The 55,350-nt window shown below is 67.2% G+C and carries 56 protein-coding genes (1 of these 56 only partly in view); 29 read left to right on the forward strand and 27 right to left on the reverse strand.

Translation table 11 applies throughout. The features are described from left to right. The first annotated feature begins 210 nt into the window (after positions 1–210). The 16 genes from U1F38_RS11730 (at position 211) to U1F38_RS11805 (ending at position 18,450) form a co-directional block, all read left to right on the forward strand. Positions 211–2,037: a DEAD/DEAH box helicase family protein gene (locus U1F38_RS11730; protein ID WP_409987471.1), complete on the forward strand. Its 1,827-nt coding sequence runs from the start codon at positions 211–213 to the stop codon at positions 2,035–2,037. A 26-nt stretch (positions 2,038–2,063) separates the two neighbouring features. Beyond that, positions 2,064–3,707 (forward strand): N-6 DNA methylase, encoded by a 1,644-nt coding sequence (locus U1F38_RS11735; protein ID WP_409987253.1) that lies wholly within the window; start codon positions 2,064–2,066, stop codon positions 3,705–3,707. Next, positions 3,704–5,008 (forward strand): restriction endonuclease subunit S, encoded by a 1,305-nt coding sequence (locus U1F38_RS11740; protein ID WP_409987254.1) that lies wholly within the window; start codon positions 3,704–3,706, stop codon positions 5,006–5,008. The genes U1F38_RS11735 and U1F38_RS11740 overlap by 4 nt, the downstream gene beginning before the upstream one ends. After that, entirely contained in the window at positions 5,005–7,062 is a 2,058-nt protein-coding gene (locus tag U1F38_RS11745; RefSeq protein WP_409987255.1) for an AAA family ATPase, read from the forward strand. Before U1F38_RS11740 ends, U1F38_RS11745 begins: the two co-directional genes overlap by 4 nt. A 42-nt stretch (positions 7,063–7,104) precedes the next feature. After that, entirely contained in the window at positions 7,105–7,476 is a 372-nt protein-coding gene (locus U1F38_RS11750; RefSeq protein WP_409987256.1) for a type II toxin-antitoxin system RelE/ParE family toxin, read from the forward strand. Continuing rightward, positions 7,473–7,790 (forward strand): helix-turn-helix domain-containing protein, encoded by a 318-nt coding sequence (locus U1F38_RS11755; protein ID WP_409987257.1) that lies wholly within the window; start codon positions 7,473–7,475, stop codon positions 7,788–7,790. Before U1F38_RS11750 ends, U1F38_RS11755 begins: the two co-directional genes overlap by 4 nt. A 167-nt stretch (positions 7,791–7,957) precedes the next feature. Further along, positions 7,958–8,233 (forward strand): YlcI/YnfO family protein, encoded by a 276-nt coding sequence (locus tag U1F38_RS11760; protein ID WP_409987258.1) that lies wholly within the window; start codon positions 7,958–7,960, stop codon positions 8,231–8,233. Continuing rightward, positions 8,230–8,538, forward strand: a complete 309-nt coding sequence (locus U1F38_RS11765; protein WP_409987259.1) for a type II toxin-antitoxin system RelE/ParE family toxin — start codon at positions 8,230–8,232, stop codon at positions 8,536–8,538. The genes U1F38_RS11760 and U1F38_RS11765 overlap by 4 nt, the downstream gene beginning before the upstream one ends. Before the next feature lie 184 nt (positions 8,539–8,722). Further along, on the forward strand, positions 8,723–9,436 hold the full coding sequence (locus U1F38_RS11770) for a DUF4194 domain-containing protein (RefSeq protein WP_409987260.1): 714 nt from the start codon (positions 8,723–8,725) through the stop codon (positions 9,434–9,436). Then, a complete protein-coding gene (locus tag U1F38_RS11775; RefSeq protein WP_409987261.1) occupies positions 9,433–12,735 on the forward strand; it encodes an ATP-binding protein in 3,303 nt (1,100 codons plus the stop codon). Before U1F38_RS11770 ends, U1F38_RS11775 begins: the two co-directional genes overlap by 4 nt. Before the next feature lie 6 nt (positions 12,736–12,741). Beyond that, positions 12,742–13,929 (forward strand): Wadjet anti-phage system protein JetD domain-containing protein, encoded by a 1,188-nt coding sequence (locus U1F38_RS11780; protein WP_409987262.1) that lies wholly within the window; start codon positions 12,742–12,744, stop codon positions 13,927–13,929. A 131-nt stretch (positions 13,930–14,060) separates the two neighbouring features. Beyond that, complete coding sequence (locus tag U1F38_RS11785; protein WP_409987263.1) at positions 14,061–14,573, forward strand: TRAP transporter small permease; 513 nt, start codon at positions 14,061–14,063, stop codon at positions 14,571–14,573. After that, positions 14,566–15,861: a TRAP transporter large permease gene (locus U1F38_RS11790; protein WP_409987264.1), complete on the forward strand. Its 1,296-nt coding sequence runs from the start codon at positions 14,566–14,568 to the stop codon at positions 15,859–15,861. Before U1F38_RS11785 ends, U1F38_RS11790 begins: the two co-directional genes overlap by 8 nt. 66 nt (positions 15,862–15,927) lie before the next feature. Continuing rightward, positions 15,928–16,923, forward strand: a complete 996-nt coding sequence (locus U1F38_RS11795) for a recombination-associated protein RdgC (RefSeq protein ID WP_409987265.1) — start codon at positions 15,928–15,930, stop codon at positions 16,921–16,923. A gap of 206 nt (positions 16,924–17,129) precedes the next feature. Continuing rightward, positions 17,130–17,516: a fluoride efflux transporter CrcB gene (gene crcB, locus U1F38_RS11800; RefSeq protein WP_409987266.1), complete on the forward strand. Its 387-nt coding sequence runs from the start codon at positions 17,130–17,132 to the stop codon at positions 17,514–17,516. 91 nt (positions 17,517–17,607) lie between these two features. After that, on the forward strand, positions 17,608–18,450 hold the full coding sequence (locus U1F38_RS11805; protein ID WP_409987267.1) for a phytanoyl-CoA dioxygenase family protein: 843 nt from the start codon (positions 17,608–17,610) through the stop codon (positions 18,448–18,450). On the opposite strand, the gene U1F38_RS11810 is transcribed toward U1F38_RS11805, so the two are convergent. From U1F38_RS11810 to U1F38_RS11845, 8 genes are all read right to left on the reverse strand, one after another. After that, positions 18,451–19,182: an ABC transporter ATP-binding protein gene (locus U1F38_RS11810; RefSeq protein ID WP_409987268.1), complete on the reverse strand. Its 732-nt coding sequence runs from the start codon at positions 19,180–19,182 to the stop codon at positions 18,451–18,453. It lies immediately after the preceding gene. Next, positions 19,179–19,916, reverse strand: a complete 738-nt coding sequence (locus tag U1F38_RS11815; RefSeq protein WP_409987269.1) for an ABC transporter ATP-binding protein — start codon at positions 19,914–19,916, stop codon at positions 19,179–19,181. The genes U1F38_RS11810 and U1F38_RS11815 overlap by 4 nt, the downstream gene beginning before the upstream one ends. Then, positions 19,913–20,866 carry a branched-chain amino acid ABC transporter permease gene (locus U1F38_RS11820; RefSeq protein ID WP_409987270.1) on the reverse strand — a complete coding sequence of 318 codons (954 nt, stop codon included), beginning with the start codon at positions 20,864–20,866 and terminating at the stop codon, positions 19,913–19,915. Before U1F38_RS11820 ends, U1F38_RS11815 begins: the two co-directional genes overlap by 4 nt. Then, on the reverse strand, positions 20,863–21,726 hold the full coding sequence (locus U1F38_RS11825; RefSeq protein ID WP_409987271.1) for a branched-chain amino acid ABC transporter permease: 864 nt from the start codon (positions 21,724–21,726) through the stop codon (positions 20,863–20,865). The genes U1F38_RS11820 and U1F38_RS11825 overlap by 4 nt, the downstream gene beginning before the upstream one ends. 43 nt (positions 21,727–21,769) lie before the next feature. After that, entirely contained in the window at positions 21,770–22,981 is a 1,212-nt protein-coding gene (locus U1F38_RS11830) for an amino acid ABC transporter substrate-binding protein (protein ID WP_409987272.1), read from the reverse strand. Positions 22,982–23,279: 298 nt separating this feature from the next. Beyond that, positions 23,280–23,708, reverse strand: a complete 429-nt coding sequence (locus U1F38_RS11835) for a molybdopterin-binding protein (RefSeq protein WP_409987273.1) — start codon at positions 23,706–23,708, stop codon at positions 23,280–23,282. 29 nt (positions 23,709–23,737) lie between these two features. Continuing rightward, positions 23,738–24,493 (reverse strand): TOBE domain-containing protein, encoded by a 756-nt coding sequence (locus U1F38_RS11840; RefSeq protein ID WP_409987274.1) that lies wholly within the window; start codon positions 24,491–24,493, stop codon positions 23,738–23,740. A 47-nt stretch (positions 24,494–24,540) separates the two neighbouring features. After that, positions 24,541–25,512, reverse strand: coding sequence for a hypothetical protein (locus U1F38_RS11845; protein ID WP_409987275.1), 972 nt, complete (start codon positions 25,510–25,512; stop codon positions 24,541–24,543). A gap of 104 nt (positions 25,513–25,616) precedes the next feature. Between U1F38_RS11845 and U1F38_RS11850 the strand changes: the two genes are divergently transcribed. From U1F38_RS11850 to modC, 4 genes are all read left to right on the forward strand, one after another. Then, on the forward strand, positions 25,617–26,807 hold the full coding sequence (locus U1F38_RS11850) for an MbnH family di-heme enzyme (RefSeq protein ID WP_409987276.1): 1,191 nt from the start codon (positions 25,617–25,619) through the stop codon (positions 26,805–26,807). Between the two features lie 67 nt (positions 26,808–26,874). Continuing rightward, a complete protein-coding gene (gene modA / locus U1F38_RS11855) occupies positions 26,875–27,633 on the forward strand; it encodes a molybdate ABC transporter substrate-binding protein (protein ID WP_409987277.1) in 759 nt (252 codons plus the stop codon). A 121-nt stretch (positions 27,634–27,754) separates the two neighbouring features. Beyond that, on the forward strand, positions 27,755–28,429 hold the full coding sequence (modB, locus tag U1F38_RS11860) for a molybdate ABC transporter permease subunit (RefSeq protein ID WP_409987278.1): 675 nt from the start codon (positions 27,755–27,757) through the stop codon (positions 28,427–28,429). Next, on the forward strand, positions 28,426–29,598 hold the full coding sequence (gene modC / locus U1F38_RS11865) for a molybdenum ABC transporter ATP-binding protein (protein ID WP_409987279.1): 1,173 nt from the start codon (positions 28,426–28,428) through the stop codon (positions 29,596–29,598). The genes modB and modC overlap by 4 nt, the downstream gene beginning before the upstream one ends. A 4-nt stretch (positions 29,599–29,602) precedes the next feature. Here modC and U1F38_RS11870 read toward each other — a convergent pair whose 3' ends face one another. Then, on the reverse strand, positions 29,603–30,823 hold the full coding sequence (locus tag U1F38_RS11870) for a PhnD/SsuA/transferrin family substrate-binding protein (RefSeq protein WP_409987280.1): 1,221 nt from the start codon (positions 30,821–30,823) through the stop codon (positions 29,603–29,605). 271 nt (positions 30,824–31,094) lie between these two features. Between U1F38_RS11870 and U1F38_RS11875 the strand changes: the two genes are divergently transcribed. Both U1F38_RS11875 and U1F38_RS11880 read left to right on the forward strand, forming a co-directional pair. After that, a complete protein-coding gene (locus U1F38_RS11875; protein WP_409987281.1) occupies positions 31,095–31,703 on the forward strand; it encodes a TRAP transporter small permease subunit in 609 nt (202 codons plus the stop codon). Positions 31,704–31,724: 21 nt separating this feature from the next. Beyond that, on the forward strand, positions 31,725–33,551 hold the full coding sequence (locus U1F38_RS11880) for a TRAP transporter large permease subunit (protein ID WP_409987282.1): 1,827 nt from the start codon (positions 31,725–31,727) through the stop codon (positions 33,549–33,551). 111 nt (positions 33,552–33,662) lie between these two features. Here U1F38_RS11880 and U1F38_RS11885 read toward each other — a convergent pair whose 3' ends face one another. The 4 genes from U1F38_RS11885 to xseB form a co-directional block, all read right to left on the reverse strand. Then, entirely contained in the window at positions 33,663–34,745 is a 1,083-nt protein-coding gene (locus U1F38_RS11885; protein ID WP_409987283.1) for a TRAP transporter substrate-binding protein, read from the reverse strand. Between the two features lie 263 nt (positions 34,746–35,008). Continuing rightward, on the reverse strand, positions 35,009–36,925 hold the full coding sequence (gene dxs / locus U1F38_RS11890) for a 1-deoxy-D-xylulose-5-phosphate synthase (protein ID WP_409987284.1): 1,917 nt from the start codon (positions 36,923–36,925) through the stop codon (positions 35,009–35,011). Between the two features lie 170 nt (positions 36,926–37,095). Next, on the reverse strand, positions 37,096–37,989 hold the full coding sequence (locus U1F38_RS11895; RefSeq protein ID WP_409987285.1) for a polyprenyl synthetase family protein: 894 nt from the start codon (positions 37,987–37,989) through the stop codon (positions 37,096–37,098). Next, the gene (xseB, locus tag U1F38_RS11900; protein WP_409987286.1) at positions 37,986–38,216 is read right to left on the reverse strand and encodes an exodeoxyribonuclease VII small subunit; all 231 of its coding nucleotides are present in this window, start codon (positions 38,214–38,216) and stop codon (positions 37,986–37,988) included. The genes U1F38_RS11895 and xseB overlap by 4 nt, the downstream gene beginning before the upstream one ends. Positions 38,217–38,358: 142 nt before the next feature. Between xseB and rpoH the strand changes: the two genes are divergently transcribed. Together rpoH and U1F38_RS11910 are read left to right on the forward strand one after the other, a co-directional pair. Beyond that, positions 38,359–39,303 (forward strand): RNA polymerase sigma factor RpoH, encoded by a 945-nt coding sequence (gene rpoH / locus U1F38_RS11905; RefSeq protein ID WP_409987287.1) that lies wholly within the window; start codon positions 38,359–38,361, stop codon positions 39,301–39,303. Positions 39,304–39,436: 133 nt separating this feature from the next. Then, positions 39,437–40,423 carry a Bug family tripartite tricarboxylate transporter substrate binding protein gene (locus U1F38_RS11910; RefSeq protein WP_409987288.1) on the forward strand — a complete coding sequence of 329 codons (987 nt, stop codon included), beginning with the start codon at positions 39,437–39,439 and terminating at the stop codon, positions 40,421–40,423. Between the two features lie 87 nt (positions 40,424–40,510). Here the strand turns inward: U1F38_RS11910 and U1F38_RS11915 are convergent, their stop codons facing one another. The 5 genes from U1F38_RS11915 to U1F38_RS11935 are packed head-to-tail and all read right to left on the reverse strand — an operon-like array spanning position 40,511 to position 44,673. Then, a complete protein-coding gene (locus U1F38_RS11915; RefSeq protein WP_409987289.1) occupies positions 40,511–41,122 on the reverse strand; it encodes an SCO family protein in 612 nt (203 codons plus the stop codon). A 15-nt stretch (positions 41,123–41,137) separates the two neighbouring features. Continuing rightward, positions 41,138–42,064 carry a heme o synthase gene (gene cyoE, locus U1F38_RS11920; RefSeq protein WP_409987290.1) on the reverse strand — a complete coding sequence of 309 codons (927 nt, stop codon included), beginning with the start codon at positions 42,062–42,064 and terminating at the stop codon, positions 41,138–41,140. Then, positions 42,061–43,230: a COX15/CtaA family protein gene (locus U1F38_RS11925; RefSeq protein WP_409987291.1), complete on the reverse strand. Its 1,170-nt coding sequence runs from the start codon at positions 43,228–43,230 to the stop codon at positions 42,061–42,063. The genes cyoE and U1F38_RS11925 overlap by 4 nt, the downstream gene beginning before the upstream one ends. A 5-nt stretch (positions 43,231–43,235) precedes the next feature. After that, complete coding sequence (locus U1F38_RS11930) at positions 43,236–43,889, reverse strand: SCO family protein (protein ID WP_409987472.1); 654 nt, start codon at positions 43,887–43,889, stop codon at positions 43,236–43,238. A 46-nt stretch (positions 43,890–43,935) separates the two neighbouring features. Continuing rightward, positions 43,936–44,673 (reverse strand): SURF1 family protein, encoded by a 738-nt coding sequence (locus tag U1F38_RS11935; protein WP_409987292.1) that lies wholly within the window; start codon positions 44,671–44,673, stop codon positions 43,936–43,938. 158 nt (positions 44,674–44,831) lie between these two features. Between U1F38_RS11935 and U1F38_RS11940 the strand changes: the two genes are divergently transcribed. Further along, positions 44,832–45,077: a twin transmembrane helix small protein gene (locus U1F38_RS11940; RefSeq protein WP_409987293.1), complete on the forward strand. Its 246-nt coding sequence runs from the start codon at positions 44,832–44,834 to the stop codon at positions 45,075–45,077. A 74-nt stretch (positions 45,078–45,151) separates the two neighbouring features. On the opposite strand, the gene U1F38_RS11945 is transcribed toward U1F38_RS11940, so the two are convergent. The 7 genes from U1F38_RS11945 to U1F38_RS11975 form a co-directional block, all read right to left on the reverse strand. Further along, entirely contained in the window at positions 45,152–46,033 is an 882-nt protein-coding gene (locus U1F38_RS11945) for a cytochrome c oxidase subunit 3 (RefSeq protein ID WP_409987294.1), read from the reverse strand. A 62-nt stretch (positions 46,034–46,095) separates the two neighbouring features. Then, a complete protein-coding gene (locus tag U1F38_RS11950; RefSeq protein ID WP_409987295.1) occupies positions 46,096–46,332 on the reverse strand; it encodes a DUF2970 domain-containing protein in 237 nt (78 codons plus the stop codon). Beyond that, positions 46,329–46,934: a cytochrome c oxidase assembly protein gene (locus U1F38_RS11955; RefSeq protein WP_409987296.1), complete on the reverse strand. Its 606-nt coding sequence runs from the start codon at positions 46,932–46,934 to the stop codon at positions 46,329–46,331. The genes U1F38_RS11950 and U1F38_RS11955 overlap by 4 nt, the downstream gene beginning before the upstream one ends. Positions 46,935–46,948: 14 nt before the next feature. Beyond that, on the reverse strand, positions 46,949–47,101 hold the full coding sequence (locus U1F38_RS11960) for a cytochrome oxidase small assembly protein (RefSeq protein WP_409987297.1): 153 nt from the start codon (positions 47,099–47,101) through the stop codon (positions 46,949–46,951). A 20-nt stretch (positions 47,102–47,121) separates the two neighbouring features. Continuing rightward, positions 47,122–48,753, reverse strand: coding sequence for a cytochrome c oxidase subunit I (ctaD, locus tag U1F38_RS11965; RefSeq protein ID WP_409987298.1), 1,632 nt, complete (start codon positions 48,751–48,753; stop codon positions 47,122–47,124). A 66-nt stretch (positions 48,754–48,819) separates the two neighbouring features. Then, the gene (coxB, locus tag U1F38_RS11970) at positions 48,820–50,016 is read right to left on the reverse strand and encodes a cytochrome c oxidase subunit II (RefSeq protein WP_409987299.1); all 1,197 of its coding nucleotides are present in this window, start codon (positions 50,014–50,016) and stop codon (positions 48,820–48,822) included. A gap of 203 nt (positions 50,017–50,219) precedes the next feature. Further along, complete coding sequence (locus tag U1F38_RS11975; protein WP_409987300.1) at positions 50,220–51,134, reverse strand: biotin synthase; 915 nt, start codon at positions 51,132–51,134, stop codon at positions 50,220–50,222. Positions 51,135–51,180: 46 nt separating this feature from the next. On the opposite strand from U1F38_RS11975, the gene U1F38_RS11980 reads away from it, so the two are divergent. Next, on the forward strand, positions 51,181–51,888 hold the full coding sequence (locus U1F38_RS11980) for a phosphoribosyltransferase family protein (protein ID WP_409987301.1): 708 nt from the start codon (positions 51,181–51,183) through the stop codon (positions 51,886–51,888). Positions 51,889–51,909: 21 nt separating this feature from the next. Further along, positions 51,910–52,386: a tRNA (cytidine(34)-2'-O)-methyltransferase gene (locus U1F38_RS11985; RefSeq protein ID WP_409987302.1), complete on the forward strand. Its 477-nt coding sequence runs from the start codon at positions 51,910–51,912 to the stop codon at positions 52,384–52,386. Here the strand turns inward: U1F38_RS11985 and U1F38_RS11990 are convergent. Further along, entirely contained in the window at positions 52,377–52,829 is a 453-nt protein-coding gene (locus U1F38_RS11990; RefSeq protein WP_409987303.1) for a MaoC family dehydratase, read from the reverse strand. The genes U1F38_RS11985 and U1F38_RS11990 overlap by 10 nt on opposite strands. 35 nt (positions 52,830–52,864) lie before the next feature. Further along, on the reverse strand, positions 52,865–53,491 hold the full coding sequence (locus U1F38_RS11995; protein WP_409987304.1) for an AAA family ATPase: 627 nt from the start codon (positions 53,489–53,491) through the stop codon (positions 52,865–52,867). A gap of 100 nt (positions 53,492–53,591) precedes the next feature. Between U1F38_RS11995 and U1F38_RS12000 the strand changes: the two genes are divergently transcribed. Together U1F38_RS12000 and kefC are read left to right on the forward strand one after the other, a co-directional pair. Beyond that, the gene (locus U1F38_RS12000; protein WP_409987305.1) at positions 53,592–54,242 is read left to right on the forward strand and encodes a trimeric intracellular cation channel family protein; all 651 of its coding nucleotides are present in this window, start codon (positions 53,592–53,594) and stop codon (positions 54,240–54,242) included. A 336-nt stretch (positions 54,243–54,578) separates the two neighbouring features. Beyond that, a protein-coding gene (gene kefC / locus U1F38_RS12005) for a glutathione-regulated potassium-efflux system protein KefC (RefSeq protein ID WP_409987306.1) crosses the window boundary here: on the forward strand, positions 54,579–55,350 show its 5' portion. Its footprint extends 1,097 nt past the window's final position; 772 of the gene's 1,869 nt are visible here — the first part of the coding sequence; it begins with the start codon at positions 54,579–54,581; its stop codon lies beyond the right edge, outside the window.

A 55,350-nucleotide genomic window follows, 5' to 3' on the forward strand; every position in this document is an offset into this window, starting at 1 on the left:
CGGCCAAGACGACAGCGTACCGGTTGCTGGCCAGCGTCAAGGGTTCGCTGCGCCGGGCGTCGCCTGCCCTTGACCCCGGCCAGCAACCAAAACACCCTCGATTCCGCCCACTCAAAATTCAAGAGAGGCTATTTTTGGGACTACCAGAACGACGATGCCCGCATCGTCAATTCTTTCTTCTCCAGGCGCGACCTGGAGCGCTTGGTGCACATGCGGGCCGAGCGCAAACCACTGGCCACGGTGCCCATCCCGGACACCTACCTGCGCCAGGGCGAGACGCGTGTGCTGCGCCCCTACCAGCAAGAGGCCATGCAGGCGCTCGACCGTACCGTCGAGCTGGGCAAGCGCCGCTTCCTGATCGAATTGCCCACCGGCTGCGGCAAGACTGACCTCATCGCGCTCTACCTCAAGCGCCTGGTGCAAGCCGGGCAGGCCGAGCGCGTGCTGTTCCTGGTGGACCGCGATCAGCTTGCCAAGCAGGCCATCGAGGCAATTCAAGACGTGTTGCCAGGCTACTCCAGCTATTGGCTCAAGGCAGGCATGGTGCGGCAGGAAAAGCAGATCACTGTCTCCCTGCTGCAGACCATGATCGGACGCTACAAAGAGTTCACCAGCGGCTATTTTGATGTGGTCGTGATGGACGAATGCCATCGCTCCATCTACGGCGCGTGGCAGGCGGCGCTTTCGCACTTTGATGCCTTGCACATCGGCCTGACCGCCACCCCAGCCATCTACATCGAGCGCAACACTTTCCAGTTCTATCACTGCAAGGACGACACGCCCGACTACTCCTACCCGATCCAGGAGGCGTTCAAGCAAGGCTTCCTTGTGCCCTACAAATTCGCCACCGGCATCACCACCCTGGTTTCCGAAGGCGCCAACGTCGATGAAGAGCACTACGACCCCGGCGAGTTCGAGCGCAAGTGGACCAACGAAGCCAGCAACCGGCTGATGATGGAGGAGTTCGATCGGCTGGCCTGGCAGAGCTACAAAGAACTCGCGCCGGGGCAAAAGAGCGGCCCGGGCAAATCTGTCGTGTTTGCCATTACCAAGCACCACGCGGCGCGACTGGCGCAATACCTCAACGACCTGCACCCCGAGCACCAAGGCCGCTACGCCGAGGTCATCACCTCAGACGTCGTCAACGCAGACGACCTGATCCGCCGCTTCAAGCAAGAAGAACTGCCCATGGTCGCGGTCAGCGTGGGCATGCTCGACACCGGCTTTGACTGCCGTGAGGTATTGCACCTCGTGATGTGTCGCCGTGTGCGCAGCCCCATCCTGTATCAGCAGATGCGTGGGCGCGGCACGCGCACGGCTCCACACATCGGCAAAGACAAGTTCGTCATTTACGACTTCTTCCGCAACCACGAGTATTTCAACGACTCGGACACCGATGTCTTCTCAGGCAACGGTGGCGGTGGTGGGCGCGGCACCGGGCCGCGTCCCCGGCCAGAAGGACGTGAGCTGGTCGAACTTGGCCTGGAAGACGAATGGCTGGACGCCGTCCACTACATCGAAGTGGGGCCAGATGGCGAGCGCGTGGACAAGCGCGACTACGTGACGGATTGGGAAACCACCGTTCAGCAGGAGGCCGAGGCCGACCCCATCATTGCCAAAATCAAGACGGGCGGTGCGCTGACCGATGAAGAAGAAACCCAGCTTGCCCAGCGCCTGAACCAGCCGCAACGCTACTTCAACGAAGACAACCTGCGCCGCGCCTACCGCAATCCGGGCGGCAACCTGGTGGACTTCATTCGCGCCGCGCTGGGCATGCTTAAGATCAAGAGCCGGGAGGAGCGTGTGGAAGACAACTTCCGCGCCTGGCTCGTGGCCAAGCACCTGACCCCCGAGCAGGCGCAATACCTGTCCTTGCTCAAAAACCGTGGCCTGGTCAAAGGCAAGGTCTCGCTGGACGACCTGTTCGCCCCGCCGCTATCCATTCTCAACGCCGCCAACATTGGCATCGAACTGTTTGGCGAGCAGGGCCTGCGCAGCGTGATGGACGAGATCAACCAGTCCGTTCTCGTCGCGTAACCGCCAACTGAATTCAGGAAGACACCATGAACCCGCAACTGCGTCGCAAGCTCGACCACATCACCGACATCCTCTGGGCGGGCGGCGTGACCAATCCAGTCACCTACATCGAGCAAATCTCCTACCTCATCTTCCTGAAGCTGCTGGATGAAGAAGAGTCTGACCGTGAACTGCGCGTGCGCCTTGGCGCTACCGGCGGCAATGCCCGCCTGCTTTTCCCGGCGCAGTCGGAGCGTTACCGCTGGAGCCACTGGCGCTTCAAGAGCGGCACCGAACTACGCGACTTCATCCGCGACGAGGTCTTTCCCTATATGGCATCGCTCGCCAAGGACGAGCCCGAGGTGGCCGAATATTTTCGTGATGCCGTGCTGGAAATCGTTGACCCGAACGTGCTCAAGCAGGTGGTCGATGAGCTCGATGGCTTTGAATTCCGCAAGCTCGGGCCCGATGTGAAGGGCGACATCTTCGAATACCTGCTGGTACATCTGGGCTCCAGTTCCCTGAACGGCCAGTTCCGCACGCCCAAGCAGATTCGCGCCTTCATGGTCGAGATGCTCGACCCCGACCTGGGCGACACCATCTTTGACCCCGCCATGGGCACCGCCGGGTTTCTGATCGATGCCGTGGCCTATCTGCTCGCCAAGTATTCCGACCACGTCAGCGAATACCCAATCTATGGCGAGGACTGGCTGGATAAAAAAGGCAAGTCCCTGCAAGAGCTCAAGGCCGAAATCCCGCGCCTGCAGACCTACAAAAAGGGGGCGGGCGAAAAAATACCGAACTGGGATGTGCTCGAGGCCTCGGTCTATGGCACCGACGTCTCGCGCCAGATGGTGCGCATCGCGATGATGAACCTGGTGCTGCACGGCATTCGCCACGCCAGGCTCAAACGCGCCAACGCCCTCTCGGACATGGGTGGCCTGACGGAAGACGACCTGCGCCGCCGCTACAAGCTCATCCTGGCCAACCCGCCCTTCGCTGGCCAATTGCCCAAGGACTCCATCCGCGCCGACTTGCCCACCAACAGCAAAAAGAGCGAACTGTTGTTCCTGTCCTTGATGATGCAGCACCTTGCCCCCGGCGGCCGCTGCGCCGTGGTCGTGCCCGAGGGCCTGCTGTTTGGCTCCACCGGTGCACACGTGGAGCTGCGCAAGAAGTTGGTGCACGACTTCGACCTGTTGGCCGTGGTCAGCCTGCCTGCAGGCGTCTTCAAACCCTATGCGGGTGTCAAGACCGCCGTGCTGCTGTTCCGCAAGCCCGCCTCTGAAAGCGCCAAGCGCCTGGACAAGGTCTGGTTCTACGAGGTTCGCAACGACGGTTTTGACCCGGACAAGATTTCCGGCGGCGGCCGCGTGGAAACCCCGGAAAAGAACGACATCCCCGACCTGCTCGCACAGTGGAAGGCCTATAAGGCCGGCAGCTTCGACACGCCACCGGGGCTGGAGGCAAACACCCTTCTTCCCCATGGCAGCGAGGAACCCACTTGCTGGTGGACCACCCGCGAAAAGTTGACCGATCGCGACTACAACCTAGGTGCTGGTCAATGGAAGCCGCGTGTGGCAGAAGCCGTGAGCGATGAAGACCCGCGCGAGCTGGTGGCGGAGGTGTTGGATGACTATCGCAAGGTGGTGGTGGGTTTGGAAAAGTTACTGCTGGAGCTGCCTCGATGATGTGGCCTACTGCTCAGCTCTCTCAAGGGATTGCAGATGTCGTTCGCGGCGTGACTTTTTCGCAAGGAGATACCATTCACGAGAGTCGGGAGGGCTTTTTGCCAGTGCTGCGTGCGGGGAATATCGCGGAGCGGCTCGAAACAGAACGGGATTTGGTGTGGGTTCCAGATCGGTTCGTTTCAGACAGGCAACGTCTGCGAAAGAACGACATTGTGATGTGCACCTCGTCGGGTAGCGCGCTAGTTGTTGGAAAGACGGCCATTGCCGAAGCCGATTTCGATGGTTCGTGGGGCGCATTTAACGCGGTACTCCGTTCTACCTCCGCCGTTGTTCCCAGGTTCCTGTACTACTGGCTCCAATCAAATGGGTTCAAGGCTTGGCGTGACCGTCAAGCCAAAGGTGCCAACATCCAAAACATTCGTCACTCGGAGCTAGCGAATCTCGCCATGCCGTTTCCGGCCAAGAGCGAGCAGTCCCGTATCGTCGAACTGCTGGACGAAGCCGACCGCCTGCGCCACCTGCGTCGTGAAGCCGACACCAAGGCCGCGCGCATCCTGCCCGCGCTGTTTCTAAAAATGTTCGGCGATCCGGCGACGAATCCCAAAGGTCTGCCGTTCAAATTACTGGGAGACCCAGCCGTCTGCGACATTAACCCGAGGACCAGAGTCGAGTTGCCCGATTCCGATCTTGTGTCATTCGTACCCATGGCCGATGTAGATGAACATCTCGGTCGAATCACTGGCTGCCAATCTCGACCATACGGCGAGGTGAAGAAAGGATTCACACCTTTTCAGAACCGTGATGTGCTCTTCGCAAAGATTACACCGTGCATGCAAAACGGCAAGGCAGCCATTGCTGCGGGGCTAATCGGTGGAATTGGATTCGGATCAACTGAGTTCCATGTGCTGCGTGCAGGATCAGATGTCACGCCGGAGTACTTGTTTGCGCTGGTCAGGCTGCAATCATTCAGGAACCATGCAATGAGTGCGTTTACCGGGTCGGCAGGTCAGCAGCGTGTACCGACAGAGTTTTTGCGGCGGTTCAGGCTCCCCATACCGACGAGTAATGATGTGCAAAAATTCTCGGGCGTGATAAGTCACCTACTCGCGTGCCAAATTGAAGCAGAACATGCGGCTGACAAATTGGAAACGCAGTTTCAATTGCTTCTTCAGCGCGCTTTCTCCGGCCAACTTACCTCAAAATGGCGCGAAGCCCACATGCAGGAACTGCTGACAGAGATGGCGCAGCAGGCTCGCGCCCTGAATCTTGCATTGCCCAATGAGCTGGAGGCTCTGTCGTGAACCGCCTCCTGCAAGCCCTGCGCGTGGGCAACTTCAAGGCGTTTGCCGACACCCAGCGCATTCCGCTCAAGCCCATCACTCTGATTTTTGGCCCCAACAGCGCCGGCAAATCCAGCTTCATTCACAGCCTGGCGCTGGCGCACGAGGCGCAGTTTGGCCGCGAAAAGCGCAGCCTGTCTCGCCTGGACGTGCACCACACCGATGTGGGCGGCAGCGCCATTGATCTGGGTGGATTCCGCCAGTACGTGCATCGTGGGCAACTGAACCGGCGCGTGGAATGGGGTGCCGAGCTCAAGGTGTCTGCGCTTTCCCAAGGCAAGGATCAGCGACTGGCACAACTGCTGGCTCCCGTCAGCAGCGTGGCCGTGAACATGGCGCTTGGCATGGAGCTGGACGACCAGGATCGCCCCCAGCCGGGCGTGGAGCCTCGGGTGGACGCCATCGAGATCATTGCCGACGGCGTGGAGTTGTTGCGCATGAGCCATCGCCCCGCCACCGCCCAGGCACAGGCCCACGCGGGCCACCTGCGTCTGGATCGCCTGGCCAGTGACCACGCCGTATTTCGGCAGGTGCTGAAAGCCATCGTTGAGGCGCAGACCACGTCCGAGGAGATGCGCCCCGAAGACTTCGAAGCGGCCAACGACGCCATCGCCGGCCTGCTGCCGGAGCTGGTGGTACGCATCGGCCAGTTTTTCCCCTCAGGCGTGGAGTTGCCCAAGGGCGATGGCGCTGATATTGCGCCAGTCAGCAGGTTATTCCCGGTCAGCAAAGGCAACCGCAGCGAAGACATTGCGCAGGCCCTGCGCTTTGTGCTGCCGCGCACCTTGAACGACCTGATCAGGGGGCTGGCTGATGTGCTGGCGGGCGAGCTCAAGCAGTTGCAGTACCTCAGCCCACTGCGATCGTTCCCGCCCCGGCATCTGGCCTTTGCCGAATACGAAGATGCCAACTGGTATGCCGGCGGTGGCAGTGCCTGGGACGAGGTACGGCGTGACGATGCGGTGCGCGATGCAGTCAATGTCTGGCTGAGCTCGCCCAAGCTGAAAACGCCTTACAAACTGGTGGTGCGCTCCCTCGTGGCTTTGGATCAGTTGCAAGCCCCCCTTGAAGAAGGGCTCGAGCGTTTGCAAGACAACGGTCTCATGATGGAGCACGAAGAGGAGTCGCGTCACACCACGGGCGGCGCTTGGCCCGTCATCAAGGACGTTGAGGCCGCTGCCTCTGACCTGCTCGGTGCCATGCAAGCATCAGACGCAGACCGCATCCGCGAGCTGGTGCTTGTCGATCAACGCACCAACACGGTCGTCACCCATCGTGATGTGGGTACGGGTACACGCGATCAACTGGTCAATCAGATCAAGAGCCAAGCCGATCAGTTTTTTGCTGCGGCACATTTGTACATTCCGTACCTCGCCTACCAGAAAGGTGATGTCCAGCGGAACATCAACGATTTGACCCGTTCCGTCGAGGAAGCCGGGCAGCTGGTGGAGGGCACCAAGAAAGATATTGAGCAACGGCGTAGGGAAATTGGCGACATCATCATCGCCGCTCGTGAGGCGGCAGCCAGTGTCGGCGTCGCGCATTTCACGGTGGACTTCAATGCCGAAGCGGATGCGCAAGATCTGAGCGCCGAGAAATGGCTCAAGACGACAGCAGGATTGGCAGCGGTAACAATTCTGGCTGCACTGCTGCTGGCCTTCATCCCGGTCGCGCCGGAGGCCACCACGCCACAAGTCATCCAGCTCTTCACTTCCAAGGTGGTAATTTTGGGCCTGCTTTTCACCGCGACGATTTGGTGCGGACGCCTCTACAAGGCTGCCCGACATCAAGGGGCGATCAACAAGCATCGCGCAAACGCGCTGAAGACCTTCCAAGCCTTTACCAAGGCAGCCAGCGACGATGCCGCTCGCAACGCAGTGCTGATGGAAACCACCAAATCGATTTTCGCTATCACGCCGTCTGGCTACCTGGAGAACGAATCGGCCCCTGATGGTGGGTTGAAGATCGTCGAGGTGGTGAAGCACGCCACCCAAGCCATCTCGTCGGTCAAATAGAAAGATGGAAGATCTATGCCACTCAGTGGCACAATTGGCCTGATGACGCGAGTATTCAAGACCCGCCACTTCCAGCGATGGATGCGTAAGACGGAACTCACAGATGCCGTCCTGTGCAAGGCCGTTCAGGAGATGGCAGCCGGCCTGATCGACGCTGACCTCGGCGGCAGCGTGGTGAAGAAACGCATTGGTTTGGCGGGACGCGGCAAGCGTGGCGGGGTGCGCACGCTGGTCGCCACCAACAAGGGAAATCGCTGGTTTTTCGTGTTCGGCTTCGAGAAGAACGAGCGGGCGAACATCAGCGACGAGGAGCTCGAAGGTTTGCAGGCCATCGCCGCAGACCTGCTGGCTCGAACAGGCCCGCAACTGGATGAAGCTGTTGCCGACGGCGCTTTGCAGGAGATTTGCCAATGACCACCAAGACCAAAAGCCGCATCCTCGAAGCCGTTCACGAAACGGCCAGCGATCTGCATCGCCTGGGATTCATCGACAAGCGCAAGATGCAGAAGTACGACGCGTTGTGCCTGGAGCCGGTGCAGGACTACGACGCTGAGAAGGTCAAAGCGTTGCGCGAGCGACTGCACCTGAGTCAAGCCGTGCTGGCCAGCGTGCTGAACACCAGCACGTCCACTGTCCGCAAGTGGGAGATGGGCGACAAGCGCCCCAGCGGGCCGTCGCAGAAGCTGCTGGACATCCTCGAGCGCAAGGGGCTGGAGGCGGTGCTTTGAGGTAGGCCGGGTCGCTGTACGTGCGCATCGCAAACAGGGTGTGTTCGTTCTTCAGAAGCGCCCTCGTTTGACTTTCAGGCACCGTGGCTCGCAGCCAGAATGCGCCCTTGCGCAGCCGCTGCAACACGGGCACACTGCATCGCAATTGCAACGCACGGAGCCTTTTCATGAAAACCTCCACCATCCCATCTTTGCGGGTTGACCCGCAGCTGCGTCTGGCCGCGGAAAGTGTTTTGCGCGATGGAGAAAGTCTGTCGGGCTTCGTAGAACAGGCGATTCGGCAAACCATCGCCTACCGTCTGGCGGATCAAGAGTTCATCACCCGTGGCTTGAAGGCGCGCGACCAGGCACTGCAGAGCGGGCAGTATGTAGAGGCTGGCGCCGTGCTGGACAGGCTCCAGCAGATGCTCGATCGCGCCAAGTCCGGCCCAGCCACCGCATGACCTACCGGGTTCGCTTTACACAGGAAGCCGAGGCCGATCTGGTCAGGCTGTATGAATTCATCCTTGACAGGGATGCCGCAGACTGGGCCTTGGCCGAGCGTGCGCTGGAGGCAATTCGCGCGGGCATTGCCACGCTGGAGCGCCTGCCCTTTACCTGCCGCAAGGCCACGGCTGACTCACCTTTTTTGCGGGAGTTGGTCATCCCGTTTGGAGCGGCCGGCTATGTCGCACTGTTTGAAATCGACGACGCCCAGACCGTGACGGTGCTGGCGCTGCGCCATCAGCGAGAGAGCGACTACCACTGATCGCTCTATGGCATTGGGGGCACGGTGTACCTGCTCTCCATCCGCCACCAGCGGCAGCTCTCGTTGGATTTTCAGGCGCTGTGGCCAAGTCACTGACGCGGCACAACATGCTTGCCTAACCAAGGACGAAAACCACTTGTACCGCGCAACTACTCTGCGCAAACAGCTCTTTATTCAATAGCACATGCCCACCGCCCCCGACCTCTTCGACCAATGGGCCGCCGCGCCGCAGGCCAGCCCCGCCGTGGATGCGCAGCCAGCCCCCGAGCCGCTGCCCGAGCCCGCGCCAGAAGCCGCCCCCGTCACCCCCCAGCCCCTGCGCCGCGCGCTGCAAGAGCTCTTGAAAATGGGTCTGCTGGAGCAAGCCAGCAAGCCGCTGCTGTTTCGCCACATCGCCATCGACACGGCGCGTGTCAACGCGCTGCTGGAGCCGCTGGATCTGCAGGTGCGCGTGGACGACCTGCGCGGCCTGGCCTATGTGGCGGTGGCGCCCGGCTGGCAGGCGGACGATGCCGAGGGCGACGATGAATGGACGCACCCGCTGGTGCGCCGCCAGCGCCTGACGCTGGAGCAGTCGCTGCTGCTGGCGGTGCTGCGGCGCGAGTTTTTGCAGCGCGAGCAAGAGGGCGGCCTGGGTGTGGCGGTCCAACTGGGGCTCGATGGCCTGTTGGCGCAGCTGGAGATTTACCTGGGCGCCACCGGCAGCGACATGCAAGACCGCAAGCGCCTGCTGGAGCTGCTGGACAAGCTGCGCGCGCACGGCGTGGTGTCGGAGGTGGACGCGCAAGACCAACTCACCATCCGCCCCATGATCGTGCACCTGGCGAACCCGGAAAACCTGCAGGCGCTGCTGGCGCATTTGCGGGGGCTGGGGCAGGCGGGAGAACCCACCGCATGACCACCCCAAGCTACCGCCTGCACGCCCTGCACCTGTACCACTGGGGCGCGTTCTCGGGCCGTCACCGGGCAGAGTTTGACGTGGGCAACACCGCCATCTTGGGCGCCACGGGCAGCGGCAAAACGACGCTGATCGACGCACTGATGACGCTCTTGTGCCAGCACCCGCGCTACAACCTGGCCTCCACAGGCGGACACGAGAGCGACCGCGACCTGGTCAGCTATGTGCGCGGCGCCAGCGGCCCGGGCTTGGGCGATGGCGGCGCGCAGGTGGCGCGCAGCGGGCGCTGCGTGAGCGGGCTGGCGGCGCAGTTTGCGCGCGAAGGCGATGAAGGCAGCCCGTGCGAGGAGCTGACCTTGGGCGCGCTGCTGTGGTTTGACGGCAGCGCCAGCAGCGCCGCCGACATGGGCAAGCGCTGGTTCTTCGCGCGCGGCGCCGGCCACAACCTGGACGCCTGGCTGGAGGAGCACCACAGCGGCGGCGTGCGCGCGCTCTCGCGGCTGGAGAAGGCCAGCGACGGCTTGCAAATCTTCAGCAGCAAAACCGCGTATCTGGCGCGCGTGCAGCGCTTCTTTGAGGTGGGCGCCAACGCCTTCACGCTGCTCAACCGTGCGGCGGGGCTCAAGCAGCTCAACAGCATCGACGAGATTTTTCGCGAGCTGGTGCTCGACGACCACAGTGCGTTTGACGACGCTCTGCAGGTGGCCGCCAGCTTTGACGAGCTGGCCGCCATCCATGCCGAGCTGGACCTGGCCAACCGCCAATACGTGGCGCTGCTGCCGCTGCGCGATCTGGCCGCCAAAGAGGGCGCGCAGGCAGCGGCCCTCAGCGCACAACAGCAGTTGCAGGCACTGCTCGCGCCCTGGTTTGCCAAGCTGGGCGTGCAGCTGTGGGGCGCGCGCAGCGATGCTTTGCAAGCCGCCTTACAAGCCCTGCACACGCAGATAGCCGCGGCCCAGCAGCAAATCGAGGCCGCGCGACAGCAAGAGCAGGAGCTGCTCGCGCTCTACCTGCGCGCCGGCGGCGCCAGCATCGAAGACCTGCGCCGCGAACTGGCCGCGCAGCAGGCACTCATCGCCGAGCGCCAGGGCCATGTGCAGCAGTACCAAGCGTTGGCGCGCCAGTTGCAGCTGGCCTGGCCGCAAACGCTTTCTGCCGCCACGCTGGCCGAGCACCAAACCCAGGCCGCGCCCGCCCTGGCCGAGTTGGACGCGCGCCAGAGCACCCTGCAAGCCGCCGCCGAGGACGCCATCGCGCAAGAGCACCAGCAGCGCGCCGCCTTGCAAGCGCTGCAAGACGAAGAGCAGGCCGTGCGCCAGCGCCCGGGCTCCAACGTGCCACCGGAATTTCAGCAGTTCCGCGCCCAGCTCGCCGCCGAGCTTGATCTGCCTGAGGACGCCCTGCCCTTCGTCGCCGAGCTGGTCGAAGTGCCCGCCACCCACCGCGCCTGGCGCGGCGCCATCGAGCGGGCGCTGGGCAGCCAGCGCCTGCGCATCCTGGTGCCGCCGCAAGCGATCGACGATGCGCTGGCCTGGGTCAACCAGCGCCACAACCGCCTGCATGTGCGCCTGCTGGAGGTGCGCCAGCCTGCGCAGCTGCCGGTATTCTGGGCCGATGGCTTTGCCGCCAAGTTGCAGCTCAAGCCCCACGCGCACCAGGCGGCCCTGCGTCAGCTGCTGATGGAGCTCGACCGCCACTGCGTGGACAGCCCCGAGGTACTGCGCGATACCCCCCACGCCATGACGGCGCAGGGCCTGATGTCGGGCCGTGCGCTGCAATTCGACAAGCAGGACCAAAAGCGGCTCGACCAGGACTGGATGACCGGCTTTGACAACCGCGACCGGCTGGCGCAGCTGCAAGCACAAATCAAGGCGCAAGCGCAGTCGTGGCAAGCGCAGGCAGCTATCAAAACAAAAGCATTGCAGCAACAAGTCCAAGCCGAGCAGCAACGCCAGTTATGGCAGAGCCTGCAAGCGCTGCGCTTTGACGCGGTGGACGTGGCCGGGGCGCAGCAGCAGGCGGGCGTCACCCAGGCGCGACTGGATGCGCTGCTCGACCCCGAATCCGACACCGCCCAGGCCCAGGCGCGCTACCAGCAGGCAGCAGCGGCACGCGCGGCGCTGGAAGACGCGCGCCGCCAGCTCGACCAGCGCCAGGCCGCGCAGCAGGAGCAGCAGCGCCACGCCCAGCAGCAGCACGAGCGCTACGCCGCCCGCGTGCAGGGCGCGGAACCCACGCCGGAACAAGACGCCGCGCTGCGCCGCTGGCTGCGCATCGACGCCAAATACGAACCCGATCCCGCGCAGCTCGAAGAACAAGAGCGCGATGCCCAGCAGCGCGCCGCCGAGCAGCTGGCGCAGCAGCAGCGCCGCCTGGCCGAGCTGCACAAGGAGATCATTCGCCAAATGGGCGCGGCGCAAAAAGTCGATCGCGGCGCGCTGGCCGACCAGGCGCAAGAGGTCGAAGCCCTGGCGCAGTTTCTGGCGCGCCTGCAGCAGCTTGAAGAAGAAGCGCTGCCCGAGAAGCGCCAGCGCTTTCAGGAGTATTTGAACCAAGCCTCCGACCAGGGCGTGAGCACGCTCTTGCGCGGCATCGAGGCGCAGGTGGCCGAGATCACCGAGCGCATCACGCAGCTGAACCAGGCCTTGGCGCGCGTGGACTTTCATGCCGGGCGCTACTTGCAGCTCGACCCCCAGCCCATCGTCCACGCCAGCCTGCAGCAGCTGGAGCTGGCCCGCAAGCAGCTGCGCACCGAGCGCCAGCGCGACGACGGCGGCCAGGCGCATTACCGCGCGCTGCAGGCCATGGTGGAGCTGCTGCGCGAGCACGCCAACAACCGCCGCACCAAGGCCGCGCAGGCGCTGCTGGACGCACGCTACCGCCTGCAGTTCGCCGTGCACGTCATCGACCGCGCGACGGGCGAGGTGCTGGAGCGGCGCACCGGCTCGCAGGGCGGCAGTGGCGGCGAAAAGGAAATCATCGCCAGCTACGTGCTCACCGCGTCGCTGTCCTACGCGCTGTGCCCCGCCGGGCGCAGCTGGCCGCTGATGGGCTCCATCGTGCTCGACGAGGCCTTCTCCAAAAGCTCGCAGGCCGTGGCCGCGCGCATCATCCAGGCGCTGCGCGAATTCGGCCTGCACGCGCTCTTCGTCACCCCAAACAAGGAGCTGCGCCTGCTGCGCCAGCACACGAGGAGCGCCGTCGTCGTGCAGCGCCGCGGAGCGCAGGCGCTGCTGATGAATATGTCGTGGCAGGAGATGGATGGAAAGGCGCAGGCCGTGATGGCGGCCGTCGCCTGAAGCGCCATGCACTCCCCCACCCACCTCGCCACCCAGCTCGCCCGCGCCTGGCAGCGTGCCGACTGGCGCGAAAAGCATCTGTTGCACGCCGCTGGCGCCTGGCCGTTGCGGATGACGATTGCCGCGCCCAGCGCCACACAGTTTCGCGACGACAGCGCCGCCGTTGCCCAGCACCTGCAGGCCTGGCGCGCCATTGCCGCGCAAGGGCTGGGGCGGGTGCATTGGCAGGCGCGCCTGTACCAGGCGGGGGCGGGGCCAGTCGAGCTGCCGGTGCAGTGGGAGTTGCCGAAGCCCTCAGACTATCTGGCGGCAGTGCGCGCATTGCGCCCTGCAGGCCATGCCGACATCGCCGCAGACTACCAGGCGTTGCAAAGCGTGCTGGCGCGGGTGGATGCGCTCTTTCACCGCCTGCTGCTGCGCCGCTTGGCGCTGTGGCGCGGCATGCCCATCGACGACGTGGCCACCGCCGCCCGCATGGCGCTGCAGTTGGTGCCCGGCTGCGCCCAGGGCCGGCCGCTGCGCGCGCTGGCCGTGGCGGGAAACGACAGCAAATTCTTCGAGCGCCACGCCGCGCTGCTCACCGCCCTGCTCGACGTGCGCTTTGACGGCGCCGCCAGCCGCGCGGGCCTGGTCGCCTTTCTGGACGCCAGCGCCGACGACGAGCATTGGCTCTTGATCGCACCGCTGGCCCCAGGCCTGCTGCCGTTTGCCCGCCTGCGTGTAGCGGCCAGCGAACTCACAAGCACGCCGTTGCCCGCGCGCCGCATCCTGCTGGTGGAAAACGAGCGCTGCTTGCACCTGCTGCAGGGCGCGCAGCCGCTGCCGGACTGCATCGCCATCCTGGGTGCAGGACTGAACCTGGCCTGGCTGGCCGCGCCCTGGCTGCAAGCGTGTGAGGTCGCCTACTGGGGGGACATCGACACCTGGGGCCTGCACATGTTGGCGCGGGCGCGCAGCCACTTGCCGCAGCTGCAAGCGCTGCTGATGGACCGCGCCACCTTTGACGCGCACGCGCACGCCACCGTGGCAGAACCCTTGCTGGCGCCCAACCCTGAATCTGGCGCCCTGCCACCCGATCAAGCCGATCTGGACGCGCATCTGCGTTCGCTGGATCAGGGCCGGCTGGAACAAGAATTCATCATCCCCGCCGCAGTGAAAAGCGCGGTGCACGGCTGGCTCCGTGCCGTGCCTTGACGCACTTGGAATGGCGCCACACCCGGGTTTTCGATGGGTTGGCGCCTACGGGTCAGCACGCAGCCAAAAGCGCGCCCATCCCTGACAAAATCAGCGCCTCATCACATTGATCCAAGGGAAAGGATTTCGCGATGCGCCGAAGTCTTGATTTTCTGTACGACGCCGCCGCGTGGCTGGCCGCGCTGGCGATGATCGGCGTGCTGGCCATGGTGCTGGCCTCGATTTTGGGGCGGCTGCTGCACTTCAACCTGGCCGGCAGCGATGCCTACGCCGGCTATTGCATGGCGGCGGCGGGCTTTCTGGCGCTGGCACACACGCTCAAGAAAAACGAGCACATCCGGGTGTCGCTGATCATCGGGCGCTTGGCGGGCGGCGCGCGGCGCGGGCTGGAAATCTGGGCGCTGTCGGCGGCGGTGCTGCTCGCCGGGCTGTTTGCCTGGTTCTCGGTGCGGCTGGCCTGGCTCTCGCACGAGTTCAACGACATGTCCACCGCCAACGACGCCACGCCGCTGTGGATTCCACAGGTGGCCATGGCGGTGGGCACGGTGATTCTGCTGATCGCCTTCATCGACGAGTGGGTGCTGGAGTGGCGCGGGCTGCGCAGCCACGACGAGGACAACGAGGAGGCTCTGCACAATGAGTGACTTCACCATCACCTCGCTGCTGATCGTGTCGCTGTTTGCCCTGCTGGGCTCGGGCGTATGGATTGGCCTGACGCTGACCGGGGTGGCCTGGATCGGCATGCAGATGTTCTCGGCGCGACCCGCGGGCGACGCCATGGCGGTGACGATCTGGGGCTCGTCCTCGAGCTGGACGCTGACGGCCCTGCCCCTGTTCATCTGGATGGGCGAAATCCTGTTTCGCACCAAGCTGAGCGAGAGCATGTTCCGGGGCCTGGCGCCCTGGGTCAACTGGCTGCCGGGGCGCTTGCTGCACACCAACGTGATCGGCTGCGCCATCTTCGCGGCGGTGTCGGGCTCGTCGGCAGCCACGTGCGCGACCATCGGCAAGATGACCCTGCCCGAGCTGGGCAGCCGCGGCTATCCGCGCGACATCACCATCGGCTCGCTGGCCGGTGCGGGCACGCTGGGCCTGCTCATTCCGCCTTCAATCATCATGATCGTCTATGGCGTGAGCGCCGACGTGTCGATCGCCAAGCTGTTTATCGCGGGCATCATCCCCGGCATCCTGCTGGCGGCCTTGTTCTCGGGCTATCTGGTGGTGTGGGCGCTGATGCATCCGGGCCAGATTCCGCAGCCCGACCACCGCATGAGCCTGGTCGAGAAGCTGCACGAGTCGCGCCACCTGATCCCGGTGGTGCTCCTGATCGCCGCCGTGCTGGGCTCCATCTACACCGGCTTTGCCACCGCCACCGAGGCCGCCGCCGTGGGCGTGGTGGGCTCGCTGCTGCTGTCGGGCGTGCAGGGCAGCCTGTCGTGGGATACCTTCAAGACCGCGCTGCTGGGCGCCACGCGGTTGTACTGCATGATCGCGCTGATCCTGGCGGGCGCCGCCTTTTTGACGCTGGCCATGGGCTACATCGGCCTGCCGCGCCACCTGGCCGAGTTCATCGGCGGCATGAAACTCTCGCCCTTCATGCTGATCATTGCGCTGGCCATCTTCTACATCATCCTGGGCTGCTTTCTGGACGGCATCTCCATGGTGGTGCTGACCATGGGCGTGATCCTGCCCACGGTGCAGGCCGCCGGGATCGACCTGATCTGGTTCGGCATCTTCATCGTCATCGTGGTCGAGATGGCGCAGATCACGCCGCCGGTGGGCTTCAACCTGTTCGTGCTGCAGGGCATGACCAAGCGCGACATCGCCTACATCGCCCGCGTCACGCTACCCTTCTTCTTCTTGATGTGCGCGATGGTGCTGCTGCTGTGGTTCGTCCCGCAGATCGCCACCTGGATGCCCGGCCACATGTGAGCGATCTATGATGACGACCCGGCCTGCCGACCGTGCGGGCCGCTTTTTTTTGGAAGTCTCTCGCCTGTGTTCAAGAATTTGATGATCTACCGCCTGGCCGGCGGCTGGCCGGCCGAGGTGGCCCAACTCGAAGAAGCCCTGGCGCGCGAACCCTTTGCCGAATGCGGCGCCACGCAGCAAAAATCCTGCGGCTGGGTGCCCCCGCGCGGCGCCGAGCACGGCGCGCTGGTCGAAGTGGTGGACGGCCAGTGGATCGCCCGCCTGGCCATCGAGACCAAGGCCGTGCCCGGCGACGCCGTGCGCCGCAAGGTGCAGGACGCCGTGGACCAGATCGAGAAAACCAGCGGCCGCAAGCCTGGCAAGAAAGAGCTGCGCGACCTGCGCGACGACGCCCTGCTGGCCCTGCTGCCGCAGGCCTTTGCCCGGCGCAGCCAGGTGACGGCCTGGATCGACCCGCGCGCGCGCTGGCTGGTGCTGGACGCCGGCAGCCAGGGCAAGGCCGACGAGGTGATTGCCAGCCTGGTGCGCGTGGCCGGGCGCGACTTTTCCTTCGCCCTGTTGCAAACCCAGCAGTCCCCGCAAGCGGCCATGACCGCCTGGCTGGCCGCGCAAGGCCCCGACGAATGGCCCGAAGGCCTGCACGTCGAGCGCGAATGCGAGCTCAAGGGCAGCGGTGACGAACCGGCCGTGGTCAAGTTCAGCCGCCACGAACTGGTCACCGACGAGGTGCGCCAGCACATCGCCGAGGGCAAGCTGCCCACGCGGCTGGCGCTGAGCTGGCAGGGGCGCGTCGGCTTCACGCTGACGCAGGCGCTGCAACTCAAGAAGATCACCTTCCTGGAAGGCGTGTTCGAGGAGCGTGCCACGGCTTCGGCCGACGAGCGCTTCGACGCCGACGTGGCGCTGGCCACCGGCGAGCTGACCGGCCTGATCGCCGACCTGGTGGCCGCGCTGGGCGGCGAAGCGGCGCCCGGCCTGCCCTCGGGCTTTACCGATGCGCCCGCGCCGCTGGATGTGGCGCACGATGAAGCCACAGCCAGCGCGGACGATCCGCCGTTTTGACAGGCCGCCAGAACAGCCGGACGCAGAGGACGCAAAGGATTCGCAAAGGACGCAAAAAAGTCAGAATGCTTTCAAAACAATAGCTGATGGCGCTTGCTGCATAAGGACACCAACGGTATTTCATTGAATCTTGAATTCTTTTGCGTCCTCTGCGTCATCTTTGCGTCCTCTGCGTCCGGTTTTTTGAACTTCAGCACATCCACCCCATGCACCCCGTCATCGCCATCTGCCTGGGCGCCTGCATCGGCGCGCTGGCGCGCTGGCGGCTGGCCCTGGCGCTCAACCACGACGGCGCCTGGCTGCCCTGGGGCACGCTGGCGGCCAACCTGGTCGGCGGTTACGCCATCGGCCTGATCGTCGGCCTGCTGGAGCAGCACCCCGAGCTGGACCCGGCGTGGCGCTGGTTCTGGGTGACGGGCCTTTTGGGCGCGCTCACCACCTTCTCCAGCTTCAGCGCCGAGATGGTCGAGATGCTGATGCTGGCGCGCTGGTCGCAGGCGCTGGCCACGCTGGCAGCGCATCTGGGTGGCTCGCTGCTGCTGACCTTTCTGGGTCTTCGGACTGCTCTGTTTTTCGCAGCTGCCCGCGCTTGATTGGCAAGCGCAATCGGCCAATTTGATTGATGAACTGCGATCGCGCAGCGCACCTCAGGGCCGGCCCCCCCGCTCACGCACAATGCACAGCATGAACTCTCCCGACCTCGCCCAACGCGCCGACGCCGTGCTCACCCCCGCGCTGATCGACGCCTTTGCCCGCGACGGCGCCGTCTGCCTGCGCGGCCTACTGAGCCCCGACGAAGTGGCCCTGCTGCGCCAAGGCATCGACGCCAACATCGCCGCGCCCAGCCCGCGTGCCAAGGTGGCCAGCCGCCCCGACGACCCCGGCTTTTTCATCGAGGACTTCTGCTGCTGGCAGGACAACGCCGCCTACCGCCGCTTCATCTTCGACTCGCCCCTGGCCGCTGCCGCCGCGCGCCTGATGCAAAGCCGCGAAGTGCGCCTGTACCACGACCACATGCTGACCAAGGAGCCCGGCACGCGCCAGCGCACGCCCTGGCACCAGGACCAGCCCTACTACAACATCGAGGGCCGGCAGAACATCAGCTTCTGGATTCCGGTCGACGCGGTGCGGCGCCACTCCACGCTGGAGTTCGTCGCCGGCTCGCACCGCGGCCCCTGGCTGATGCCGCGCAGCTTCATGGACCAGCAGGCCCGGTGGTTTCCCGAAGGCAGCTTGCAGGACCTGCCCGACATCGAGGCCGCGCGCGAGCGCTTTCCCATCATCGGCTGGGCCGTGGAGCCCGGCGACGTGATTGCCTTTCACATGCTCAGCCTGCACGCCAGCGCCGGGGTGGACGGCGACACCCGCCGGCGCGTGTTCTCGGTGCGCATGCTGGGCGACGACATCACCCACGCGCCACGCGCCTGGGTCACCTCGCCGCCCTTCCCTGGCCTGGCCGAGCGCCTGCCGGCGGGCGCACCGATGCACGACGAGGTGCTGTTTCCGCTGCTGTGGTCGGCCGGTTGATCAAACGCCCAGATAGGCCTGCTGCACCGCCGGGTCGTCGATCAGCTCGCGCGCCGCGCCCGACAGCGTGACACGGCCGTTTTCGATCACGTAGGCGCGGTCGGCCGCGGAGAGCGCGACCTGCACGTCCTGCTCCACCAGCAGCACCGTCACGCCGTTCTTGCGGATCTCGGCCAGAACCTCGGTGAGCTGATCGACGATCACCGGCGCCAGACCCAGGCTCATCTCGTCGATCATCATCAGCACCGGCGCGGCCATCAGCGCGCGCGCCATGGCGCACATCTGCTGCTCGCCGCCCGACATGCTGCCCGCCAGTTGGCGCCGGCGCTCGCCCAGGCGCGGAAAGAGTTGGTACATGCGCTGCAGGTCGCGCGCCACGGCCGCCTTGTCATGACGACGAAACGCGCCCATGAGCAGGTTGTCCTGCACCGTCATGCGGTCGAACAGCTGGCGCCCCTCGGGCACCTGCACCAGGCCGTGGCCAAAGGCCTGATCGGGCGTCATGGCCGCCAGATCATGGCCATGAAAGCGCAGCGCGCCGGTGCACGGCAGCAGGCGCGAGAGCACGCGCAGCAGCGTGGTCTTGCCCGCGCCGTTGCTGCCCACCAGGGCCACGATCTCGGCCGCGCGCACTTCGATCGACAGGCCATGCAGCACCGGCATCAGCCCGTAGCCGGCGGCCACCCGATCCACGCGCAGCAGCGCTTCGGTCGAAACGGATGCCGGGCTCATCGTGCGCGCCTCGCCCCCAGATAGGCCTGCACCACCGTCGCATCGGCCAGCACCTTCTCGGGCGTGCCATCGGCGATCAGCTCGCCATGGTGCAGCACCAGCAGCCGGTCCGACAGGCTGCGGATGGCCTTGATGACGTGCTCGATCACCAGCACGCTGATGCCCTGCTGCCGCACCTTGCGGATCACCGCGATCACCTCCTCGATCTCGACGTGGTTCAGCCCCGCCATCACTTCGTCGCACAGCAGCAGGCGCGGCTTCATGGCCAGCGCCTTGGCCAGCTCCAGCCGCTTGCGGCCCGGCCCGCCCAGCTCGTCGGCACGCTGGTCGGCAAAGCCGCCCAGGCCGACGAAGTCCAGGCACGCGCGCGCCTGCGCGCGCGCCCGCGCCAGCTGCGCCTGGCCGCCCCGGTGGCCGAACAGGGCGCCGATGGCCACGTTGTCCAGCACCGACAGGCCGGGAAACGGCCGCATGATCTGGAAGGTGCGGCCGATGCCCAGCCGCGCGCGCCGAAACGCCGGCAGCCGCGTGATGGCCTGGCCGTCGAACAGCACCTCGCCTTCGCTCGGCTCCAGGGTGCCGCTGATCAGGCTGATCAAGGTCGTCTTGCCGGCGCCGTTGGGGCCGATCAGGCCCAGGATTTCGCCCGGCGCCAGCGCAAAGCTGACATCGTGCACGGCCACCAGGCCGGCAAAGCGCCGGGTGACGTGGCGAACCTCCAACAACGCGCTCATAGCTTGTTCGCCCGCACGTTCTCGCCCAGGTAGCGCCAGGTCAGCGTGCCCAGGCGCGCGCGCCGCGCCAGGTCCATCAGGCCGTGCGGCATCAGCACCACGGCGGCGATGATGACGACACCGAAGAACAGCGTGGCGATGCTGGTGACCTCGCTCGACAGCCATTCGGAGATGGCCGACAGGGTGAAGGCCCCGATGACCGGCCCCAGCACCGTGCCCGCGCCGCCGAACACGGCCATGATGATCATCTTGACGTTCAGGCCGATGTCGAACGCGCTCTCGGGGTCGAGAAAGGTGATCCAGTAGGCATGGATGCCGCCGGCCAGGCTGCTGAGCACGCCCGACAGCGTGAACGCCAGCACCTTGTACAGGGTGGTGTTGACGCCCATCACCGCCGCGCCGTCCTCGTTCTCGCGGATGGCAATCAGCCCGAAGCCGAAGCGGCTGCGCGTGAGCCACCACACCACGGCAGTGGAAACCAGCATCAAGCCCAGCGCCAGACCGTAAAACAGCCGGTCGTCGTTGAGCGGCGGCAGCACCAGGCCGATGTTCTGCCCCGCCAGGGGAATGTTGGAGACGATGGCCGCCATCACCCCGGCCAGCGCCAGCGTGGCAATGGCGAAGTAGTGGCCGCGCAGGCGCAGCACCGGCACGCCCAGCAGCAGCGCAAACGCCACCGCCAGCGCCACGCCGAACAGCAGGCCCACGGCAAAGGGCAGGTGCCACTGCACCATGGCAATGGCCACCCCGTAGCTGCCCAGACCGTAGAACACCGAGTTGCCGAACGAGGCGTAGCCGGTGTAGCCGCCGATGATGTTCCAGCCCTGCGCCAGCACCGCCAGCAGCAGCGCGTTGATGGCGAACTGCACCGTCACGTCCGAACCCCACCAAGGCAGGCTCGCCAGCACCGCCAGCGCGATCGCCATCGCAATCCACTGCCAGGCTTTCATGTCGTCCTCCCCAGCAGGCCGGTGGGCCGCACGATCAGCACCAGCGCCAGGATGCCGAAGCTGGCCACGTCGACGAAGGTGGGGCCGACGTACAGCGTGGTCAGCGCCTCGACCACACCCAGAAACAGCCCTCCCACCAGCACGCCCAGCGGGTTGTCCAGCCCGCCGATGATGGCGATGGCGAAGGACTTGAGCGTGAGCGAGGCGCCGATGTAGGGGTTGATCTGCGACACCGTGCCATACAGCCCGCCGGCAGTGCCGGCCAGCGCGATGCCGATGGCGAAGGTCAGCGCGTACAGGTGGCGCGGCTCCACCCCGTGCAGGCGCGCCGCCACCAGGTTCTGCGCCGTCGCGCGAATGGCCCGCCCCAGCCGCGTGTGCAGCAAGAAAAGCCACATGCCCACCGTCAGCGCCAGCGCCACCGCAAACGCACCCAGGCGCACCAGCGGCAGCACCATCGGGCCCCAGTGCACCTGGCTACCCGCGTAGCCGGGGTTGATGGCGCGAAAGTCGGCCGAGAAGGCCAGCTGCGCCAGGTAGGTCAGCACCACGTCCAACCCGAAAGTGAGCAGCAGGGTATTGAACATGGGCGCGCGCACGATCAGGTTCAGCAGGCCACGCTGCACGCCATAGCCCAGCGCGAACATCACCACCGCCGTGATCGGCAGCCCCAGGAAGGGGTCGACGTGCAGGTAGTGGAACAGGTGCCAGGAGCAGTACGCCCCCAGCATGATGAAGGAGCCGTGCGCCAGGTTGACGATGTTGAGCACGCCCCACACCAGCGCCAACCCGAGCGCCATCACGGCATACAGCCCGCCCAGCAAGATGCCGTTGGCAAGGACTTGCGCCAGCAGGTCCAACGCATGCGCTCCCGTCGGGCGTCTTCAGGTGCCTGGCGACCGTTCAGCGCGCGTTCCAGGCCGGCATGGGGTACTTGGGCGGTGTCACGAAACCCTTGGCGTTGTAGACCTCGGCCACCTGGCCGTTCTGCACCTGGATGACCAGTTGCGGCAGGTTGATCTGGCCGTTGGCGGCAAAGGCGATCGGGCCGTACAGGCTGTCGAACTGGCTGCTGGCCAGCGCGTCGCGCACCTTTTGCGGGTTGAGACTGCCCGCCTTTTCAATCGCCATCACCAGGGCCTCCACGTCGGCCGCGCCCGAGGCGGCGTGGTAGTCCGGGTCATAGCCGTACTTGGCCTTGTAGGCCTTGGCGAACTGCTCGGCGTCGCCGAACCAGCGGTCCTTCAGCGAGGCCTCGGGCAGCCAGGCCGTCATGCCGAAGGCGTAGTCGGCGTCCTTGCCCAGCGCCTTGCGAAAGTCCTCACTGGGCACGCCGACGGTGAACGAATACAGCTTGGGCGCGATCGCCAGGCTCTTGGCGTTGCGCACGAAGTTGAGGATCTCCGTCTCGTGCCCGGCCACCAGCACGGCGTCCACGTTCTTGGCCTTCACCTGCGACAGCAGCGTGCTGAAGTCGCTGGTGTTGCTGCTGTAGCGCTCGTCCATCACCAGGTTGAAGCCGGCCGACTTGAGCAGCGCCCGCGTGCCGTCCGCGGTGGAGACGTCGAACGAATCATCGGCATACAGCAGCGCGACGGACTTGGGTGGGTCCTTCAGCGCCTTCATCATCTGGATGGTGCTGCCGAAATAATTGCTGGCCGGCGCCAGCGTGCCGAAGATGTACTTGAAACCGCGCGAAAAAATCTCGTTGGACGCGCCACCACCCTGCACCATCGGGATCTTGTATTTCTCGGACACCACCGAATCGGCCAGCTGGAAGTTGCTGGCAAAGCCGCCCAGGAGCAAGTTCACCTTGTCCTGCGTCACCAGTTGCGTGTACTGGCGCACCGACAGGTTCACGTCCGACTGGTTGTCGTACAGCTTGAGCGCCAGCTTGTGCGCCTTGCCGTCCACCTTGACGCCCCCATCGGCATTGATCTTGTCGATGGCCATCTGGTAGGCATCGCGGTAGTAGCGTCCGGTGTTGGCCACCGGCCCGGTCAACTGCACCGAGGCGCCGAGCACGATGTCCTGCGCCAAGGCCGCCGCCGCGGGCGTCATGGCGACGATGGCCGCGAAGAAGGAGGAAAGCAATAGCGAAGGCTTGAGCTGCATGGTTGTCCCCTGTCTGCTTGTTGGTCGAGGCCGCCGCCACCGGGATGTGGCACAACAGCCAAGCCTGTCCAGCCTACGCCGCGACGCAATCTGTTACTGCAAGCATGGTTTTATCGACCAACCCGTCGCGCATGCCGCAGAGCGGGTGGCGGCCGCGGGCGAACCGCCGTGCCGAGCGCGGCGCCGGCCGAGATCCGCGGGCCGCGCGGGCACCTCAGAATGCTCTCGTATTGAGAGTGCCTCGCGCTTGCCAGTCAAGCGCGAAGCCGACTTTTTCTGCAGATCCCGGCTGGGTGCCTCAGGCCGGCACCCCGACAATCACGCTCGACGCCTTGAACAGCGCCGTGGCCGGCTTGCCGACCGCCAGGCCCAGACGGTCGGCGCTGTCCTGCGTGACGATGGCCGCCACGCTGACGCCGCCCGGCACGTCGATCACCACCTCGGCGTTGACGGCGCCCGCCTGCACCCGCGCCACCGTGCCGGCCAGGCAGTTGCGCGCCGAAAAGCGCACGCCGCCCGCATCGGTCACCACGATCACGGACGGCGCCTTGACGAGCGCAATGGCCGGCTTGCCGAGCGCCAACCCGAGCCCGACGGCGCTCTGGTGCGTGACGATGGCGACGATTTTCACGCCCTGGGCGGTGGTGATCTCGACCTCGTCGTTGACGGCGCCCGTTTGGAGCGCCGTGACGCGGCCTTCGAACCGATTGCGTGCACTGGTCTTCATGGATGGATCCTTTCTCTCATCAAAAAAAATCAGCGCAGCGCCAGCACGACCGCGCTGGGCTCCACCCGCGCCTGCGCGCGGCTGCCGGCGCGCAGCCGGTTGGGGTGCGCGGCAAAGCCGACCAGTTGCAGGCCGCCGGCCAGGGTCAGCGTCAGTTCGTCGTGTCGCGCGCCGCGCGCCGCGCGCAGCACGCGCCCGGGCAATCGATTGGCGCCGTCGTACAGCGCCAGCGCATTCATGGGCTCGATCTGCACCGCCGTGGCCTTGCACAGCGCCAGCAATGCAAGGCCGGGCGCCAGGCCCAGCAGCTGGGCGCTTTCGCGCGTGAGGAGCGACGCCAGCGCATCGCCCTGCGGCAACGCCAGCAGCACGCGCACCAGCGGGTCGCCCGGGCCGGCACTGTCCAGCCGCGTCACCGTGCAGGGCAAATGGTTGCGCATGCTGGTGCGCGGCGCGGCCAGGGCCTGGGCGGCGGGGTCGTTGATGCGCGCCAGCACGTCGTGGCGCGCGGCATCCATCTGCTCGGCCGCGTGCAGCAGGCGCGCGCCGGCCGCCGTCAGGCGCGCGCCGCCCCCGCCCGCGCCGCCGACGCTGCTGTCCACCAGGGGCTCGCCGGCCAGGTTGGTGAGGGTGTGGATGGCCTGCCAGGCGGCCTTGTAGCTCACGCCGGCGCTGCGCGCGGCCTGCGAGATGGAGCCGCTCTCGCCCACGCGGCGCAGCAGCTCGATGCGCTTGTCGGCCGCAGCGTAGCCCAGCGACTGGGGGGACACGGGCTTGATTCTCATGTCCCCGATTGTGCAGCGGCGGCGCGGGCCGCCGGGCCGTCACCCGCTCAATCGATCGGCACGATGCGGATCGAGGCCGGCCCGCCGGCTTGGGCGGCCGTCACGGCGGCAAACAAGCGCCGGTTGGCGGCATCCAGTGCGACGCCGCGGATGCCCGGCCAGCCGCGGGCCAGGGTCGTGACGGCGCCTTTCGGGCTGACCGCATACAGCGTGCCGCCGCTGCCGCCGAAGTACAGCGTGCCGTCCGGCCCCGCTGTCATCAGATCGAGCCCGTCGGCGGTGGTGAAGGATGCAACGACGCGCCCGTCCTGCGCCTGCGCCGCTTGCGCGCGCACGGCGGCCAGCGAATAGGCCAGCAACTGGCCCGTGCCCTGGTCCGAGACGAACAGCTGATCGCCCACCACCGCCACCCCGGCGGGTTTGCTCAGGCCGGTGATGAGGTCGCGCTCGCTGGCCAGCCCACCGGCACCCACCGTCAACTCGCTGATGACGCCGCTCGGCCCCGAGCCGCCACCGCGAAACCAGCCGTCGATCAGCTTGCCGTCGGCCGTGGGCGTGATGCCGATGCGCCGGCGCGCGCCGTCCAGACCCATCAGATTGAAGGACGAGTCCCTGGACTGCACCGCAACCACCGTGCCGTAGCTGCCAAAGCCGAAGCGCGTGGTGTAGAGGTTGCCGTCGGCGCCGCGCGTCAGCTGGCCCAGCGTGGCGCGCTGATCGGCGGCCATCGCCGGCAGTTGATAGGCAATGGGAAAGCCCTTGTCACCGTCCCAGGTCCGGATGGCGTTCACGCTGGCGTCGTCGTCCGTCAGGTACAGGCGCGAGGCCCGCGCGTCCCAGTACAGGCCGTTGAGCTTGGCCTGGGTCTCGATGGTGGTCGGGCCGCGATCGACGTCGTCGTCGCTGCCGCCGCAGGCCGCCAGCGCCAACAGCGCCACCGATGTCGCCAGCGCCGCGCAGGCGCTCCGCGCCCATGACGCGCCGCGCGAAGCCAGGAAATGAGCAGTGATCCGGTTCATGGGTGAGTCCCTCTCAAATGGATTGAACAATTGCCAACACATCGCTATTCTATAAATGAATAACGAAGTCCCAACCCGTTCCTTCCGCCCCCATGACCTCTGCGATGCCTCCCGTCCCGTCCGGCCACCGGCCAGCGTCCTTCCATGCCCCCGTGCTCTCGTGCGTCGCCCTCGTGCTGCTTGCCGCCTGCGGCGGTGGCGCAGACGCCGGGCTGCCGGCCGAGCCCCCGGGCTGGACCTGGTCGCTGCCGCCCGGCTTCGCGCCGCCGCTGGTGCCGGCCGACAACCCGATGAACACCGCCAAGGTCGAGTTGGGGCGTCGCCTGTTCCATGACGCGCGTCTGTCGGCCAACGGCACGCTGTCGTGCGCCGGCTGTCACGCGGGCGCCCTTGCGTTCACCGACGGCCGCGCCGTGGCGCGCGGCGCCACCGGGCAGAACCACCCGCGCAATGCCCCCGGCCTGTTCAACGCCGCCTATCAGGCCACGCTGGACTGGGCCAACCCCGCGCCGCGCACGCTGGAGCAGCAGATGCACACGCCCCTGTTCGGCGAGCAGCCGATCGAGATGGGCGTGAACGACGCCAACCGCGACGCCATCCTGCAGCGGCTCCAGAGCGACGCGCAGTACCCCAATCGCTTTGCCCAGGCCTTCGGCGGCGAAACGGCACCGCTGCACTGGGACAACGTGATCAAGGCCATTGCCGCATTTGAGCGCACGCTGGTGTCGGCCGGCAGCCGCTACGACCAGGCCCGCACCGGCACGGCCACGCTGACCGACAGCGAGCAGCGCGGCCAGGCGCTGTTCTTCGGCGCGCAGGGCGCAGCGCATTGCGTGCAATGCCACGGCGGCCCCAACCTGGGGGGCGGCGCGTTTGTCAACATCGACGGTCGCGTGGGCACGCCCGGCTTTCACAACATCGGCCTGTTCAACATCAACGGCAGCAGCGCCTATCCGGACAGCAACCGCGGGTTGATCGAGTTCACGGGCAAGCCCGAGGACATGGGCAAGTTCCGCGCGCCCAGCCTGCGCAACGTGGCGCTGACCGCGCCCTACCTGCACGACGGCAGCGTCGCCACGCTGGAGGCGGTGCTGGCGCTGCACGCCGATGGCGGCCGCGTGTTCGGGCCCGGGCCGTACGCCGGTGACGGCCGCGCCAATCCATACAAGGACCCGCTGATCGACCAGATCCGCATCGACGCGCAGGAGCAGGCCGACCTGGTGGCCTTCCTCAAGACCCTGACCGACACGCCCGCGCTTGCCGATCCGCGCTTTGCCGATCCGTTCGCACGATGACGTTACACTCGTTATTCTTTTGATGAATAGCGTTTCATTGCCCCACTTCACCCGAGGAGACCACGCCATGCCGCCCATGCTTCGCCCCCTGCTCGCCCTGACCGCCGCCCTGGCCCTGTCAGCCGCCGCCCACGCCGAGACCGTGCAGATCGCCGTGGCCGCCAACTTCACCGCACCGGCCAAGGCACTGGCCGAGGTGCTGGCCAAGACCACCGGGCACGAGGCCAAGCTGTCCTTCGGCGCCACCGGCGCGTTCTACACCCAGATCAAGAACGGTGCGCCCTTCGACGTGTTTCTGGCGGCCGACAACGAGCGTCCGCTCAAGCTGGAGCAGGAAGGCGACACCGTGCCCGGCACGCGCTTTACCTACGCCACGGGCCAGTTGGTGCTGTGGTCGGCCAAGCCCGGCTTCGTCGACAGCCAGGGCGCCGTGCTTCAGGGCAGCCAGTTCAACAAGCTGGCCATCGCCAACCCCAAGCTGGCACCCTACGGCGCCGCCGCGGTGCAGACCATGGAAAAGCTGGGCCTGACGGCCGCGCTGCAACCCAAGCTGGTGACCGGCGAGAGCATCGGCCAGACCTACACCTTCATCGCCACCGGCAACGCCGATCTGGGCTTTGTCGCGCTGTCGCAGGTGCTCGAAGGCGGCAAGCTCAAGGGCGGCTCGGCCTGGGTGGTGCCGGCGCAATACCACGAGCCCATCGTGCAGGACGCGGTGACGCTCAAGCGCGCCGCCAACAACCCGGCCGCCAAGGCCTGGATGGCGCTGCTGCATTCGGCCGGCGCCAAGGACCTGATCCGCAGCTACGGCTATGCCGTGAAGTAAGGTCGGGTTTGTAGAAAATACGGCTCCAGCGCTTGTCAATCAAGCGCAGGAAGCTATCTTTTTTGAAGATCTCACGCCGAGGCCGCAGCGCCTCGACGCAATCGCCGCGACGCACCAATCCATGCTCGACGCCAACAGCCTGGCCGCCATCCGCCTGACGATCGAGCTGTCGGTCGTGACCACGCTGGTGCTGCTGGTGCTGGGCACGCCGCTGGCCTGGTGGATCGCGCGCGGGCGCTCGCGCTGGCGCCCGCCGGTGCGCGCGCTGGTGTCGCTGCCGCTGGTGCTGCCGCCCTCGGTGCTGGGCTTTTACCTGCTGGTGGCGCTGGGCGCCAACGGCCCGCTGGGGCAGCTCACGCAGGCCCTGGGCTGGGGCACCCTGGCCTTCACCTTCTGGGGCCTGCTGCTGGGCTCGCTGATCTATTCGCTGCCCTTTGTCGTGCAACCGCTGGTCAACGCCTTCGAAAGCCTGGGCGAGCGCCCGCTGGAGGCCGCCGCCACCCTGCGCGCCGGCCCGCTGGACGCCTTCTGGAGCGTGGCACTGCCGCTGGCGCGCCCCGGCTACGTGACCGGTGGGGTGATGGGCTTTGCGCACACGCTGGGCGAGTTCGGCGTGGTGCTGATGATTGGCGGCAACATCCCGGGCCAGACACGCACGGTGTCGGTGCTGATCTACGACCAGGTCGAGGCGCTCGACTACGCCCAGGCGCACTGGCTGGCCGGCGGCATGCTGGTGTTCAGCTTCGCGGTGCTGCTGGTGCTGCACCTGACCCAGGCGCACAAGCCAAGCACATGAGCGCCCCGGATACTCTCATTTCAGGAGCTGCCGACGCCCGAGCGGAAAGCGTTGGCGCCCTGTTTGACTCAAACCAGGGCGACGGACTGGCACTGCGCGTGGCCTTGAGCCACGGCACCGGCTTCAGCCTGGATGTGGACGTGCGCCTGCCCGGCCAGGGCGTGAGCGCGATCTTCGGCCCCTCGGGCTGTGGCAAGACCACGCTGCTGCGCTGCGTTGCCGGCCTGACGCGGCCGGACAAGGGCCATGTCGCGGTCGGCGGTCAGGTGTGGCAGGACGACGCGGCCGGCATCTGGCTGCCCACGCACCGCCGCCCGCTGGGCATGGTGTTCCAGGAGGCCAGCCTGTTTGCGCACCTGACGGTGCAAGGCAACCTGGACTATGGCCTGCGGCGCGTACCCAAAGCCGAGCGGCGCGTGTCGCTGGCGCAGGCCATCGAGCTGCTGGGCATCGGCCATCTGCTGGCACGCCGCCCGGCCGGGCTGTCGGGCGGCGAGCGCCAGCGCGTGGCCATTGCCCGCGCGCTGGCCACCAGCCCGCGCCTGCTGCTGATGGACGAGCCGCTGGCCTCGCTGGACGCCGCGCGCAAGACCGAGCTGCTGCCCTGGTTCGAGCTTCTCGCGCGCGAGCTGCGCATTCCGATCCTGTACGTCACGCACGCGCTGGACGAGGTGGCGCGCCTGGCCGATCACATGCTGCTGCTGGACGCCGGCCGCGTGCGCGCGCACGGGCCCGCGGCGCAGATGATGGCCCGGCTGGACCTGGCGCGCGGCCACGGCGACGCCGCGGGCGTGCTGGTCGAGGGCCACGTGGGCGCCATCGACACCGACGACCATCTGCTGCACCTGCGCTTTGCCGGCGGCGAGCTGCTGTGCGTGCACACCCCCGATGCGCCGCAGCGCGCGCTGGGCCAGCCGCTGCGCGTGCGCGTGCTGGCGCGCGACGTCAGCCTGGCCCTGAGCGCGGCGCAAGACACCAGCATCCTGAACGTGCTGCCCGCCACCGTGCAGGCCCTGGCCGAGGACGGCCCGGCGCAAATGCTGGTCTCGCTGGACCTGAACGGCTGTACCCTGCTGGCGCGCATCACGCGCAAATCCGCCACCGCGCTGCAACTGCGCCCCGGCCTGCATGTGTATGCGCAAGTCAAGGGCGCGGCGGTGCTGGATTGACCCGTCAGGTCGCCTTGGCAGTCCCGGCCGCCGCACCCTGATTGAACTTGCGCCCCGACGCGCGCCAGGACGGGAAACCGGTACGGAACCAATAAACGTGGGTGTAGCCGGCCTTCAGCGCCGCATGGCTGGCCTTGAAGCTCTTCCAGCACTCCGGGCCGTTGCAGCCGAACACCAGCACCTGCGCCTTGTCGGCTCCCAGGCGCTGCACGTCGAACTGGTCCTGCGCGGCGTCGTAGCCCGGGTCCTTGGCGCTCTTTTCAACATAGGGCACCAGGGTCGCGCCGGGCACGTGGCCGGCGCCGAACTCCTCGGCGTTGCGCGTGTCGATGTAGCGCGCGCCCTTGGCCAGCAGGGCCTCGACGACGGCCGGGTCCTCCACCAGCGTCGCGCCTTCCAGCGCGCGCGGCGTGAAGTAGCCCAGGGTGGAGACGTACTCGAAATCCTTGACGGTCAGCGCGGCGGTGTAGGCGCCGGGCTCGGCGCGCTCCAATTCAGCCAGCAGGGCGGTGCGCAAGGCCTCCGGCTGCACCCGCGTGTCCTTGCCGCGCAGGGCCACGGCCAGACCGGGCACTTCGCGGCTTTCCCAGACGATCTTCACCTTCTTGCCGGCGTCGATCCATTTCTGCGCCACGGTCTTCTCGACCGCCACCACGTCGCAGCGGCGCACCTCCAGGCAGACCAGCAGCGCGTCCTGAAAGCGCGTCTGATAGATCGACGCGTATTGCTTGGGCAAGGTCGTGTTGCCGGCCTGCACCTCGCCGCGCAGCAGGTAGGTCACCACGCTGTCCTGGCCGGGCATGCCCAACTGCCGCCCCTTGCTTTGCGCCCAGTTGCCGATCGCACTGTCGGCCGGCGCCACCAGCACGGCGCGCGCGCCCCGCGTGGCTCCCACCACCGGCACATAGCCATAGCGCACCGCGCTGCCGATGGTGGGCGCCGGCGCCACCATCACTTCGTACAAGTTGGCGCGCGTGGCGCTCAGGTCCGCCGTGGCGTCGCTGGAGTAGCGCGTCTGCACCGCTGTCGAGGCGTCGACCTTGCGCAGGCTCGACTCCAGGGCGCTCTTCCAGTTGCTGGACACCCGCACACGGTCGCCCTCGACCTGGTCGCCCGGGTTCACCAGCACCCGCGTCTCGGCATGCGCCGCCAGCGCGGCAAAGCCCAGAACCATTGCGCCGATGCCTCGCGCGATGCGGCTGCGCTCGAAATGGGCAGTGTTCATCGATCACCTCAAACGTAGCAAATTGAAACTATAATCATAAAGATGTAATTGAAAAAATGAAAGGGGTTTGCGCCCTTTTTTTCATCGGCTCGACAGGGCACCTCAAGCGCACCCGCCGCGATGCGCGCATGCAACGCGCGCAGATGAATGTCCGGGCCGGCGCCAAGGCCTATTTACAATCGCGAACCATTGGCCAGCCAGACCGGCGCCAAGCCCTGCCCGCCTGGCGGCGTCAAACGCTGTCAGGGCCCCACTGCCTGCGGAGATCCCGATGCAAGCCCTGCTCCACCTGTCCCGAGCCATCGACCGGCTCAATGCCTTCGTCGGCAAGTACGCCATCTGGCTGATCTTTGGCGCCACCGTGATCAGCGCCGTCAACGCGGTGATTCGCAAGGTTTTCAACTACAGCTCCAACGGCTGGCTCGAAGTGCAGTGGTACCTGTTTGCCTGGTCCTTCCTGGTGGCGGCAGGCTACACGCTGCTCAAGCGCGAGCACGTGCGCATCGACGTGCTGAACAGCCACTTTCCCAAGAAGCTGCAAATCGCCATCGACATTTTCGGGGTGATCTTCTTTCTCACGCCGGTCTGCCTGATGGTGCTGTACTACACCGTCCCGCTGACGATGCAGATGTGGACCACGGGAGAGATGTCGAGCAACCCGGGCGGGCTGATCCGCTGGCCGGTGTGGGTGGCGCTGCCGGTGGGCTTCACGCTGCTGCTGCTGCAAGGCTGGTCCGAGCTGATCAAGTGCATTGCCTTCCTGAAGGGCATGGGGCCCGACCCCACCCAAAAGCCTGAGGAGCCCAGCGGCGAGCAGGCCCTGATCGAGGCGCTGCGCGCCGAACACGCCCAAGCCGCTGCCTCCGCGCAGACCCGTTGATCGCGCCGGAGCCTCCACACCATGAGTTTCATCGCCGCCAATTTCGCCCCGATCATGTTCGCGGGCCTGATTCTCTTTTTGCTGCTGGGCTTTCCCGTGGCCTTCAGCCTGGGCGCCGCAGGCCTGTTCTTCGGCCTGCTGGGCGTGTCGCTGGACATCTTTCCGTCCGCCATCCTCAGCGTGCTGCCGCTGCGCCTGATCGGCATCATGGCCAACGAAACGCTGCTGGCCGTGCCCTTCTTCACCCTGATGGGCCTGATCCTGGAGCGCAGCGGCATGGCCGAGGACCTGCTGGAAACGGTGGGTCAGGTGTTCGGCCCGCTGCGCGGCGGCGTGGCGCTGGCGGTGGTGCTGGTGGGCGCCATGCTGGCGGCCACCACGGGCGTGGTCGCCGCCTCGGTCATCTCGATGGGCCTGATCTCGATGCCCATCATGCTGCGCTACGGCTACAGCCGCAGCCTGGCCAGCGGCGTGATTGCCGCCTCGGGCACGCTGGCGCAGATCATCCCGCCCTCGCTGGTGCTGATCGTGCTGGCCGACCAGATGGGCAAGAGCGTGGGCGATTTGTACAAGGGCGCCTTCATCCCCGGTTTCACGCTGATGGGCCTGTACATCCTGTGGGTCTTCGTGCTGGCCATCTTCAAGCCCAAGATGGTGCCCGCCCTGCCGCCGGAGGCCCGGGCGTTTCGCGAGCCCAACGGCCACTCGGGCTACCTGTCGCTGGCCGTGCTGGCGCTGGCGTGCGTGGCCGTGGGCGTGGTGCTGGGCAAGAACATGGAGGCCGTGCACACCTGGTGGCAGGGCGAGCCAGTCACCTTCGTGCCGACCGACGAGCGCATCGTGGTGGCCATGTGCGGCGGCTCCTTCGTGGCTTGGCTGATCGCCGTGCTCAACCGCGTCACGCACCTGGGCCTGCTGTCCAAGCTGGCCGAGCGCGTGACCTTCGTGCTGATCCCGCCGTTGCTGCTGATCTTTCTGGTGCTGGGCACGATCTTTCTGGGCGTGGCCACGCCCACCGAGGGCGGCGCCATGGGCGCCATGGGCGCGCTGATCATGGCCACGCTGCGGGGGCGCCTGTCCTGGGCGCTGCTGCGCCAAGCGCTGGACACCACCACCAAGCTGTCGTCCTTCGTCATGTTCATCCTGGTGGGCGCCACGGTGTTCAGCATGGTGTTCCAGGCCGCCGACGGGCCGGTGTGGGTGGAGCATCTGCTGTCCAAGCTGCCGGGCGGGCAACTGGGCTTCCTGATCTTCGTGAACGTGCTGGTGTTCGTGCTGGCGTTCTTCCTGGACTTCTTCGAGCTGTCCTTCATCGTGGTGCCGGTGCTGGCGCCGATTGCCGACAAGATGGGGATCGACCTGATCTGGTTCGGCGTGCTGCTGGCCGTGAACATGCAGACCTCGTTCATGCACCCGCCCTTCGGCTTTGCGCTGTTTTACCTGCGCTCGGTCGCGCCCGAGAAGCCCTACGTGGACCACGTCACCGGCAAGACCATGGAGCCGGTGACCACCATGCAGATCTACAAGGGCGCCATTCCCTTCCTGCTGCTGCAGCTGACCATGGTGGGCGTGCTGATCGCCTTCCCGGGCCTGGTCACCGGCAGCCTGGACAAGCAAGTGAAGGTGGACATGAAGGCCGTCGGTGCGCAAATGATGGAGCAGTTGAACCAGAACGAGGGCTCGGACTTCAACGGGGCGCCGCCCCTGTTTGACAGCGCCACCCCTGCGGCGGGTGGCGCCAGCGCCCCGGCGGCCGGCACCCCGGGCCCGTCCGGCGCCGACTCCGGGGCCGTCGGCGAAGAGATCGACCCGATGAAGGCGATCCAGGATTCGCTGGGCAAAAAGTAGCCCGCCCGGGCGTGGGCACGGCGCCCGCGCCCACTCGCAAGCGGCCACAAAAAAACGCAGCCCGAGGGCTGCGTTTTTTTTGCCGCGGCCCCGGCCGCAGGCACCGCTCGATCAGATCTTGAGCGAGGCCATGTCCTGCGTGAACACCAGCTCGGAAATGCGGTTCCAGAGGATCTGGTCGCGCTGGAAGCCACGCATGTCCTCAAACACCTTCTTGAAGAACGGGTCCTTGGCGCTGTGCTCGGCATACACCTCGTTGGCGGCCTTGAAGCCGGCCTGCACGATCTCCTTGTTGAAGCGCTTGAGCTGGGTGCCGCTGGCCACCAGGCGCTTGAGCGAGATCGGGTTGAGCATCATGTACTTCGACGTGCCGTCGTTGTAGGCGGTGTCGGCCGCGGCGCGCACGATGGCCTGGTTCTCGGGCGAGAGCTTGGCGAAGGCCTTCTTGTTGATGAAAAACTCCAGGTCGGCGCCGCCTTCCCACCAGCCGCCGTAGTAGTAGTACTTGGCGACCTTGTTCCAGCCCATCTTCTCGTCGTCGTAGGGGCCGACGAACTCGGCCGCGTCCAGCGTGCCCTTTTCCAGCGCCTGGTACACGTCGCCGCCCGGCATGTTCTGCGCCACCACGCCCAGCTTGGCCATGGATTCGCCGAACACGCCGCCGCCCAGGCGCATCTTCAGGCCCTTGAAGTCCTCGGGCTTGTTCATCTCCTTGCGGTACCAGCCGCCCATCTGGGTGCCGGTGTTCAGCGCGCTGATGCCGAAGAAGTTGTACTTGCCGTACAGCTCGTCCATCAGCTTGCGGCCGTTGCCGTGCAGCTTCCAGGCCTGGTTTTGCTGGGCGGTGAAGCCAAAGGGCACGGCGCAGCCGAACGCAAAGGACGGGTCCTTGCCGGTGTAGTAGTAGGCCGCGGTTTCGCCCATCTCGATCGAATCGTCGTTCAGCGCGTCCACGATGCCGAAGGCCGGAATCAGTTCGCCGGCGGCGTGCACGGACACTTCGAACTTGCCGCCCGACAGCGCCTTGACGGTTTCGGAAAACTTCACCGCGCAGCCATGCAGCGTTTCCAGCGCCTTGGGGAAGCTGGTGGCCAGGCGCCAGCGCACGGCAGCCTGTGCATGCACCGCCGGCGCGATGCCGGCAGCCAGCACGCCGGCAATGCCCGTGTGCTTGATCAGGGAACGACGATCCATGAATTTCTCTCCAGGTTGATGTGTGCGGTCAGTCCGCGGGACTTCAAGTGTATTCAAGTGTGTGCGCGCCGCGCATCGGGGACTATACCCAGCCGCAGGCTCAGAGGGTGAGAGGAAATTGCCCGTGCCCGAGGGGTGCGCCAAAACACGCCCCCATTTAGGCGCAAAACGCAGCCATAGCTCGAGCTATGGCGAGTATTTGCAACGACGATGGGGTGTGTTTTGGCGTGCCAAGCGGGCATGGGGGATTGCCTCTCACCCTCTCAGTTCTGGCCCGACACCGCGCGCAACTCGGCCGCGGCATCCACCAGGGCGCCAAAGCGGCGGCGCACCGAGCGCTCGATGCCCGCGGCGTCCAGGCCCTCCAGCGCCAGCAGGCGCGCCGGGTCGCCGTGCTCGATGAACGTGTCGGGCAGGCCCAGTTGCAAGAGCGGCCTGACGACGCCGGCGGCTGCCAGCGCCTCGGCCACCGCACTGCCGGCGCCGCCCATGATGGCGCCTTCTTCGACCGTCACCAGGGCCTCGTGGCTGGCCGCCACCTGCAGCAGCAACTCGGTGTCCAGCGGCTTGACCCAGCGCATGTTGAGCACCGTGGCGCCCAGGCGCTCGGCCGCCTGCAAGGCCGGGTACAGCAAGGTGCCGAAAGCCAGCACGGCCACGCGCGCGCCCTGGCGGCGCAGCTCGCCCTTGCCGAAGGGCAGACCGGCCAGATCGGCCAGCGGCGCCACGCCGACGCCGGCGCCGCGCGGGTAGCGCACGGCCACGGGGTGGTCCTGCTCGAAGGCGCTGCTGAGCAGCTGGCGGCATTCGCGCTCGTCGGCCGGGCAGGCCAGGCTGACGTTGGGGATGCAGCGCAGGTAGGCGATGTCGTAGTTGCCGGCGTGCGTGGCGCCATCGGCGCCGACCAGGCCGGCGCGGTCCAGCGCAAACACCACGGGCAGCTTCTGGATCGCCACGTCGTGGATGAGCTGGTCGTAGCCGCGCTGCAGGAAGGTGGAATAAATGGCCACCACCGGCTTGAGCCCTTCGCAGGCCAGGCCGGCGGCAAAGGTGACGGCGTGCTGCTCGGCAATGCCGACGTCGTAGTAGCGCTTGGGAAAGCGCCGTTGAAATTCGACCAGCCCCGAGCCTTCGCGCATCGCGGGCGTGATGCCGACCAGGCGCTTGTCGTGCGCGGCCATGTCGCACAGCCACTGGCCGAACACCTGGGTGAAGGTCTGCCTGGCGGGCGTGGCCGGTGGCACCAGGCCGACGGCCGGGTCGAACTTGCCGGGGCCGTGGTAGGCCACCGGGTCGGCCTCGGCCAGCTTGTAGCCCTGGCCTTTCTTGGTGACCACGTGCAGGAACTGCGGGCCGGCCTGGGTGTCCATCAGCTCGCGGATGTTCTCCAGCGTGGGGATGAGCGAATCCAGGTCGTGCCCGTCGATGGGGCCGATGTAGTTGAAGCCGAAGGTCTCGAACAGCGTGGCGGGCACCACCATGCCCTTGGCCTGCTGCTCCAGCTTCTTGGCCAGTTCGAACAGCGGCGGCACGTTGCCCAGCACCTGCCGGCCGACGTGGCGCGCCGCGGCATAAAAGCGCCCGCTCATCAGCTGCGCCAGGTAGCGGTTGAGCGCGCCCACGGGCGGGCTGATCGACATGTCGTTGTCGTTCAGGATCACCAGCAGGCGCGCGTCGCGCTCGACGCCGGCGTTGTTGAGCGCCTCGAAGGCCATGCCGGCGGTCATGGCGCCGTCGCCGATGATGGCGACCGCCTTGCGATCCTCGCCCTTTTGCCGCGCGGCCAGCGCCATGCCCAGCGCCGCCGAGATGCTGGTGGACGAATGCGCGGTGCCGAAGGCGTCGTATTCGCTCTCGTCGCGGCGCGGAAAGCCCGACATGCCGCCCAGCTGGCGCAGCGTGGGCATGCGCTCGCGCCGGCCGGTCAGGATCTTGTGCGGGTAGGTCTGGTGGCCGACGTCCCACACCAGGCGGTCGTGCGGGGTGTCGAAGACGGCGTGCAGCGCGATGGTGAGTTCCACCGTGCCCAGGTTGGAGCTGAGGTGCCCGCCGGTGCGCGCCACGTTGGTCAGCACGCATTCGCGCAGTTCGTCGGCCAGGGCCTTGAGCTGGACGCGGGACAGGCGCCGCAGGGCCGCCGGATCGTCGATGGTTTCAAGCAGGGGGGTGTCAGTGGCCATTTCAGCGATCCAGGGCGCTTTGTGCCGCCGGCAGCACATGGGACCCGACGAGCCGAACGCCCGCGGAGCAGGTCATGCCAGCGGCCCTTGTTGCGCGGGCTTGGCCCGGCCACTGGCGTTGTCCCGCTTCAGGGAGAAGGTGCCGAAGGCGACTCAGGGGATGCTTCATATCAATGTGTGCGTTGCACCACCTGGTCGGCCAGCGCGTGCAAGGCGCCGACCTCACGCAGGCCGCTGGCGTCCAGCGCGGAATGCGCCTGCGTGCGCAAACGCTCGGCCAGTGCCTGCGCCGGCGCCAGGCCGAGCAGGGAAACATAGGTGGGCTTGTCGGCCTGGGCATCCTTGCCGGCCGTCTTGCCCAGCGCTTGCGCGTCGCCGGTCACGTCCAGGATGTCATCGACCACTTGGAACGCCAGGCCCACGGCGGCGCCGAAATCATGCAGCGCCGCCTGGGCCGCAGCGGGCAGGACTTGCGGCGCGCAGGCCACGCCCATGGCCACGCTGGCCTGCAGCAGGGCGCCGGTCTTGAGCTGGTGCATGTGGCGCAACTCGGCTTCGCTCAAGGGCTTGCCCACGCTGGCCAGGTCGATCGCCTGGCCGCCGGCCATGCCCTGCGCGCCGGCGGCGCGCGCCAGCAGACGGGCCAGGGCGGCCTGCATCGCGGCGGGCACCTGCGGGCCCACGGGCAGCAGGCATTCGAACGCCAGCGCCTGCAGGGCGTCGCCCGCCAGCAGGGCCTGCGCCTGGCCAAACTTCACGTGCACGGTCGGCTTGCCGCGGCGCAGCACGTCGTCGTCCATGCACGGCATGTCGTCATGCACCAGGGAATAGGCGTGGATCAACTCGACGGCGCACGCCGCCCGCAGCGCGGCGTCGGCGTTGCCCTGCACGGCCTCGGCCGCCGCCAGCACCAGCAGCGCCCGCAAGCGCTTGCCGCCGCCCAGCGCCGCGTAGCGCATGGCCACGCCCAAGCTTGCCGGGGCGTCAGCGCTCACCCAGTCGGCCAGCGCGGCCTCGACGCGCTCGCGCTGATGCCGTGCCCAGGTCGAAAAATCCGCGCTCATGGTTCGGCTGGGGCGCCGCTATCGTCCAGCACCTTGACTTGATCTTCCACGACCTGCAGGCGCTCGCGGCAATAATGCAGCAATTCGGCGCCGCGCTGGTACTGGCCCAGCAGCTCCTCCAGCGGCAACTGGCCCGACTCCAGTCGGGTGATGAGTTGCTCGAGCTGTTGCACGGCATCGCCGTAACTGGCGGGCGCGTCTGCGGCGGGTGGAGTCTTCTTGGTCATGACAGGCAGGCAAACCCGTATTTTAGGCGGTGGCCCGGCACCGGCAGGCCTGCGGAACTTGGCGGTCAAGGCTCGATCGAACTTTGGCACTCGAGTGAATCGAGTGCTAAAATACCTGACAATGATTAAAGGACATTCAACGATGACCCTATCGGACAAGAACGCTCCCGCAACCGCCGTGGCCTTGGCCAACCCGTGGTCGGTCGTTCCGCCCTTGGGCAATCTGGACGCCTACATCACGGCGGTCAATCGCCTGCCGCTGCTCACGCACGAGGAGGAGCAGCGCTATGCGCGCCAGCTGCGCGAAGACGGCAACCTGGAAGCCGCCGGCCGCCTGGTGCTGTCGCACCTGCGCCTGGTGGTGTCGGTGTCGCGCCAATACCTGGGTTACGGCCTGCCGCATGGCGACCTGATCCAGGAAGGCAATGTGGGCCTGATGAAGGCCGTCAAGCGCTACGACCCGGATCAGGGCGTGCGCCTGGTCAGCTACGCGCTGCACTGGATCAAGGCCGAGATCCACGAATACATCCTGAAGAACTGGCGCCTGGTCAAGGTGGCCACCACCAAGGCGCAGCGCAAGCTGTTCTTCAACCTGCGCTCGATGAAGCAGGGCTTCAAGGCCGAAGACGCGGCCGACGAGATCACCCACCGCGACGCACTGACCGCGGCGCAGATCGACGTGGTGGCGCGCGAGCTCAAGGTCAAGCCCGACGAGGTGCGCGAGATGGAAACGCGCATGTCCGGCGGCGACGTGCTGCTGGATCCGTCGCCCGCCGATGCCGAGGGCGAACACGCCTTCGGCCCGATCGCCTGGCTGTCGGACGAGCGGCACGAGCCCACGGCCATGCTCGAATCGGCCGAGCGCGACCGCCTGGCCACCGACGGCATCGCCACGGCGCTGAAGACGCTGGACGAGCGCAGCCGCCGCATCGTCACCGAGCGCTGGCTGAACGTGCGCGACGACGGCGCCGGCGGCATGACGCTGCACGAGCTGGCGGCCGAGTACGGCGTGAGCGCCGAGCGCATTCGCCAGATCGAAGTGGCGGCCATGAAGAAGATGAAAGCCGCACTGGCCGAGTACGCCTGAGCGCCCGCCAAGGCAAAACCAACCCTGCCACGTTCGCCTGGCAGGGTTTTTTTGTATCATCCAAGGCCGCAGCGCTTGTCCATCAAGCGCTGGCAGCTATGTACTTGATAGCAAAATTTCCTGAGTGACCTGCATGACCCCTCCCCGCCTCACCCGCCGCGCTGCCGTGGCAGCCGCCCTGCTCGCCGGCCTGGTCGCGCTGCCCGCCGCACACGCCGCCGACACCTGGCCCGGCAAGCCCCTGCGCATCATCGCGGGCTTTCCTGCCGGCTCCTCGCCCGACCTGACGGCGCGCGCGCTGGCCGATCCGCTGGAAAAGGCGCTGGGCCAGCCCGTCATCGTCGAGAACAAGGTGGGCGCGGGCGGCAACATCGGCGGCGACGCGGTGGCCAAGGCCAGCGACGGCCACACCATCGGCCTGATGATCAATGGCAACCTGACCATTGCCAAGCTGCTCAACCCCGCCCTGCGCTACGACCCGGCCACCGACTTTGCGCCCATCAGCCTGATCGGCGTGGCTCCGCTGGTGCTGGTGGCGCCCGCCAACGCGCCAGGCGCCGATGCGCGCGCCTTCCTCGCGGCGGCCCGCACCGCCGGCGACAAATGGAGCTACGGCTCACCCGGCGTGGGCACGGTGGGTCATCTGGGCATGGAGCTGCTCAAGGCACGCACGGGCATTCAGCCGGTGCACGTGCCCTACCCCGGCTACCCGCAGGTGTTCAACGCGCTGGCGACGGGCGACTTGCAGCTGTCCATGCTGCCGCCGGCGCTGGCGCTGGCGCAGATCAAGGGCGGCAAGCTGCGCGGCATCGGCGTGACCAGCGGCGGCCGCAGCCCGCTGGCGCCCGATTTGCCCAGCATGGCGGATGCGGGCGTGAAGAACTTCAATCTCGAGATCTGGAACGCCGTGGTGGCCCCCGCCAGCATGCCGCCCGCGCACGTCAAGAAGCTGTCCGACGCGCTCAGCGCCATCGTGCGCACGCCCGAGATGCGCCAGCGCCTGTTCCAGCAGGGCTGGCAGGCCGTGGGCTCGTCGCCCGAGGGGCTGGCCAACCGCATCCAGGCCGACACGCAAACGCTGGGCGCGATCATCCGCAGCCAGAACATCCGAACGGATTGACCCGCGGGCTCCGAGCGCTGCACGTTGCCGGGCCGCCCGCTCCAAAAGGGCATCGCCAGCGATCAGATGTGGAGTCGAAAGCGGCGCTCAGGCGCCGTCGATCAGCCGCTTGATGTCGGCCGTGAGATCGGCCACCGGCGTGCCGTAGCGCTCGAACAGGCGCAGCCGCCCTTGCGGGTCATACACGTAGCTGGCCGCCGTGTGATCCATGCTATAGGCGCCGGGCTCCTTGCCGGGGACCTTCTGGTAGAACACCTTGAAGTCCTTGGCCAGCGCGGCCAGCTTGTCGGACGAGGGGGCGTACAGCGCCAGAAAACCGGGGTCGAAGTTGGCCATGTAGGCCTTGAGCACGGCGGGCGTGTCGCGCTCCGGGTCGATGCTGATGAACAGCACCTGCAGCTTGTCGCCCTCGGCGCCCAGCGCCTGCTTGACCTGCACCAGCTCGCCCATCGTCGTCGGGCACACGTCGGGGCACTGGGTGTAGCCGAAGAAGACGACGACGGCCTTGCCCTTGAAGTCGGCCAGCGTGCGCGGCTGGTCGTTGAAGTCGGTGAGCGCAAAGTCCTTGGCGTAGTCGACGCCGGTGATGTCGGTGCCGTGAAACGACGGCTTGTCGGGTGAGCAAGCGCCCAACATGGCCGCAGCACCCGCTGCAAAAGCGCAAGCAGCTATCGTTTTGAGAGTTTCTCGACGTTGCATGTCGTGTCCGCCCAACTACACGTAATGATCCACCAGCAGCGCGGCAAACAGCAGCGACAGGTGGATGATGGAAAAACGGAAGGTCTTGCGCGCCAGCGCGTCCGAGTACTGGCGCCAGAGCCTGAACGCATAGGCGATGAAGCCGGCGTTCAGCAGCACCGCGGCGGCCAGGTACAGATGCCCGCTCATGCCGTAGAGGTAGGGCAGCAGGCACGCGGCCAGCAGGATCAGCGTGTACAGCAGCACCTGCAGGCGGGTGAACGCGTTGCCGTGCGTCACCGGCAGCATGGGCAGGCCGCTCTTGCGGTAGTCCTCCACCCGGTACAGCGCCAGCGCCCAGAAGTGCGGCGGCGTCCAGATGAAGATGATCAAAAACAGCATCAGCGCCTCGGGGCCGACGTGGTCGGTCATGGCGGCCCAGCCCAGCACCGGCGGCATGGCGCCCGAGGCGCCGCCGATGACGATGTTCTGCGGCGTGAGGGGCTTGAGGATGACGGTGTAGACGATGGCGTAGCCGACGAAGGTGGCAAAGGTCAGCCACATGGTCAGCGGGTTGATCCACACCAGCAGGATGACCGAGCCCAAGATGCACAGCCCGGCCGAGAACAGCAGCGCCTGCCAGTCCGACAGCTGCCCGCGCGCCGTGGGGCGCCAGGCGGTGCGCTTCATGTTGACGTCGATGGTTTTCTCGATCAGGCAGTTGAAGGCCGCCGCCGCCGCCGCCACCAGCCACACGCCCAGCGACGCGACGACGATGCGCCCGGCCTGCGCCCAGCTGGGCACGCCCGGCACCGCCAGCACGGCGCCGATCAGCGCGCAGAACACGATCAGCTGCACCACGCGCGGCTTGGTCAGCTCGTAGTACTGGCGCCACAGCGGCAGGGCCGGCAAGGCCGCCGCTTGCGCCGCCGCGGCCGGCAAGGGTTGTCCGTGCGAACTCATGGGGTCACTCCAGCCGGCCGGGTGTGGCCCGCCGGCGCCAGGGCCTCGGCGCGGCTGGCGCACAGCGCCCAGACCAGCACCGTCATCATGGCGGCCGCACCGCCGGTGTGCACCACGGCGGCGGCCAGCGGCCAGTCCAGGATCACGTTGGACAGCCCGGTCAGCAACTGCAGCGCCGTCAGCGCCGCCAGCGCGCGCCGCTGCGCCGGCAGGCGCTGCTGGCGCCACAGCCCGACGATCAGGGCCACCAGTGCGACAAACACGGCGTAGGCAAACAGGCGGTGCGTGTAGTGAATGGCGGTGAGCGCCGAAAAGTCCAGCAGCGCGCCGTCGCCCTGACGGCCCAGCGGGCGCCACAGCTCGAAGCCCTGGGCAAAGTCCATCGGCGGCCACCAGCTGCCCTGGCACTGCGGGAAGGTGTTGCAGGCCAGCACCGCGTAGTTGGTGCTGACCCAGCCGCCCAGCGCGATCTGCACGCCCACCAGCACGGCGGCGGCCCACAGCAGCGCGCGCAGGCCGCGGCCCAGCACGTCGATGCGGCTGATGCCGGCGGCCTGGCGGTCCTGCTCGGCCTGCACCATCAGCAGCACCAGCAGGCCCACGCCGCCCAGCAGGTGCAGGGTGACGATGGCGGGAAACAGCTTCATCGTCACCGTCAGGGCGCCAAACGCGCCCTGCGCGCACACCCACACCAGGGTGGCCAGGGGCCAGCCGGGGCTGACCACGGCGGCGCCCGGGTCTGCGCCGCGCTTGCGCCACTGCAGCCAGGTGGCGACCAGCAGCACGATGATCAGCACGCCCACGCCGGTGGCCAGGTAGCGGTGCACCATCTCGACCCAGGCCTTGCCATGGGTGACGGGGCCGGTGGGCATGGCATCTTGCGCGGCGCTGATTTGCGCGTGCGCGCCCACCGGGCTGCTGTGGCCGTAGCAGCCGGGCCAGTCGGGGCAGCCCAGGCCCGAATCGGTCAGGCGCGTGAAGGCGCCGAACATCACCAGGTCGAAGGTCAGGAACAGCGTCAGCAGGGTCAGCGCGCCCAGCTGGCGCGCCGGCGACGCGCCCCGGTGGCGCAGCCACAGCCAGGCCAGCGGGCCCAGCGCGACGGCCAGGCCCATGCCCATCAGGCGCAGTGCCGGGCTGAGGTTGTACAGGGCGGTGCCGTCCATCGCCGTCACTGGCCGGCCGGCCGATCGCGGCCCGGCTGATCCCAACTGGACGAAGCGCGCAACAGCCGCTCCAGGTCGCGCCGCGCCTTGCCGGCACCGGCCTTGTCCAGGTCGGCCGGGAAACGCATCATCCAGTGCCCCATCGGATCGACCAGGTACAGGTGCTCGTTCAGGGCGTGGCCCGCGGCCGGTTGCAGCCACTGCGCCAGGGCCGCCTCGGGCACGCGCAGCACCGTGGCCTGGTGCAGGGCCGGCTTGAGCGCGTCCCGCACCGGCTGCTCGTCGTCGATCAGCCAGACCCAGTCCACCCGGTCCTTTTCCTTGCCCAGGCCTTCGCGCACCTGGCGCTGCAGGTACAGGTTGCTTTCGCAAAGGGCGTCGCAGGCGCCGCCCGCCACGCTGACCAGCAGCCACTGCCCTTTCAGGCCGGTCAGGGGCACCGGCTTGCCGTCCAGGTCGGTGGCGGTCAGCGCAGGCAGGGGACGTTGCGGATCGATCAGGGCGCCGAAATTGGTGTGCGCCTGCGGGCGAATGACGAAATAGCTGAAGTACGAGGCGGCCACCGGCGCCGCGCACACCAGCGCCAGCAGCAGCATCTGCCAGCGGCCCGCGCGCGTGCGCCGCGCATCCTGCGCCAGCGCCTGGGCGGGCGAAGGCATGGCGTGCACCGTCAGGCTGAGCGGATCGGGAGCGGCGCGCTCGGCCTCAGTGGCCGGATTGGCCGCGCCGGGTTGAACGAAAAGGTCTGACAACTTGGAACCAGAAAAAGAGCCCGCCCATCAGGGCGCACAGGCTGAACCATTGAAATGCATAGCTGAGGTTCTTGTCGGCCCCGCTCGTGGGGGACGGCCAATCACGCGTCAGGCCATCGCTGGGCGGGCCGACCTGCTGCACCATCAGCGCAGCCAGCGGCAAACCGGATTCGCGGGCATACGCCTGCAAGTCGACATTTTGCCGGATCGGGCCGGGCGACTCGGCGCCAAGGGCAAAGAACGAGGGCACGTGGTCGACCAGGCGGCCGCGCAGCTCGACCTCCGAAGCCGGGGTCTGCACCGGCGGCAGCACGCTGCGGTCGTCAAAATTGCGCGGCGCCCAACCCCGCACCACCAGCACCACGTCGGAGCGGGCCTCCAGTTGCAGGGGGGTGAGGACGTAAAAACCGGCCTTCTGGTCCATCACGCGGTTTTCCAGGTAGATGCTGCGGCCGGCAAGCCAGTGTCCGCGCAGCGTGATCGAGCGGTGCATCAGGGCGGCCGCCTGCGCCGGGCTCGACGCCGCCAGCAGGGCGCCGACATCGGCGTCGGGCAGTCGCTCGGCCGCCTGCGCAGCCGCCAGCATCGCCTGCTTTTCGTCCGCGCGCGACAACTGCCAGCGCCCCAGCGCGCCGGTCAACGCCATGCCGGCCAGGGTGATCACCAGCAGGACCAGCCGCCGCAAGCTCACAGCAGCACCCTGCGCGCTGCGCGCTGCGGGGTTCGCGCTTGGGAGCGGCCCGGCGCGCAAACGGAACCACCCCTCCGCGCTGCGCGCTGCGGGGTTCGCGCTTGGGAGCGGCCCGGCGCGCTCACGGAACGGCCCTCAACGGCGGGATAATGCCGCGCATGAAGTCCCTGTTTGTCGCCCTGGCCTTCGTGGGCATCCTCGCAAGTCTGGCATCTGCGCTGTTTTTCATGATGCGGCGCGGCGATGGCGAAGACGGCCAGGATGGCAACGACCCGAGGCGCGCGCGCGGCATGTTCTGGTCGCTGGCGCTGCGCGTGGGGCTGTCGGTGCTGCTGTTTCTGTGCATTTTGCTGGCCTGGAAGATGGGCTGGGTGCAGCCCACGGGCTTGCCGATCAAGCCTTGATGGATTGTGCGACTTCCAAGCAAAAGAGCGCCCGGGGGCGCTCTTTTTGATGGTGCCGAGAAAAATGGAGAGTACTACATCCAGTACACGAAGAGGTACAGGCCCAGCCACACCACGTCCACGAAGTGCCAATACCAAGCCGCGCCCTCGAAACCGAAGTGGTGTGTGGGCGTGAAGTGCCCTCTCATCAGCCGCAGGGTGATGAACAGCAGCATCAGCATGCCCACCAGCACGTGAAAGCCGTGAAAGCCGGTGAGCATGAAGAAGGTCGAGCCATACATGCCGGAGGCCAGCGTGAGGTTCAGCTCGGTGTAGGCGTGGTGGTATTCATAGCCCTGCACGAACAGGAAGCACACGCCCAGCAGCACCGTGGCCCACATGAAGGTGATGCAGCGCGCGCGATGGCCAGCTTGCAGCGCGTGGTGGGCAATGGTCAAGGTCACGCCCGAGGACAGCAACAGCGCGGTGTTGATGGTGGGCAGCCAGAACGGCCCCATGGTCTGGAAGGGCTCGATGGTGCCGGCCGGCGAGGTGGTCGCGCCGGCGACGGTGCCCGGCCACACGGCCTTGAAATCGGGCCACAAGAGCGCGTTGGCAAGGTTGCCCAGCTCCGGCACCGAACGCACATGCGCCCACCACAGCGCGGTGAAGAAGGCGCCGAAGAACATGACCTCGGAGAAGATGAACCAGCTCATGCTCCAGCGGTAGGACACGTCGACCTTGCGGCTGTAAAGGCCGCCTTCGCTCTCGCCGATGCTGTCGTGAAACCAGCGCGAGAGCGTGAACAGCCAGCACACCAGCCCGGCCAGCAAAATCCACTCGCCGGTGGCCATGTGGTTGATCCACAGCGTGCCGCCGATGATCATCAAAAACAGCCCGATGGCCGCCATGATGGGATGCCGCGATGGGTGCGGTACGAAGTAATACGGCGCCGTGCCGCTTGCGGTGCTGCTCATCTCAACGTCACTCCTATGCTCTCTTGACTTGTCGCTTGTCTTGCTCGGCTCTGCGCTTGTCGTCACGCCCCGGCCGCCACCCATCGAACCACGCCGACGAGCACCCCGATGAAAACCAGAAAAACCACGAACCCCGCCAGCACCAGGTGCGCCACGTTGGTGCGCGCCTGGTCGGCCTGGTGCGCGCTGGCCTTGCGGATGCCGATCAGCCCCCAGGCGACGACCTTCAGCGAGCGCAGAAACGACGGCGCGGCCGCAGGCTCGGGCGGCGGCTGCCGCGGCACGGGACTCTGGCTCATGCCCCGCTCCGCACGGGTTGCGCCAGGTGCGCGCTGGTGGTGTCCGGCGCGGCCGGAATCTTGCCGCCCACCTCGAAGAAGGTATAGGACAGCGTGATGGTCGTCACGTCCTTGGGCAGGCGCGTGTCGATGACGAACACCACCGGCCATTCCTTTTTCTCGCCCGGGTCCAGCGTGTACTGGTTGAAGCAGAAGCACTCCAGCTTGTTGAAGTGAGGCGCGGCCTGGCGCGGCGCGTAGCTGGGTATCGCCTGGGCCGACATGCGGCGGTCCTGCACGTTCTGAAACTCGTACATCACCGTGGCCATCTCGCCCGGGTGCACCTGGATCGATCGCTGCGCCGGCTTGAACTTCCAGGGGCCGTGCGCGTTGGCGTCGAACTCCACGGTGATCGTGCGGCTGGTGTCGACCTGGGTGTTCTTGCCAGCCCCGCGCGCCGCATTGCCGGGCACATCCTGCTCGGTGCGCGCCAGAATGTTGATGCCGGTGACCTCGCAAATGGTCTTGTACAAGGGAATCAGCGAGTAGCCGAAGGCAAACATGCCGGCGGCCACCACCGTCAGCTTGCCCACCATCTTGAGGTTTTCGGTTCGCAGTCCCACTTGGCGCCACCTGCTCAATGACCGAGCAACATGTAACGACGCAGGACGAAGCCCACCAGCAGCACCAGCACCACGCCAGCCAGGGTCAGGCCCAGGCGCACGTTGCGCCGGCGCAGCTCCCGCTGCTCGGGGGTTTCCTGCGGTTTGATCATGACGGCGGGGTTCACGTCTTTGTCTCGGGCCCGGATCAGCCGATCACGCGCGTGGCGCTGGCGTCCAGCTTGGGCGGGTTCTCGAAGGTGTGGAAGGGCGCAGGCGATGGCACTTCCCACTCCAGGCCTTCGGCGCCTTCCCACGGGCGCTGTGGGGCTTTTTCGCCCTTGCCGCGCATGGCGGGCAAGGCCACGGCAAAGAAAAAGTACACCTGCGCGGCACCGAAGAAGAAGGCGCCGATCGACGCGATCATGTTGAAGTCGGCGAACTGCATGGGGTAGTCGGCGTAGCGGCGCGGCATGCCGGCCAGGCCCAGGAAGTGCATGGGGAAGAAGGCCACGTTGAAGGAGATCATCGACCACCAGAAATGGATCTTGCCGCGCGTCTCGTTGTACATCACGCCGGTCCACTTGGGCGACCAGTAGTAATAGGCGCCGAAGATGGCGAACAGCGAACCGGCCACCAGCACGTAGTGGAAGTGGGCAATGATGTAGTAGGTGTCCTGGATCTGGGTGTCGATCGGAACGATGGCCGGGATGACGCCGGTGAAGCCGCCGATGGAGAACACGAAGATGAAGCCCACGGCCCACAGCATGGGGGTTTCAAACGTCATGGAGCCGCGCCACATGGTGGCCGTCCAGTTGAACACCTTCACGCCCGTGGGGATGGCGATCAGCATGGTGCCGTACATGAAGAACAGCTGGCCCGTGACCGGCATGCCGACGGTGAACATGTGGTGCGCCCACACGATCATGGACAGGGTGGCGATGGCGGCGATCGCATACACCATGGAGGTGTAGCCGAACAGCCGCTTGCGCGCGAAGGTGGGCACGATCTGGCTGATCATGCCGAAGGCCGGCAGGATCATGATGTAGACCTCGGGGTGGCCGAAGAACCAGAAGATGTGCTGGAACATCACCGGATCGCCGCCGCCGGCGGGGTTGAAGAAGCTGGTGCCGAAGTGGCGGTCGGTCAGCGTCATGGTGATGGCGCCGGCGAACACCGGCATCACGGCGATCAGCAGGTAGGCGGTGATCAGCCAGCTCCAGCAGAACATGGGCATCTTCATCAGCGTCATGCCCGGCGCGCGCATGTTCAGGATGGTGACGATGATGTTGATGGCGCCCATGATGGAAGAGGCGCCCATGATGTGCAGCGAGAAGATGGCCGCGTCCAGCGACATGGGCATTTGCGCCGTCAGCGGCGCGTACAGCGTCCAGCCGCCGGCGGGCGCGCCGCCGGGCATGAAGAAGGTGGACGCCAGCGTGATGCCGGCGGGCACCAGCAGCCAGAAGCTGAGGTTGTTCATGCGCGCGAACGCCATGTCCGAAGCGCCGATCTGCAGCGGGATCATCCAGTTGGCAAAGCCCACGAAGGCCGGCATGATGGCCCCGAACACCATGATCAGGCCGTGCATGGTGGTGAACGAGTTGAACATCTCGGGGTTGACGATCTGCAGGCCCGGCTCGAACAGCTCGGCGCGGATCAGCATGGCCAGCGTGCCACCCAGCATCAGCATGGTGAAGGAGAACAACAAGTACATCGTGCCGATGTCCTTGTGGTTGGTGGCGAACACCCAGCGGCGCCAGCCGGTCGGCGCGCCGTGGTGATCGTCATGGGCGTGGTCGGCGTGGCCGGCATGGGGCGATGGGAGTACTGCGCTCATGGAGGATTCTCCGGATAACTGACTTGATCGATGGAACGGTGGGCTGGGCCTTGGCGGCGAAACCGCTCAACCGCCGGCCGGAAACTTGCCGGCGCGGGCCGCGGCGAACTCGGCCGGCTGAATGATCTGGCCCGTCGCGTTGCTCCAGTGGTTCTTGGTGTAGGTGACGACGGCCGCCAGCTCCGTGTCGGACAGCTGCTTCCATGACGGCATGGCGCCGTTGGCACGGCCTTCCAGCACCACATGCATCTGCTCGGCCGCTGGGCCCTTGACGATGGCGCTGCCGTCCAGCGCCTTGATGGCGCCGCCGCCCTTGCCGCTTTCCTGGTGGCAGGCCGCGCAGTTGGCGGCATACACCTTGGCGCCACGCGCCTCCAGATCGGCCAGGGTCCAGACCTTGCTGGGATCATCGGCCGCGGCGGCCATTTTCTTGTTCTGCTCTTGCACCCAGGCGGTGTACTCCTCTTGCGGCAGCACCTTCACGTGGATGGGCATGTAGGCGTGTTCCTTGCCGCACAGCTCGGCACACTGGCCGTAGTAGTCGCCCACCTTCTCGGCGCGAAACCAGGTGTCGCGCACGAAGCCGGGAATGGCGTCCTGCTTGACGCCCAGCTGCGGCACGAACCACGAGTGGATCACGTCGTTGGCGGTGGTGATGACGCGCACCTTCTTGTTGACGGGCACCACCAGCGGGTTGTCCACCTTCAGCAGGTAGTTGTCGCCCGCGGGCTTGCCGGCGTCCGACAGCGCGCGCTGCGTGGAGTCGAGCGTGGACAGGAAGGCAATGCCCTGGCCCTCGCCGACCAGGTAGTCGTAGCCCCACTTCCACTGGTAGCCGGTGGCCTTGATGGTGAGGTCGGGGTTGGTGGTGTCCTTTTGCGCGATGATGACTTTGGTGGCCGGTGCGGCCATGCCGATCACGATCAGGAAGGGCACCACGGTCCAGGCGATCTCGACGCCCAGCGATTCGTGAAAGTGCGCCGCCTTGGCGCCGCGCGACTTGCGGTGGTGCCAGATGGAGTACGACATCACGCCGAACACACCAACGAAGATGATGGTGCAGATGATCAGCAGCATCCAGTGCAGGTCGTACTGGGCCTGCGCGATCTGGGTGACGCCGGGGGTCAGGTTGAGCTGATTGACGCCCGGCCCCCCGGGCAGATCGTTCACCTGGGCCGCTTGCGCGGCGGTGGCGGCCCAGGCCGTCAGCGCGACGGCGGCACGGCCAGGAGCGCCGGCCAAGGTCTTTTCAATGCTCTTCATCGTGTCACGTCTTCCACAAACACAAACTTTCATGCGCCCGGTCATGGGCCGCGGCCCACCACGAAACGGGCTCGCACGGCCAATCGTCGGTGATCGCCCACCAAGGCGCCAGCGGGGCAAACCCGCAACGCCCGGCCGTCACGCATGGATGCAAACAAGTTTAACCGACTTGCAACCCCAATCCGGGAACTTTGTGATCTGGCTCAACTCTCTGGCGGGGTTTGTGGCGCATCGCGCAACGACGCGCGGGTGCGGTGCACCGTCAGGCCCTCGCGCGGGGCGCGGCGCTGGGCCGATGGCTTGAGCGCGTGGCCGTAGACGATCTCGAAGCTGAGCGCCAGGGGCCCATCGCCGCCCGCGCGCAAGCGCTCGCCCAGCGCCGCCTCCAGCCGCCGGCGCCAGGCGGGCGTGCGCAGCCCGGCAAAACGCTGCGGGTGCAGGTTGCGCCCCAGCCCGCGCAGCTCGGCCAGCAGGCGCGCGGGGGTGTCGAAGGTGAGCGTGATGCGCTCCATGTCCATCACCGGGTCGGCAAAGCCGGCCATGGCCAGTTGGTCGCCCCAGTCGTGCATGTCGGTGAATTCCTGCGCGGGCGGCGGCCAGCCCCGCTCGGCATACAGGGCGCGCAGCTCGCGCAGCGTGTCGGGGCCGAAGCAGGAGAACATCAGAAAGCCGTCGGGCGCCAGCGCGCGCCGCCAGCGCGCCAGCAGGTCGCGCGGATCGGCGGCGTGGTGCGCGAGCATGTTGGCCCAGAGCAGTTGCACGCCGCCCTCGGGGGGCTCGGCCAGCACCTGCACCTCGGGCGCGCGGGCGCTGGGGACGAGGCGTCGCCACCAGCTTTTTGCTTCTGATTTTGTAGCGCCCTGCACTTGTCCTGCCTGGGTACGGACCTCAATGCACTGCGCATCCGGATAATGCGCCGCCACCAGCGCACGCGCTTGCGCGTCGCCGCCCAGCGGCTCCCAGTGCGCCCAGCGCGCCACGGGCAGGCGAATCCAGGGCAGGCGCTCGGCCATGCGCCGCGCCACCTCGTCGTGCAGCCAGGGCGCGGCGGCGTGCGGCAGGGCCGCCCAGCGCCGGGCGGCGAGCGGGTCGATGGTGGGGGGTTGATCGGTCGGCATGGAAAGGGGGCAGTATATTGACCAGCCCTCTCACACGCGATCGACCATGGCCCGGCTGTCCACGCGCCTTTTTGACCTGCGAGGCTGGCCCAGCCAGTGTGCCGTGTGCCGCGCCTGGCCGGCGCACGCGGTGTGCACCGCCTGCGTGGCGCGCTTTGCGCCGCTGCGCGCGCGCTGCGACCGCTGCGCACTGCCTGTGACGCCCGGCGTGCGCCGCTGCGGCGCCTGCCTGTCGAACCCGCCGCCGCTGGACGCCTGCCTGGCCGCCGTGGGCTTCGAGTGGCCCTGGGCCGGGCTGATTGCCCGGATGAAGTTTCAGCAGGACATCGGCCTGGCCGATGCGCTGGCCACCCTGCTGCGGCGCACGCCGGGCGTGGCCGAGGCGCTGGCGCAGGCCGACTGGCTGGTGCCCATGCCGCTGGCCCCTGCGCGACTGGCCGAGCGCGGTTACAACCCCGCCCTGCTGCTGGCGCGACGCCTGCCGCCCGCGCGCTGCCTGACCGATGGCCTGCGGCGCGTGCGCGACACGCCGCCGCAGCGCGGCCTGACGCGCGCCGAGCGCCAGCGCAACGTGCGCGGCGCGTTTGCCGTCCATGGCCCGCATGCGGCGGCGCTGCGCGATCGGCGCGTGGTGCTGATCGACGATGTGATGACCACCGGCGCCAGCCTGCACGAGGCGGCCCGCGCGCTGCGCGCTGCCGGCGTGGTGCACATCACCGCGCTGGCCCTGGCGCGCACCGAGTTGCCTGCTTGAAGCGCCAGCGACAATCGCCGCATGTTTCACATCGTCCTGGTCGAGCCCGAAATCCCGCCCAACACCGGCAACGTGATTCGCCTGGCGGCCAACACCGGGTGCGATCTGCACCTGATCGAGCCGCTGGGTTTTTCGATGGACGACAAGCTGCTGCGCCGCGCCGGGCTGGACTACCACGAGTACACCGCCGTGCGCCGGCACGCCGACTGGGACGCCTTCATCGCCGCCATGCAGCCCGACCCGGCGCGCCTGTTTGCGCTCACCACCCAGGGCACGCGCAGCGTGTACGAGACCGCGTTTGCGCCCGGTGACTGGCTGGTGTTTGGCGCCGAGACGCGGGGCTTTTCAGCCGCGCTGCGCGCCCGTCTGGCCCCCGCGCAGCAACTGCGCCTGCCCATGCGGCCGGATCAGCGCAGCCTGAATTTGTCCAACGCCGTGGCGGCGTGCGTGTTCGAGGCGTGGCGGCAAAACGGGTTTGCCGGGGCCGCTCAGGTGTAGTAGCGCGCGACGGTTTCGGCCACGCACACCGGCTTGTCGGCGCCCTCGCGCTCGATGGTGTTCTTCCACACCAGCTGCTGGCCGCCCTCGACGGGCGTGGCCTCCAGCAGCGTCATGCGCGAGCGCAGGCGGCTGCCCACCGGAACGGGCGCCATGAAGCGCACCTTGTTCAGGCCGTAGTTGACGCCCATGCGCACGTCGCCCACCTTCAGGGTGCGCTGCGAAAAACCCGCCACCAGCGACAGCGTGAGAAAGCCGTGCGCGATGGGCGCGCCAAAGGGCCCGGCGGCGGCGCGCTCCACGTCGACGTGGATCCACTGGTGGTCGCCCGTGGCGTCGGCAAACTGGTTGACGTGCTCCTGGGTCACAGTGTGCCAGTCGCTCACGGCCACTTCCTGGCCGACGCAGGCGACCAGCTGGGCAAGGGTGTCGAAGGTTTTCATGGGGGCAATTTAGCGGGGTTGGCCAAGGAAGCGAGTCATGCGTGCGACTGATCGAGCCAGCGGCACAGGCCCTGCCACTGCTCCAGGTCGCGCTGCACGCGGCCGGGCGCGACGTCGAACAGCGTCAGGCCGCGCGCGGCCAGATGCACGTAGTTTTGCGTGGGCCGCAGTTGCGCCAGCACGGGCAGGCCCAGATCGTCGGTGAACTGGCGCAGCTGCTCGGCCGCCAGGGTGCGCTCGTCCACGCGCATGCCCACCAGGCCGATGTGCTGCGGGCCGGCGCCCTTGAGTTCGCGCAGCTCGTCGATGAATTCGCGCGTGGCGTAGATGTCGAAGATGCTGGGCTGCAGCGGCACCAGCACGCGGTCGGCCAGGCGCAGCGCGTCCTTCAGTTGCAGGCCGCGCAGGCCGGCGGGGGTGTCCAGCACCACGTGGGTGGTGCCCTTGGGCGGGCGCACGATGAAGTCGCGCTGCACGTCCCATGCGGCAATCGGCCGCGCCGCCTCGGGGCGCAGGCCCAGCCACAGGCGCGCCGACTGCTGGCGGTCCACGTCGCCCAGCATGACGGCGTGGCCGCGGCTGGCCCAGTAGCCGGCCACGTTGGTGGCCAGCGTGGACTTGCCCACGCCGCCCTTGGGATTGGCGATGACGACCACCGGCATGTTCGGACCTCCTCGACGCTTGTTTGTGCAATGGATCGACGCCATGGTAGCCAGCTATATAAAATGTAGCTGCCACCGTCCACCCGAAACCGCACACGCCATGGAACTGATGCAACCCCTGCCCCCGTTCTGGGGCGACAAGCTGCGCATGGCGCTGGAATGGGCCGCCACGCTGGCCTTTGCCCTGTCGGGCGTGATCGAGGCAGCGCGCAAGCGGCTGGACGCCGTGGGCGTGTGCGTGGTGGCCTTTGCCACGGCCTTTGGCGGCGGCACGCTGCGCGATCTGCTGCTGGACCAGCGGCCCTTCTTCTGGGTGCGGCACGTGGAGTTTTTGTGGGCGCTGCTGGGGCTGTGCGTGGCCGCCGTGCTGTTCATGCGCCAGCGGCACCTGGCGCCCACCGAACGCGCCATCCTGTGGCCAGACGCGTTGGGGCTGGGCCTGTTCACCGCCGTGGGGGTGGACCTGGCGCTGGCCGTCGGCGAGCCCCCGCTGGTGGCCGTATTGATGGGCGTGGTCACCAGCGTGTTCGGCGGCGTGCTGCGCGACGTGCTGTGCAACGAGATCCCGCGGGCGCTGAACGACCACCGACCCTACGCGCTGTGGTCGTTTGCCGGCGGCTGGCTGTTCGTGGGCCTGCACCAGCTGGGGCTGGCGCCCTGGCTGGTGCTCACCGTGACCGTGGTGGTCACGGCCGGCGGGCGGCTGCTGTCGGTGGGCCGCGGCTGGGCCGTGCCGGGCTGGCGGCGGTGACAAGAAACACCCCCAGTCTTCACTCGCTGCGCGATGGCATGCCCGGTGCTCGCCGCCAGAGGCGGCGGCCCTTCGGTCTGTCCAGACCTGCGCAGGCAGGTCTGGAGCCGCAGACCTCAGCCCCCTTGCAGGGGGCCGAGCCTGCGCACAAAAGGTCCGGTGGACCTTTTGTTGGCTGGCGAGGGGCCGGGCCACTGGCCCGGCGCGGCCTGCAAGGCTCGCCAGTGACCGGGGAGACCCCGGCCACGGCGATCGCTGGCATGGCCTGCTGCGCGGCCATTCGGCTCTTTGGGTTTCATGCGCTGCGGGCGGCGCGCAGCGCCATGGAACGCTGATATGGAACATGCTCCCCCTTGGCTCGTCAACAGCTTTATTTACCTGGCCGCCTCGGTGCTGGCGGTCACGCTCTCGCGCGCCGTCGGGCTGGGCGCGATCATCGGCTACCTGGTCGCGGGCATCGTGATCGGGCCCTGGGGCCTGGGGCTGATTGCCAACGTGCAGGACATCCTGCACTTTGCCGAGTTCGGCGTGGTGCTGATGCTGTTCCTGGTGGGCCTGGAGCTGGAGCCGCGGCGCCTGTGGAGCCTGCGCCGGCCCATCTTCGGCTGGGGCAGCGTGCAGGTGCTGGCCTGCGCGCTGGCCATCACCGCCGCCGCGCTGGCGCTGGGCGTGGCCTGGCGCACCGCCCTGGTGGCCGGGCTGGGGCTGGCGCTGTCGAGCACGGCGATTGCGCTGCAGGTGATGGACGAGCGCAACCTGATGCGCACCTCCACCGGCCAGGCGGGCTTTTCCATCCTGCTGTTCCAGGACGTGGCGGCGATCCCCATCCTGGCGTTGCTGCCGCTGCTGGCGCTGGCGGTCGGCGCGCACGAGGCCGCCAGCCCCGGCGCACGCTGGCTGGAGGCGACCAAGACCGTGGCCGCGATCGCCGCCATCGTGCTGGGCGGGCGCCTGCTGCTGCGCCCGGCGCTGCGCTGGATCGCGCGCAGCGGCTCGACCGAGCTGTTCACCGCCGCCGCGCTGCTGCTGGTGGTGGGCATCGCCAGCCTGATGCAGTGGGTGGGCCTGTCGATGGCGCTGGGCGCCTTTCTGGCCGGCGTGCTGCTGG

It is taken from the genome of Ottowia sp., from assembly GCF_046348305.1.
Classification (GTDB): domain Bacteria; phylum Pseudomonadota; class Gammaproteobacteria; order Burkholderiales; family Burkholderiaceae_C; genus Ottowia.

Coding starts and splice junctions, on each gene's coding strand:
- U1F38_RS11730 (WP_409987471.1), top strand. CDS start 211: ATGCGGGCCGAGCGCAAACCACTGGCCACGGTGCCCATCCCGGACACC.
- U1F38_RS11735 (WP_409987253.1), top strand. CDS start 2,064: ATGAACCCGCAACTGCGTCGCAAGCTCGACCACATCACCGACATCCTC.
- U1F38_RS11740 (WP_409987254.1), top strand. CDS start 3,704: ATGATGTGGCCTACTGCTCAGCTCTCTCAAGGGATTGCAGATGTCGTT.
- U1F38_RS11750 (WP_409987256.1), top strand. CDS start 7,105: ATGACGCGAGTATTCAAGACCCGCCACTTCCAGCGATGGATGCGTAAG.
- U1F38_RS11755 (WP_409987257.1), top strand. CDS start 7,473: ATGACCACCAAGACCAAAAGCCGCATCCTCGAAGCCGTTCACGAAACG.
- U1F38_RS11760 (WP_409987258.1), top strand. CDS start 7,958: ATGAAAACCTCCACCATCCCATCTTTGCGGGTTGACCCGCAGCTGCGT.
- U1F38_RS11765 (WP_409987259.1), top strand. CDS start 8,230: ATGACCTACCGGGTTCGCTTTACACAGGAAGCCGAGGCCGATCTGGTC.
- U1F38_RS11770 (WP_409987260.1), top strand. CDS start 8,723: ATGCCCACCGCCCCCGACCTCTTCGACCAATGGGCCGCCGCGCCGCAG.
- U1F38_RS11775 (WP_409987261.1), top strand. CDS start 9,433: ATGACCACCCCAAGCTACCGCCTGCACGCCCTGCACCTGTACCACTGG.
- U1F38_RS11780 (WP_409987262.1), top strand. CDS start 12,742: ATGCACTCCCCCACCCACCTCGCCACCCAGCTCGCCCGCGCCTGGCAG.
- U1F38_RS11785 (WP_409987263.1), top strand. CDS start 14,061: ATGCGCCGAAGTCTTGATTTTCTGTACGACGCCGCCGCGTGGCTGGCC.
- U1F38_RS11790 (WP_409987264.1), top strand. CDS start 14,566: ATGAGTGACTTCACCATCACCTCGCTGCTGATCGTGTCGCTGTTTGCC.
- crcB (WP_409987266.1), top strand. CDS start 17,130: ATGCACCCCGTCATCGCCATCTGCCTGGGCGCCTGCATCGGCGCGCTG.
- U1F38_RS11805 (WP_409987267.1), top strand. CDS start 17,608: ATGAACTCTCCCGACCTCGCCCAACGCGCCGACGCCGTGCTCACCCCC.
- U1F38_RS11810 (WP_409987268.1), bottom strand. CDS start 19,182: ATGAGCCCGGCATCCGTTTCGACCGAAGCGCTGCTGCGCGTGGATCGG.
- U1F38_RS11815 (WP_409987269.1), bottom strand. CDS start 19,916: ATGAGCGCGTTGTTGGAGGTTCGCCACGTCACCCGGCGCTTTGCCGGC.
- U1F38_RS11820 (WP_409987270.1), bottom strand. CDS start 20,866: ATGAAAGCCTGGCAGTGGATTGCGATGGCGATCGCGCTGGCGGTGCTG.
- U1F38_RS11830 (WP_409987272.1), bottom strand. CDS start 22,981: ATGCAGCTCAAGCCTTCGCTATTGCTTTCCTCCTTCTTCGCGGCCATC.
- U1F38_RS11835 (WP_409987273.1), bottom strand. CDS start 23,708: ATGAAGACCAGTGCACGCAATCGGTTCGAAGGCCGCGTCACGGCGCTC.
- U1F38_RS11840 (WP_409987274.1), bottom strand. CDS start 24,493: ATGAGAATCAAGCCCGTGTCCCCCCAGTCGCTGGGCTACGCTGCGGCC.
- U1F38_RS11845 (WP_409987275.1), bottom strand. CDS start 25,512: ATGAACCGGATCACTGCTCATTTCCTGGCTTCGCGCGGCGCGTCATGG.
- U1F38_RS11850 (WP_409987276.1), top strand. CDS start 25,617: ATGCCTCCCGTCCCGTCCGGCCACCGGCCAGCGTCCTTCCATGCCCCC.
- modA (WP_409987277.1), top strand. CDS start 26,875: ATGCCGCCCATGCTTCGCCCCCTGCTCGCCCTGACCGCCGCCCTGGCC.
- modB (WP_409987278.1), top strand. CDS start 27,755: ATGCTCGACGCCAACAGCCTGGCCGCCATCCGCCTGACGATCGAGCTG.
- modC (WP_409987279.1), top strand. CDS start 28,426: ATGAGCGCCCCGGATACTCTCATTTCAGGAGCTGCCGACGCCCGAGCG.
- U1F38_RS11870 (WP_409987280.1), bottom strand. CDS start 30,823: ATGAACACTGCCCATTTCGAGCGCAGCCGCATCGCGCGAGGCATCGGC.
- U1F38_RS11875 (WP_409987281.1), top strand. CDS start 31,095: ATGCAAGCCCTGCTCCACCTGTCCCGAGCCATCGACCGGCTCAATGCC.
- U1F38_RS11880 (WP_409987282.1), top strand. CDS start 31,725: ATGAGTTTCATCGCCGCCAATTTCGCCCCGATCATGTTCGCGGGCCTG.
- U1F38_RS11885 (WP_409987283.1), bottom strand. CDS start 34,745: ATGGATCGTCGTTCCCTGATCAAGCACACGGGCATTGCCGGCGTGCTG.
- dxs (WP_409987284.1), bottom strand. CDS start 36,925: ATGGCCACTGACACCCCCCTGCTTGAAACCATCGACGATCCGGCGGCC.
- U1F38_RS11895 (WP_409987285.1), bottom strand. CDS start 37,989: ATGAGCGCGGATTTTTCGACCTGGGCACGGCATCAGCGCGAGCGCGTC.
- xseB (WP_409987286.1), bottom strand. CDS start 38,216: ATGACCAAGAAGACTCCACCCGCCGCAGACGCGCCCGCCAGTTACGGC.
- rpoH (WP_409987287.1), top strand. CDS start 38,359: ATGACCCTATCGGACAAGAACGCTCCCGCAACCGCCGTGGCCTTGGCC.
- U1F38_RS11910 (WP_409987288.1), top strand. CDS start 39,437: ATGACCCCTCCCCGCCTCACCCGCCGCGCTGCCGTGGCAGCCGCCCTG.
- U1F38_RS11915 (WP_409987289.1), bottom strand. CDS start 41,122: ATGCAACGTCGAGAAACTCTCAAAACGATAGCTGCTTGCGCTTTTGCA.
- cyoE (WP_409987290.1), bottom strand. CDS start 42,064: ATGAGTTCGCACGGACAACCCTTGCCGGCCGCGGCGGCGCAAGCGGCG.
- U1F38_RS11925 (WP_409987291.1), bottom strand. CDS start 43,230: ATGGACGGCACCGCCCTGTACAACCTCAGCCCGGCACTGCGCCTGATG.
- U1F38_RS11930 (WP_409987472.1), bottom strand. CDS start 43,889: ATGCCTTCGCCCGCCCAGGCGCTGGCGCAGGATGCGCGGCGCACGCGC.
- U1F38_RS11940 (WP_409987293.1), top strand. CDS start 44,832: ATGAAGTCCCTGTTTGTCGCCCTGGCCTTCGTGGGCATCCTCGCAAGT.
- U1F38_RS11945 (WP_409987294.1), bottom strand. CDS start 46,033: ATGAGCAGCACCGCAAGCGGCACGGCGCCGTATTACTTCGTACCGCAC.
- U1F38_RS11950 (WP_409987295.1), bottom strand. CDS start 46,332: ATGAGCCAGAGTCCCGTGCCGCGGCAGCCGCCGCCCGAGCCTGCGGCC.
- ctaD (WP_409987298.1), bottom strand. CDS start 48,753: ATGAGCGCAGTACTCCCATCGCCCCATGCCGGCCACGCCGACCACGCC.
- coxB (WP_409987299.1), bottom strand. CDS start 50,016: ATGAAGAGCATTGAAAAGACCTTGGCCGGCGCTCCTGGCCGTGCCGCC.
- U1F38_RS11975 (WP_409987300.1), bottom strand. CDS start 51,134: ATGCCGACCGATCAACCCCCCACCATCGACCCGCTCGCCGCCCGGCGC.
- U1F38_RS11980 (WP_409987301.1), top strand. CDS start 51,181: ATGGCCCGGCTGTCCACGCGCCTTTTTGACCTGCGAGGCTGGCCCAGC.
- U1F38_RS11985 (WP_409987302.1), top strand. CDS start 51,910: ATGTTTCACATCGTCCTGGTCGAGCCCGAAATCCCGCCCAACACCGGC.
- U1F38_RS11990 (WP_409987303.1), bottom strand. CDS start 52,829: ATGAAAACCTTCGACACCCTTGCCCAGCTGGTCGCCTGCGTCGGCCAG.
- U1F38_RS11995 (WP_409987304.1), bottom strand. CDS start 53,491: ATGCCGGTGGTCGTCATCGCCAATCCCAAGGGCGGCGTGGGCAAGTCC.
- U1F38_RS12000 (WP_409987305.1), top strand. CDS start 53,592: ATGGAACTGATGCAACCCCTGCCCCCGTTCTGGGGCGACAAGCTGCGC.